Origin of the sequence: Litchfieldia salsa (assembly GCF_900104555.1) — a bacterium.
Taxonomy (GTDB): Bacteria; Bacillota; Bacilli; order Bacillales; family Bacillaceae_L; genus Litchfieldia; species Litchfieldia salsa.
Map to the genome: position 1 here is coordinate 149,988 of NZ_FNJU01000006.1, position 43,730 is coordinate 193,717.

Consider the following 43,730-nt stretch of genomic DNA (forward strand, 5'->3'; position numbering starts at 1 on the left):
TCTGACAATTGATATGGACCTTCAACAAGCAGTTGAGGAGATCATTGAGAAACATTTAGCTGCAGCTAAGAGATTACCTGATCATCCTTATTTGGATCGTGCGTTTGTCGTAATGATGGACCCAAACACTGGTGAAGTATTAACAATGGCAGGGAAAAAATATGTGGTGAAGAATGGCAAAGTTGAATTTCAAGATTTTGCATTAGGGGCAATGAATACTGCCTATGAAATGGGATCAGCAGTTAAAGGCGCGACTGTCTTAACTGGTTACCAAACAGGTGTGATTCAACCTTATACTCATTTATATGATGAGCCAATCAAAATTAAAGATACGCCTATTAAAAAGTCCTACACTAATATGGGATCTGTAAATGATCTTACTGCCCTTAGGAGATCATCAAATGTGTATATGTTTAGAGTTGCTATGGGGATAGCAGGAGCAACTTATCGATACAATCAGCCACTTCGGATCGGTGAAGATGCTTTTACAACGATTCGTAGACATTTTAATCAATTTGGCTTGGGAGTTAAAACAGGAATTGATTTACCTGGAGAAACAGCAGGTTTAACGGGGGGAGAAGTAAAGCCTGGACAATTATTGGACTTATCGATTGGGCAATATGATACCTATACTCCTTTACAAATGGCACAATATGTTTCCACTATTGCTAATGGGGGATATAGAATGCAGCCGAAGATTGTAAAAGAAGTCAGACAACCAACATTAGAACAAGATGAAATTGGTCCGATATTGAAACCTTTCGAACCAACTATTCTTAATAGAATTGACATGAATGATCGATATATCTCTCAAGTTCAGGAAGGCTTTAGACAAGTCATGCAAGAATCCGGAGGGACAGCTGTTGGGAAATTTGGTAATAAATCATATAACCCAGCAGGTAAAACAGGTACAGCACAATCAGTTTATTTTAATAGTGAAACAGGATTTTCAACTAAATCATGGAATTTGACTCTTGTTGGTTATGCTCCACATGATAATCCAGAGGTCGCATTCTCAGTTGTTGTACCATGGGTTTATCAAAATAAGAGTAACTATGATATTAACAATTTGATTGGAGCAGAAATCTTGGATAAATATTTCGAATTAAAAACAAAAAATAGATCCGTAACACCTGTATCTGAGACTCCAGAACAAAATCAAACAAATGAATAATATAGAAACTCAGTGAAGACAAAGTTCACTGAGTTTTTTTGCTAGTTCTCGACATGTTTTGTGAAAATATATACATATTTTTACAAAAGTTTACAAAACCTTTACGTTTAATTCAAACCTCGTTAACGTTCCGCCCTTATTCTATTACCTGTAGGACAAAACAAGAAACGAAAAAATAGGGGGAACTAAACAGTATGAAAAACGTAAGAAATCTATTATTATTCTTAGCAATGCTATCTATGGTTTTATTCGCAGCCGCTTGCTCAAATGGAGAAGAGACAACAACTACAGATAAAGAAGAAACTGGTACAGAGACAACTGAAAATACAGAAACTACAGAAGATGCGAAGGCTGAATTAGAAGGAAGTGTAGTAGTTGACGGATCAGGTACTGTATATCCTTTAATGGCGAAACTAGCTGAAAATTATATGACAAACGAACAAGAAAATGTGTCAGTAGAAGTAAGTCGTGCTGGAACAAGTGCAGGATTTAAGAAATTTCTAGTAGAAGAAAACGGAACTGATTTTAATGATGCTTCTAGACAAATTAAAGATGAAGAAAAAGCGTTAGCTGAAGAACTTGGATTAACTGTTAAAGAATTAAAGGTAGCTTTAGACGGTCTGACAATTGTTATCAATCCTGAAAATGATTGGGCTGCAGAGTTAACACAACAAGAAGTAATTGATATATTCTTAGCAAGTGCTGGTAAGAAGAAATGGTCAGATGTTCGCTCAGATTTCCCTGATGAAGAAATTAAAACTTATGGCCCTAACGAAAACCATGGAACATATGAATTCTTCTTTGAAAATATTCTTGATGAGCAAGATTTAGTAGAAAGTATTAATCTTCAACAGGACTATTCAACACTTGTTGATTTAGTATCAAAAGATAAGAATGGAATTGCATTCTTCGGATTTGGTTACTATGTTAATAATAAAGATAAATTACAAGCTGTAAAGGTTGACTTTGGTAAAGGTGCTATTGAGCCTTCACTTGATACAATCAAAGAAGATGGAGATTATGCACCATTTACTCGCCCAGTATTCACTTACTTAAATGAAGAAAATGCAAAAGCAAAACCAGAAGTTTTAGATTTCGCAATCTATGCAATGAAAAACGCAGCTGAAATAGCATCTGAAACTGGATTTGCACCACTAACTGATGCAGAGTTACAAGAATCTGTATCATACTTAGAAGGATTAAAGTAAATTAAAAAATAGGGTGCCTAGCACCAAAAATATTAATTAAAAGTCTAACACTTGTTAAGAATATATAGTGTTAGGCTTTTTATTATGTAAAAATAACCATATTTCAACAAACTAATACAAATTACTTCACAAATTTACAAAACCTTTACAAATGGTTAATTGTTAATTAATAAATTAAGTTTATATTTAGTTCTGTAGGACAAATTAAGAAAAACACCTTTAGGGGGAATCTCAGAAATGAAGAAAGCAAAAAACCTGTTATTACTAGTAGTGATGTCTGCAGTTGTTGTATTTACAGCAGCATGTGGATCAGATGGAGATGCAACAGGTTCTGAATTAGAAGGAAGTGTTGTTGTTGATGGATCAGGTACTGTATATCCATTGATGGCAAGATTAGCTGAAGACTATATGGTAAATGAACAAGAAAACGTATCTGTTGAAGTAAGCCGTGCAGGAACAAGTGCTGGATTCAAGAAATTCCTAGCAGAAGGTGGAACAGATTTTAATAACGCTTCTCGTCATATTAAAGAAGAAGAAATTGCTACAGCTGAAGAGCTAGGTTTATCAGTAAAGGAACTTAAAGTAGCTTTAGATGGTATTACTATGGTTATTAATAAAGAAAATGATTGGGCTACTGAATTAACACAACAAGAAGTAATTGATATTTTCCTTGCGAGTGCTGGCAAGAAGAACTGGTCAGATATTCGTCCGGATTTTCCAAATAAACCTATTACAACATATGGACCAAATGAAAACCATGGAACATACGAATTCTTTTTCGAGAGTATTCTTGATGAACAAGATCTAGTAGGTGGAATTAATTTACAACAAGATTATTCAACACTAGTTGACCTAGTATCAAAGGACAAGAATGCAATTGGGTTCTTCGGTTTTGGATATTATGTTAATAACCAAGATAAGTTAACAGCTGTTAATATTGATTTCGGGAATGGTCCAGTAGAACCATCATTAGAAACAATTAAAGAAGATGGAGCATATGCCCCATTTACTCGTCCTGTTTTTACTTATCTAAACGAAGACAATGCAAAAGCACAACCGCAAGTATTGGATTTTGCAATCTATGCCCTTAACAATGCTGCAACAGCTGCTGAGGAAACAGGATTTGCTCCATTAACAGAAGCTGAATTAGCAGAACAAGCAGAGTATTTAGAGAGCTTAAAATAAAGAATCAGTAGGGAGGTGAGAACTCTTAAGAATCTCATCTTCTTACTATTTATTTAGATTTTCCTCAGTCACTATACATAGAGGATGAAAGGGGTATTCCATTAATGGAAAAGACCGTTAATGTAAGAGAGATCATTAAAAAGAATAAGAATACAATGAACTTCACAAGAGTATCAGAAAAAATGATGCCGAAAATTCTTCTTGGAATAGCAATAATCTCAATACTGACAACAATTGGAATCATTATTACTCTTTTAGCAGAGACAATCGAATTTTTTAACGATGTTTCGTTTATTGAATTTTTTACAGGAACAGTATTAAAGCCATTAGGTGATAATGCTCAATTTGGTGTGTTACCACTTTTAACAGGTACTATTATATCTTCAACGATTGCGATGTTTGTTGCTATTCCTATTGGATTAATGACAGCAATTTTTTTAAGTGAATATGCTTCTGAAAAATTAAGACGTACATTAAAGCCTATTTTAGAAGTACTTGCTGGAATACCTACGATTGTTTATGGTTTCTTTGCTTTCACTTTTGTAACACCATTATTACAAAAAATAGTTCCAGGTTTAGAGTCTACAAATATTTTAAGCCCAGGAATTGTGATGGGAATCATGATTATTCCTATGATTGCATCACTATCTGAGGATGCAATGAGCTCTGTACCAAATGCAATGAGAGAAGGCGCATTAGGTCTTGGATCCACAAAGCTAGAGGTGACATGGAAGGTTGTTATCCCTGCTGCTATGTCTGGAATTGTTGCTTCGTTCGTACTTGGTATCTCACGTGCAATAGGTGAAACGATGATTGTTACAATCGCTAGTGGAAGTTCAAAGAATTTCACCTTTGATGTTACCCAGTCAATGCAAACGATGACTGCTTATATCGTAGAAGTTACTGGTGGGGAGGCTCCAGCAGGTTCAACACTTTACTACAGCTTATATGCTGTAGCGATGACACTATTTGTATTTACACTCATTATGAATTTAATTGCCCAGTATATCTCTCGAAAGTTCAGGGAGGAATATTAAAATGAAATATATCGATTCAACTCAAGTTCAAAAGAAAATGACTTCACGTTTATCAACAAATCAACTTGCAAAATTCTTATTTCTATTAGCAACGTTATTTGGATTAGTTGTCCTTATCGTATTAATTTATAGAATCATAAGCCAAAGTATGGGCTGGATTGATTTTGATTTTATCACTAATAAATTATCGACAGATGCAGAGCGGGCAGGGATTATGGGAGCCATTCTTGGAACCTTTTGGCTGATGATTGTTGTCGCGCCAGTAACTATGCTATTAGGTATCGGAACAGCGCTATATCTTGAAGAGTATGCAAAAAAGGGTCGGTTAAGAGACTTTATCCAAACAAACATTGCCAATTTAGCTGGCGTACCATCGATTGTTTTTGGAATTCTTGGCTTAACTGTGTTCGTAAGAGCAATGGACCTAGGGAATATCATTTTAGCTGGTGGATTAACGATGTCATTACTTGTTTTACCAGTTGTTGTCGTAGCTAGTCAGGAAGCGATACGTTCTGTCCCTAACTATTTAAGAGAAGCCTCATTCGGAATGGGTGCAACTAAGTGGCAAACAATTAAGAAAGTCGTACTTCCTGCATCCATACCAGGAATACTAACGGGTGTGATTTTAGCTCTTTCGCGAGCAATTGGTGAGACAGCTCCACTTGTCGTAATTGGAATACCAGCTTTATTAATTCCGTTACCAGACAATGTTTTTGATAAATTTACAGTATTACCAATGCAAATTTATTATTGGACAATAGATGCTGCGTTAGTTGCAGAGTATGCAAACTTAGCAGCGGCTACAATCGTGATTTTATTATTTGTTTTATTCGTGATGAATTCAATCGCAATTATTATCAGGAATAAATTCCAAAGAAGGTTCTAGAAAATAGGGGGTTATAGGAGTTGACAATCACAATGGAAAATACAAAAAAGAGTGTAAAGGTGTCAATTAATAATAAAAACTCGGCACCTACACCAGAAAATAAAAACATTGTTTATCATACAAAAGACTTAAATCTATGGTATGGAGAAGACATCGCGTTAAAAGGCATTAACCTTCCTATTTATGAAAATGAAGTAACGGCGATTATTGGTCCATCAGGTTGCGGTAAATCAACATATATTAAAACATTGAATCGTATGGTTGAATTAATTCCAATCGTAAAAATTTCTGGAGAAATCTTATACCGTGGTCGAAATATTTTTGATAAAACGTACCAAGTTGAAGACTTAAGAACCAGTGTTGGAATGGTCTTCCAAAAACCAAACCCATTTCCAAAATCGATCTATGATAATATAGCTTATGGACCAAGAATTCATGGAATTCGTGATAAAAAAATCTTGGATGAAATTGTAGAAAGAAGCTTGCGCGGAGCTGCTATTTGGGATGAAGTTAAAGATCGTTTGAAAGAAAATGCTTATGGACTATCTGGAGGTCAACAACAACGTTTATGTATTGCTCGTTGTTTAGCGATAGAGCCTGATGTTATACTAATGGATGAACCTACATCAGCACTTGATCCGATTTCTACTCTTAAGGTAGAGGAATTAATTCAAGAACTGAAGAAGGAATATAGTATTATTATTGTTACACATAATATGCAACAAGCAGCTAGAATTTCTGACCGTACTGCATTCTTTTTAAGTGGTGAGGTAATCGAATACGCGGATACAAATAAAATGTTCTCAAATCCAAAGGATAAGAGAACAGAGGATTACATTACAGGTAGATTCGGTTAAAATAATAATTAAAATCCACTAAGAGGTGACAAAAGGTATGTCCATTAGAGCAAGCTTTGATAATGAGCTGAAGCAATTAAAATCTAACTTAATGGAAATGGTATTGCTGTCTCAAAAAGCGATTGAAGACTCCATTCAAGCATTAATCGACCAAGATGAAAACAAGGCCAATGAAATCATTGCAAATGATCTTAAAATTAATGAATTTGATGAAAAAATCAATCACACAATTATTCAATTAATTGCACAACAACAGCCAGTAGCATCAGATCTAAGAAAAATTATCGCTGCATTAAAAATATCAAGTGATGTTGAACGAATCGGGGATTTGGCGGTTAATATTGCAAAATCGATTCTTCATATTGGAAATGGACCGTTAGTAAAGCCAATTGTTGAAATACCAAAGATGGCTAATATTTCACTTGGAATGCTAACCGATGTAATCGAAGCTTTTAATAAAGAAGACGTTAATCTTGCGAAAGAAACAGCAATGATTGACGATCAAGTTGATGAATTATACGGGAAATTGCTCAAAGAGCTTTTAGAATTAATGACCGTTCATCCAGAATCTCTGCAGCAAATTACGCAACTAGCGTTCATTTGTCGCAATATCGAACGTTTAGGTGACCACACCACAAATATTGCTGAGCATATTATTTTCATGGTTAAAGGGAAAAAATATGATTTAAATGCTTAAAGAAAAGAAAAAGGAGCTGTCTATTGACAGCTCCTTATTTGGTAATAATATCTGCTATTTGTTGAGGAGTCATATCACTCGTAAGTTGATAGGATCCTATTTGGATTTTCCCTGCTAGATTTTGCTCAAGGATATAATTATTTAACTGAGTTGCGTCAGTAATAATACCAACACTTTCTAATAAGCGGGCAATCTCCAAACTATTCATTCCAGATTGGATCTCTAAGGTGTATTTGGTGATGACTTTTTCTTCCACACTCTCCTGAACCTGTTCCTCTTCAACAGGTTTTTCATTTGCTTTTTCTTTGAATTGGACTAGTTCTTCGTACTCTTCTTTTTCAATTAGGACGATGTCATCACGAGTGCTTAAGTATTCTTTAACATCTTCATCTGTTACGACAGGTGGAATTTCCTCTTTGTCTTGAAAGAAATAGAGTCCAGCAAGTATTGATGTTGCTAGTAGGATTCCAGCTGCAAATGTTCTTAAACTATTTCTACTCATTTTGTTCCCCTCGTTTTCTGATTTGTTCCAGAAAATACGCTTCGTCACTCATCTTGAGAGGAGGGTTACTATCCATAAGGTCTGAGGATTCCTGACTCTGGAATAGAGAGGAGATTTTTTCCCGCTCTAATGATGAATGGGAAGAACCAGATGAAGACTGTTGAAAATTGTGTTTAAATGGGGAAGGTTCATCCATCAATAATTCTTCTTCAAGTACACTTATTTTCTTTTTTAACTGATATGTTTCTTGTATAAGTGACATTGACAATTCCTCTACCTGTTCTTCTAAATCTTTTATTGAATCTCTCTTGAAAAAAGAGAAAACTAACAATACGATAGCCAATCCTAATAACGTTATAATGGCTAGTTCCATGAAATCACCTCTTTTAGTGTAAACGACTCTACATATTTATAGCATAAACAAAAGACGCTTACTATACTCAAATAAATAATTAGTCGACAAAAATCACTCATTGTCGTAAATCAGACATGGTGATAAGATAGAGAAGACAAGGACTGAGGTGAAAAGCTTGATAGATGAATCAACACAAATCCCAATAAAAGAGAAATCCGATGATGCTGTCAAACTACAGAATTTTTCAGACAAGTTAGGTCAAATAGTTAAACAAATGAACAGCTACTCTAAATCGGTCCATAAGGAACGCTTCAGATTAATGCTTAAGAATCAATCTTGCATTTATGCATACTGGGATTTGCAAGAATCAACGAAACAACTTGTTGAACATCATTATGGACTTAAATGGCACCAGCTACCTAAGTCAATCAAACTGTATGATATCACTAATCAAACAAACATTCATATGCAAAGTTTTCTAAAGATTGAAATACCAAATGATAACGATTATATGTTTATTACAGACTTATCAACTAACTGTAAGTATGTTGCTGAATATGGTATTAGTTTAAATGATGAATCGTTCTTTTCTATGATTCGTTCAAATGTTGTCGCTACACCTCATGTCTATAGCAAGCATGTAAATCAAGATGCTACTCAGAAGGACTGGATGAATCAAGAACTAGAAGAACATCCATGGCATGACTCATTTAGTACTTATTCATGGTACACAAAAAAATAACTCTTTGCATGTTAGATTTGGAGGAATCATATATTGAATTATATGTACACATCAGTTGTTCTTCATGCGCATTTACCATATGTCAGGCACCATAGTGGAAATGAACTTGAAGAAAGATGGTTATATGAAGCGATTGCTGAATCATATATCCCACTTATTTGGAAATTAGAAAACGACACACATCAAAGAAAATGGACCTTATCCCTTTCTCCAACCCTAATGGAAATGCTTTCAGATCCTCTATTACAAAAACGCTTCTTAGACTATATCCATAATAATCAATTTCTCCTTCAGATCGAACAATTAAACACATCAGAGTCAGAAGAGCTTAATGTAATTACTTTCTATATGGAGCGGTATCAAGCAATCATGGATACCTTTGTTAGCTATAATCATCAACTACTCAATGCATTTATTAAATTTGAAGCACTAGGTAAAATAGAATGTATCACCACTTCGGCAACCCATGCAATATTACCTTATTTAATGACTCAACAAGGGATAAATGCCCAAATTAGAGAAGGAATGAACACGTTTGAGAAGTATTTTGGAAAACAACCAAAAGGTTTTTGGTTACCTGAATGTGCATATAGTCAAGAAGTCGATAAGGTACTAAGTGAGGCAGGAATAAGGTATACATTTGTTGATCATCATGCATTATTAGAAGCAGAGCCCTTGCCTCAGATGGGGAGTGGGGCACCTGTAATTTCTCCGAGTGGTGTTGTGTTATTCGGAAGAAACCAAGAACTATCAAATCAAGTATGGAGTGCAACAGAAGGTTATCCAGGAGATGAAAATTATCGAGAATTTTATCGGGATGTAGGCTTTGATCGAGATGAGTCATATATTAAACCATTTCTTCCTGAAGGAATTAGGGTAGATACAGGGTTGAAATATTTTAAAATTTCAGGCAAAGAAGAGAAGGAATATTATCGAAGAGATTGGGCAGAAGCAAAAGTCAGTGAACATGGTGATGACTTTTTAAAGAGACTAGAAAAAACAATGATTCTACATGGAAAACAATCGTATCCTCCTTATACAGTTGTATTACCGTTTGATGCTGAATTATTTGGGCACTGGTGGTTTGAAGGTCCTGAATGGCTTCATCAGGTTGCTAGTACACATCAAAGCAATATTGAATTTATTACAGGTTCTGATTTTCTCGATCGTCATTTGAAAGACTTGGAAACCTGTCATGTTTCGTTTTCTACCTGGGGTAGAGATGGATATGGGGATGTTTGGTTAAACGAAAAGAATCAATGGTTCTATCGTCATGCCCACCGAATGGAAATGGAGATTATTCATTGGGTAGAAAGCTTAGAAACCTGTACTAAGATAGAGAAGTTGGCACTCGAACAAATGTATCGGGAATGGCTTTTATATTCAAGTAGTGACTGGGCTTTTATGATTGATCAAGGAAATTGTAGAGAATACGCGATGAACAGAATAGAGATTCATCTAAATAGATTCACTTCCATTCTCCAACATCTGAATGAAAAAACGCTAACCTTAGAGATGCTTAATGAATATCGAGTTGAATATCCATTTTTATCATCTGCTAACCTAACATACCTCCAATCTTCTAATGGGGAAAAGTTTGGAGGTATAGCTTCACAGCAGTTAAAATCTAATGGGCTTAAGATTCTCATGCTATCATGGGAGTTTCCTCCCTTAATAGTCGGTGGCTTATCGAGACATGTGTTTGATTTATCCAGAGCACTGGTAAAGGCGGGACATCATGTTACTGTCGTTACCACCTTTGTAGAAGACCATCCAATATATGAAATAATTGAAGGTGTAGAGGTTTATCGTGTAGAGGGAATGAACGCTCATGCTACTGACTTTTTAGAGTGGATTGGCGGGTTAAATATCAGCTTTGCGAAATTAGCGATTGAATTAGAGGCCTTAGTTGATTTCGATATCATTCATGCTCATGACTGGTTAGTCGCCATGTCAGCAACTATGTTAAAGGATATGCTTAATAAACCATTAATTTCGACGATTCATGCTACTGAATATGGAAGAAATAATGGGATTTATACAGATCTTCAAAATAAAATTCATACAAAGGAGGAAGAGTTAACAAAAGCCTCAGATGCTGTGATTGTTTGCAGTGATTATATGGCTGAAGAGGTTACTGAATTATTTAAGCTAGAGGAACATCTCGTCCACGTGTTGCCAAATGGTGTTGACCCTGAGATGCTAGTTGTCAAGAATCAAGGTAAATCAATGGTGGATGAGTATAAGGTTCAATATAGTCACATCATCTTTTCAGTTGGTAGAATTGTTCAGGAAAAGGGATTTGAAACAATTATCGATGCTGCACCGATTATACTTGAGGAATATCCAGATGTGTTATTCCTAATTGCTGGAAAAGGTCCGATGTTACAAGAATATCGGGACAAAGTAGAAAGTCTAAAACTGAATCGAAGTATCGTTTTTGTTGGGTATATTAGTGACGAAGATCGAAATAGATATTTTAATGTGTGTGATATTACATTATTTCCAAGTCTATATGAGCCATTTGGTATCGTAGCCCTTGAAGGAATGGTAGCAGGTAAACCAACAATTGTATCTGATACCGGTGGTTTGAAGGAAATCATTATTCATGGTAGTACAGGTCTGAAAATGGAGCCTGGGGCAAAGGAGAGTATGGCTAAGGAAGTGTTACTGTTATTAAGAAATCCCTCACTGGCTGGTGAGATTGGACTAAGGGGTAAAAATGCAGCCATAGGAACCTACAGCTGGGATAAAATTGCAAATGATACATGTGAATTATTTAAGAAAAAGGTATATAATACAATTCATGTAAGGGGCTGATAACATGAAAGGTGTTATCATGGCTGGAGGAAAAGGTACTAGGCTGCGTCCATTAACTTATCATATGCCAAAGCCGATGGTGCCACTACTTCATACGCCTGTGATGGAATATAGTATTGAGCTTTTAAAAAAACACGGAATTACTGAAATTGCAGTTACAACGGGATACTTAGCTGAAGACATTAAACAATATTTTGGTGATGGAAGTAGTTGGGGAGTTAATTTAAGCTATTTTGATGAAATTTCGCCGCTTGGTACAGCAGGAAGTGTAAAAAATGCAGAAGCTTTTCTAGATGAAACGTTTGTAGTAATCAGTGGAGATATCCTAACTGATTTTAACTTAAGTGATGGGATTAACTTTCATGATATGAAAAAATCTACATTAACTATTCTGATGAAGGAAGTAGAAAACCCATCTGAGTATGGGATTCTTACAACAAATAGTGATGGTAGAGTCAATCGTTTTCTTGAAAAACCTAAATGTCATGAAATTTTTAGTGATTTAATTAATACGGGAATTTACATTGTAAATCCGTCCATTTTTTCACTTATTCCACAAGGTGAGTGTTTTGATTTTAGCAAGGATTTATTTCCACTATTAATTGAGCAAGAGGACAGAGTGTATGGATATTTAACAAATGGTTATTGGTCTGATATAGGCACATTACCTCAATATAAACAAACTAGATATGATTTGTTGAATGATCGGGTGAATTTCAATGTAAGTACAAAAATTGCAAAATAAACAAAATCCGGTGTCATTTAAAAAATTAATAGAAATTTGTTGATAAATAAAAAATATACTGGAATTCCTAAAAAGAAAATGATATGATTGTAAAGTCTGATTTATGCTTTTATGTTTGGAGGGAAATAAAGATGCGTGTTAATGTAACATTAGCTTGTACTGAAACTGGTGACCGTAATTATATTACAACTAAAAATAAACGTAACAACCCAGATCGTATTGAGTTAAAAAAATATAGCCCAAGATTAAAAAAAGTAACTGTACATCGCGAAACAAAGTAAGCAGTAGGGAGAAATTCCTGCTGTTTTTTTTTGTGTAAAAATATTTATAAACGATAGTTGCTGGCAGGAATGCTAGATTAAAATAGAGAATTAGTATGTATACGGATACAGATACAGGGGTGTAGAGTGATGGGTTGGACAATTATCATAGTCGGTTTTATGTTATATGTATGTTTCTGTCTATCAACGATTAAATATCAACTTAAACGAATCATTAATCATCTTAATATAGATGATGAACATAAAGAAACGAAGATTTTAACGAATGAAGAGATAGAGAAGGAGTTAAATGAAAAAGTCTGAAAAGTCACTACATAGATTAAGCTTACCATTTGATAGTGGTTGTTTAGGCTGCGGTTGTTTACCAGGTTCAGCATTGTTACTTCGCCTTTTAGTGGTAGTTTTTTATAAGGCTGGTTTCTAAAAGATAATTGCTTTTAAAGTAAGATAACCTTTAATTTGGTGAAGTTCGTTGATTGGAACGGAAGGTGTGTGACTCCTGCGGGATTTGCAGGAAGGATGAGACCCCGCAGGCACGAGGAGGCTCATCACCTGCCCCGCGGAAAGCACACACCTGGAGTGTAAATCAACACCCTTGGTAAATATCAACAAAGTTTACGAAAACAGCCTTTTATAATAAAGAGATTGTGGAAGGGGGACTTGAAATCGTTACAAAACAAGAGTTACGAAAAAAGATGAGAGAACAACTTAAAAGTATTAATCGCGAAACATATGAAAAATGGTCATCAGAGATTGCAAGAAATGTTACCCTTACAAATGATTGGAAAATAGCGAATACGATTGGCATTACCATTTCAGGGGATCTGGAGGTAGACACTCTAGGATTGATTGAAAAGGCTTGGTCAGAAGGAAAAACGGTTTGTACGCCAAAATGCGAGCATACTACAAAAGAGATGAATTTTAGAAAAATTACCGATTATAATCAACTAGAAATCGTATATTTTTCCTTGAGAGAACCTATTATTGAACGAACAACTCCCATACCACACGATGAGATAGACCTGTTATTTGTTCCAGGATTAGCTTTTACAAAGAGCGGGTATCGTTTAGGACAAGGTGGGGGATATTATGACCGTTATTTAATGAATTATAAAGGAAAGACAACCTCTCTTGCCTTTGAACTATCATTAATAGAGGAACTTCCTATTGAACACTTTGATATACCTGTTCAAAAGCTTATTACTAATAAACAGGTACTATCATGCAAAGGCTAGACTTATGGTTATTCAGATAATTGTTATCTTTATTGTCGCGTACGGAGGTTACCGTGTAAAATCCCTCACTTTTACTGGTGCAGTAGCAACGGTTGGAATAGGGAGTGCAGTTGCCCTTGGTTTCGGATATAAGGGTCTTGGGTTACTCGGTGTATTCTTTCTTACATCAAGTCTTTGGAGTAAATATAAACGTGAACAAAAAAGTTCTCTCCAACAAATGGTTCAAAAAGGCGATCAACGGGATTATGTTCAGGTGCTCGCTAATGGAAGCGTACCAGCAATTGCAAGTATCCTCTATGCTTGGTCCGGTGGAGATGTATATCTTATCGTATTTATCTCTGCTATATGTGCTGCCAATGCCGACACTTGGGCCTCAGAAATTGGTTCCCTTAGCAAGAAACAACCAATATTGGTATCTAGTTTACGAAGAGTTAAGGCAGGGACTTCTGGAGCTGTGTCCTTATTAGGTACGATTGCAGCATTATTGGGCTCGATGGTTATTTCTCTTGTTTCACTTATTCTATGGGAAGAGTTGTCACTGTCGCTTATCTTTATTTTAATCGGTATAGGTTTTTTAGGTAACCTATTTGATACCTTGTTAGGAGCGCTGTTTCAAGTTAACTACATATGTAGTATTTGTGGAATGCAAACAGAAAAAACGTATCATTGTCAGATTAAAACGGATTATCATAAAGGGATAAGATTCTGTAACAATGATTTCATCAATTTTCTCTCAATTTTATTAGCTTCGATAATTGGAGGAATCCTATTCTATATTGGATAATTTGAAAGGTGTGTGTTATTTGTGGCAAATGATGTAAATAGAGTAGTCTTAGTAGGAACTGGTTTCGTTGGGTCAAGTTATGCCTTTGCATTAATTAATCAAGGTGTAACAGAAGAATTAGTTTTAATTGATTTGAATAAGGAAAAATCTGAAGGAGATGCCATGGATCTAAATCATGGTTTACCCTTTGCACCACAGGCTACTAGAATCTGGTTTGGGGATTATAGTGATTGTAAGGATGCAGACATAGTTGTTCTGACAGCTGGAGCTAATCAAAAACCTGGTGAAACAAGACTAGATCTTGTTGAAAAGAATGCAAAGATCTTTAAAGGAATCGTTGATCAAGTAATGGCGAGTGGATTTGATGGGATTTTCATTGTTGCAACAAACCCAGTAGATATTTTAGCTTATGCAACTTGGAAGTTTTCTGGCTTGCCAAAAGAAAGAGTCATTGGATCTGGAACGATACTGGATACGGCAAGGTTCCGTTTTCTATTAGGTGACTATTTCAAGGTTGATGCAAGAAATGTGCATGCTTATATTATTGGTGAACATGGTGATACAGAATTGCCAGTATGGAGTCATGCAGATATAGGTGGAAGACCGATTTTGGATATTGTTAAGAATAGTGAACAATATCATATTGAGGACCTTGAATCAATTTTTGTTAATGTTCGTGATGCAGCATATCATATCATTGAACGTAAAGGTGCGACATACTATGGAATTGCAATGGGACTTGTCCGTTTGACTAAAGCTATTCTTCAAAATGAGAATTCAGTATTAACCGTTTCAGCTTATCTTGGAGGAGAATATGGAACCAAAGATGTTTATATCGGAGTTCCTGCCATTGTGAATAGATCGGGTATTAGAGAGGTTATTCAACAGGATTTAAATGAGTCAGAACGAGTCAAGTTTGCTCATTCAGTCAAAGTTTTAAAAGAGACATTAAATCCTATTTTTAAAAAGGAAGAATAAAGAGCGAAAGGGAGAAGTTTGCAGGTTACTATGCTGAAACTTCTTCTTATTAATTTAGGACTCTTTCTAATTGTGAACAAATACTTTCAATTGTGCTCTTGAAGGATAAAATGAGGCAATTTATCAAAGTATAATCACTAGGAGGGATGTTTAAATGATGAATGGATTGAGTAGACTTGTCTTGTTTGTAGCTGGCTTATATGGGATTTATCGTTATCGTTATCGCATCATGAATCGTGTACTTGGAAATCCTGCTGTGCGAAAAACATTTATAAGAATGTCAATGAGTATTCCCTTTGTTAGAAACAAAATGATGAGTCAAGCTTTTCGATAATGCTATTTAATAGAATGAGGCTGACCTTATAAACGACTCGTTTTTGAGAGAGTGTAGGGTTTAGTCTCATTTTTAGTCACGGGTATGTTTTTAAGGATGTTTTCGTATAGATTGTTGCTTTTAAAGCCGCAGGCTGAATACACTCCGCGTCCGGCGGGTGACCAGTGAGCCTCCTCGTCGCTATTGCTCCTGTGGGGTCTCACTTTGGCCACTGATCCCGCAGGAGTCTACGTGTATTCAGCCTGCTTGTAATTGTCTAAATTTTAGAAAACAGCCTAACTTAAAAAGGGTTGCTTTTTTACAACTAAAGTTTTCCATAGTAAAATGGGGAAAAGACGAGAATCGAATAGGAGAGAAGAGATGGTTTTTCAACAAGATTATCTTTATTGGAATACGATACATCAGCTAGTTGTAGAACATCAATACCGATTGATCCAGCTATCTCAAAGTCAGAATGAAGTTTGGTTAGAATCAAACAATAAAAATGCACCAACACTTGTCCGGATTGTGCGGTATGATCTTGATTGGGCAAACTGGATGCAAAGAGATATGGAACAGGCGGGTAGAAGAATAGAAGAAGTTCGAAAACGAATGAATAAGCGAAAAATGAATGCATTAAATCTTTATATCTCTACTTTTCCACCGGTTGATGAATGGAGAGAGAAAACAGATAAACCACTTCTCATAGGAGCAAAAGAACAGACCTCTCTAATGACAAAGGTCATTCATTCAGAAAATATTCAAGAAGGATTAAAGGACCTTTCAGATATCCTGGGAGAGAAAATCACTCTAGAAATAGAAGGGGTTTTATATGACTATATTCAGGTTGAGGAATTAAAGTCGAAGGTGCTTACAGTTTCAAATGAACGTACCAAACAAGAAAAAAAGATATTTTCATATGGAAAACCTTATTTTACATACCTTTTTATCTTTATACAAATTTTCATGTTTTTAGTATTAGAAGTTAAAGGTGGAAGCACGAATACAGAAACTTTAATTACCTTTGGAGCCAAAGATAATTATCTTCTATTACAAGGAGAATGGTGGCGTTTTTTTACGCCGATTATTTTACATATTGGATTTTTCCATTTAGTGATGAATACATTGGCTTTGTATTTTCTCGGAAGTGCAGTGGAAAAAATCTATGGAAGAACAAAATTTTTAGTTCTTTATTTGGTTGCAGGTTTTGCTGGAACATTAGCTAGCTTTGTGTTTAGTCCTGCAATTTCTGCTGGTGCTTCTGGAGCTATCTTTGGTTGCTTTGGTGCCCTCCTGTTTTTTGGTGTTATTCATCCTTCTCTTTTCTTTCGGACGATGGGTTCGAATGTCATTGTTGTCATTGGTATAAATTTATTAATTGGTTTTATATTCCCGGTTGTCGACAATGCAGGTCATATTGGCGGATTAATTGGTGGTTTTATAGCATCGAGCTTTTTACATTTACCAGGGCAAAAAAAGTATCTGCAAAGAACGATCTCTTTTCTGCTGGCTGCTGCTTTACTGATTGCAATGCTGTATGTTGGCTATCAAGTCCAACCTACCTCCAATGATCCCGCATACGCAGTTCGGTTAGCAAAGACATATATTGAAGAAGACAAAGTTAATGAGGCATATGAACTCTTAATCGAAGCAGAGAAAAAGAATGAGAATATCCCAGCTGAACTTTATTTCTATCTTTCCTTCACCGAAGTACAACTGGGGAAGCTAACAGATGCAAAGGAACATCTTGAAATTGTAACAAAGGAACTACCTACACTACATGAAGCACAGTATAATTTAGCACTTGTTTATTCTAGATTAGAAGAGTATGAAAAAGCAAAATCTTCGATTGAAAAAGCTTTGAATGAGGACCCAGAGAATAAAGACTATCAATCAGTATTGTCAGAAATCAATGACTACCTGGAACATACTGAATAAGCTGAATTGGGTCACCTTCACTTGTTTCAAATAGAATTAAGATATGGCTAGAATCTTTATGAAAAAACAATTGTGGTTCTGAACTTCCAATTGGGTCAATAACTGTTCCGTCCTTCAATTTTATCCCTAGAAAATAGTTTCTATAAATACCTTCCCACAGCTTACCAATGGTTTGCTGTGTTTTTTCATTATCCAATTCAAATAAAGGCTGTTCATTATATTCTACTAATTCGCTAAGTGGGAGCTGATTATAATCGGTTGTGTTGATATCGAAGTGATCGATTAAATTAGCTAAAGCATAAGCTCTGTTTTGTTCGGTTGCATGATCTAATATATCTTTCCACTCTTTTTGAGTGGTTTTTTTAGGTTCGCGAAATGATTCTAATGAACTAAATGACGAGTCAATGACATATAAGTGATCACCACTCATTTTTTGAGTGCTTTTTATATGGTTATCGTCATAATGGATTTCTCCATGATGATAAGAAATCGCTACATAATGACTGCTATCTTCACCGGTGATTTTCGAGTATTGAGCAATTTTTTTGCTTTGATCTTCCCATTCAGACGTTTTTGCTTTTAATCTCCCATCGGAAAATAGCAGGGATACATCCTGTCTTAAAAAAACTTCTCGATCTAATATTGATGTGCTATCCCACTCAAGTATATGCTCGTCTTCATCTTTCGCGTCTATTAAGGTTAGATTGGTTGTAGCAACAGTAAACATGACAGATCGATCTAAAGGGAAAAAAATGATGCTTTCTTGAGTTTCTTCTTTGGTTATGTAGAGAAAACCAGCAAACAAAACTGAACACAGAATTGTACTTATGTAAATGATACGCTTCATCATATTCATCCTCCGAAATGGGACATCCTTTTTTAACAACCTATGAGAACAGGAGAAGAAATATGTGAGAGGACTTATCAAAAATAAAGATAAAAAATAAAAGGTTTTGAATCAGGAGTATATTTCCATTATTTTAAGTGTATAAAGATGAGGTGGATGTATGAATTTGTCTTTTTACGTCCATGATGGATTACTAGGAATAAATGGAACAACGTAAAAGTGTAGATTATGCTGCCTTTTACAATAGATTGGAGTTGTGTTTATGGAAGACCAGCAAAAGGTCATTAAGCTCGTATCCACGAATATTGATGAAAATGTTGCATACCTGAAGGAAAGTCTTGGTGTTGATAAGAGTTTTGATATCATGCATATAGAATTAGAGGAGTATGCAGGTAGAAAAATGGCCATGTTCGTCGTGGATGGATTAATTAAGGATGACATTCTTCATCTTCTCCAAAAGTTTTTACTTACGCAGGATGCTGAAAGCTTAGAAGGCGACACCCTAAATAAGCTCATTAAAAAATATATTCCATATGTAGAAGTAGAAAAACAAAATGATTTAGATAAAGTAGTAGACGGAGTTTTAGCGGGCCCAACTGCACTTGTAGTGGATGGTATTGATCATGTAATCATGATTGATGCAAGAACCTACCCTGTAAGAGGTTTAGAAGAGCCAGATATTGAGCGTGTTGTTCGTGGAGCACGTGATGGTTATGTTGAAACGGTTGTATTCAATACTGCATTGACACGTAGAAGAGTAAGAGATCGGTCACTTAGAATGGAATATATGCAGGTTGGTCGGAGATCAAAAACAGATGTTGTTGTTGGGTACATCGAAGATATCGCAGATCCAGAGCATATTGAATCCGTAAAAAAGGCAATAGAAAAGATTGATACAGATGGTTTACCGATGGGTGAAAAAACGATTGAAGAATTTATCTCAGGTCGACATTTTAATCCATATCCTGTTGTTCGTTACACAGAAAGACCTGACACAGCAGCAGCTCATTTATTTGAGGGACATATTATTATTATTGTAGATGGGTCGCCAAGCGTTCTTATAACTCCAACAACTTTTTGGCATCATTTGCAGCATGCAGAAGAATATCGAAATAAACCAGTAGTTGGAGCTTATTTAAGGTTGGTTCGCTATTTAGCTGTTTGGGCTTCACTGTTTTTATTACCACTGTGGTATTTATTTGCAACAAACCAAGAACTATTACCAGAAGCATTAAAATTTGTTGGTCCTAATGATACAGGACAAGTTCCGATTTTCCTACAATTTATGTTAATAGAGGTTGGAATTGATATGCTAAGGATGGCAGCCATACATACCCCGACCTCGCTTGCTACAGCGCTCGGGTTGGTTGCCGCTATTATGATTGGACAAGTAGCAGTAGAAGTTGGTTTATTTTCAAACGAAGTGGTTCTTTATTTAGCGATTGCTGCAATTGGAACCTTTGCAACACCAAGTTATGAGCTTAGCTTAGCAAACCGGTTAGTAAGAATTGCTTTACTAGTGTTAACAGCAGTTCTAGGTGTAATTGGTTATGTTGGAGGAGTATTCTTATTTATCATCATGCTTGCGAGAATGAAATCATTTAATGTCCCTTATTTATGGCCATTTTTACCGTTCTCGTTCCGCGATTTTATTACTGTTCTATTACGAAAGCCAATTCCTCTTAAGAGAAATAGGCCTCGTATTATACATCCTCAGGACCCGGATAAGTAAAATAATACTAAACAGGTGATTTCCTTAATTGGAGAGCACCTGTTTTTTTGTATAATAAGGTAAAATTAAATATCGTTATGGAAAGGATTCCATTTTCTCAAAGAAAAGACAAACTTTTCACCGAAGAAGTCTTGCTAAAGCGCTTTATTTCAACTAATCTAGTAATGTACGAATTTTAATGGACAGCTATAAGAAGGTGATCACATGAAATCAATGTTAGATATAAGAGCATTACTGAAAAAATACGGATTGTTCATTTATACTGGTGACAAAAAGGCTGATTTAGAGATGATGGAATCAGAAATACGTGAATTATATGAAGCAAAGTTACTTGAAGTAAAGGACTATCAAATGGCGATGTTACTTCTAAAACAAGAAGCTAGAAAACTAATGTAAGTGAGAGACAATACATAGTAAAGGATGTTGATTTGAAATGAATGAAAAATGGTTAGTAGGAATTGATCTAGGTGGAACCACTATAAAAATGGCCTTTATTACTCAATATGGTGAATTTATTACAAAGTGGGAAATTGATACACACAAAGAAACGATCGTGACTGATATAGCAAAGGCAATTGATACAAAACTTTCTGAGTTAGATATGCCAAAGAGCAAGTTAGTAGGAATTGGTATGGGAGCACCTGGACCTGTTAATATGGCAACAGGTTTAATATATGAGGCAGTTAACCTAGGATGGAAGGACTATCCACTGAAATCGCATTTAGAATTAGAAACAGGTTTACCGGCTGTGATTGATAATGATGCAAATATCGCGGCTCTTGGTGAGATGTGGAAGGGTGCTGGTGATGGTTCAAAGGATTTGATCTGTGTCACATTAGGTACAGGAGTTGGTGGAGGAATTATCTCAAACGGTGAAGTTATTCATGGGATAAATGGAGCTGGTGGAGAAATAGGCCATATCACTTCTGTTCCTGAAGATGGAGCAGCATGTAATTGTGGTAAAACAGGTTGTCTAGAAACGGTTGCCTCTGCAACTGGAATCTCAAGATTAGCAGTTGAGGCACTTCAACATTCATCAAAAGCATCAATCTTGCGTGATCAATACGAACAAACAGGAATAATGACATCAAAAATGGTCTTTGATGCATTAGCAGAAAATGATCCTCTTGCAGAAGAGGTTGTGGAAAAAGTAGCTTTTTACCTTGGTTTTGCTCTTGCAAATTTAGCTAACGGCTTAAACCCAGAAAAAATTGTCATTGGTGGAGGTGTTTCGAAAGCAGGAAACATACTCCTTAACCCAGTGCGAGAACAGTTCCAACGTTTTGTGTTCCCAAGAGTGGGTGAAGGTGTATCATTTACAATTGCTCAATTAGGTAATGATGCTGGTGTAATTGGTGGAGCGTGGATTGCAAAAACAAAATTATAAGTAACAGTGAAAGAGAATTCGGTTGAATTCTCTTTTTTTTTTAGAATAAAAGCCACAAACCTGAAAGCGGTACCAACGCTACCAAATATGAGGCAGATGTTTTTGTTGAATATTCAAACTATTACAACATTAATTTTACATGAAACTTTCTTAGAACTTGTACGTCTAATATATGTAATAAATGTGAAAGAATAGTAACTTAAGTGTAAATTAAAACAATTTAGTTAAGATTGATTTTATGTAAAGAAAGTATTAAGATAATGTATAGTCTTCTCCAAAACCCTAAATATGGAAATATATATTTACTTTGGAAAAGTCAAGGAGGTAAAAAGGTAAATGAACAAATCAACTTTTCCTAAAGTACAGTTCTTATTGTTAGCTACTGTATTTATGTGGATAAAAACGTATATTGTATATAAAACTAGCTTTGATATAAAAATAGAATCTTGGATGCAAGAATTTATTTTGTTTATCAATCCATTGAGCTTTTTATTGTTTGTCTTCGGATTATCCCTATTTATGAAAGAAAAACGACGCAATGTATATATCATTATTGTCACTTTATTAGCGTCTGGGATATTATTTGCAAATGTAGTGTTTTACCGTTTCTTTAATGATTTCATCACGATTCCTGTATTACTACAAACTAAAAATATGGCAGACTTGGGTAGTAGCTTCTCAGAGTTATTCAAGTTCAGTGATTTATTGTTATTTCTCGACGTTATAATCTTGATTGCATTGTACTATTTAAAGCCTAACTTTACGAAAATACAATTAATTTCAAAAAAAGAGAGAAGATTCTACTATCTTATTACAGCAGCAGTATTCTTTTTTAATTTGGGCCTATCTGAAGCAGAGCGTCCTGAATTATTAACACGTACATTTGATCGTGAAATTCTTATTAAAAATATTGGGACATATAACTATCATGTATATGACATTGTTTTACAATCAAAATCTTCAGCACAGCGAGCGTTAGCAGATGGAAGTTCTTTTGTTGATATTGAAAACTATTTAAACGCAAATTATAAGAAACCGAGTGAAGAGACATTTAATATGGCTAACGGTAAAAATATAATCCTAGTTTCAATGGAATCAACTCAGAGTTTCGTGATTAATGAGACCGTTGAAGGAGAAGAAATTACACCTTTTTTAAATGATCTAATTGAAGATAGTTACTACTTCGAAAATTTTTATCACCAAACAGCACAGGGGAAAACATCAGATTCAGAGTTTATTCTAGATAACTCGTTATATCCATTAGGAAGAGGTGCAGTATTCTTTACACATGGCAGTAACGAATATACAGCAACACCTAAAATAATTAAAGAGCATGGATACTATTCTTCTGTATTGCATGCAAATAACAAAAGCTTCTGGAACCGCGACATCATGTATGATTCACTAGGATATGATCATTTCTTTGATATTGAAAGCTATGAAGTGAATGATGAAAACTCTGTAGGGTGGGGGTTAAAAGATAAGGAGTTTTTAGAGCAATCTGTTGACCTAATGAAAACTCAACCACAGCCGTTTTATTCTAAGTTAATTACATTAACAAATCATTTCCCATTTGAACTTGATGAAGAAGATAAGATGATTGATGAGTTAACAACTAGAAGTCGTACATTAAACCGATATATTCCTACAGTAAGATATCAAGATGAAGCTTTAAAACACTTTGTTCAAAAATTGAAGGATGAAGGGTTATATGAGAATTCAATTTTAGTATTTTATGGTGATCATTATGGAATTTCGGAAAATCATAATGTAGCAATGGGAGAATTCTTAGGTAGAGAAGTAACTTCATTTGAGTCAGTTCAATTACAGAGAGTCCCATTAATCATTCATATTCCTGGTGTAACAGATGGAGACAAATCAAAAGTGATTTCGGATGTTTCAGGTCAAATTGATTTGAAGCCAACCATTCTCCATTTACTTGGAATTGAAACAAAAAATGATGTTCATTTTGGTGCGGATTTATTTTCTGATAAAAAAGTGGAGTTCACTGTTCTACGAGATGGTAGTTTCATAACAGATAAATATGTATATACAAAGTCTACTTGCTATGATAAGGAAACTGGACTCGAAATAGAAGCAACAAATTGTGAACCATATATGGAAAAAGCTACCCAAGAATTGGATTATTCTGATCAAATTGTGTATGGAGATTTGCTTCGTTTCTATAATGGAACTGATTATAAAGAAGAATTAGAAGAAGCAGAAGTAACTGAATAATAAAGCGAAAAGAGGTATCCTGTTTTGAGGATATCTCTTTTTCGTCTACGGCCTGCGTCTTTTAAAAGCAATAATCTATACGAAAACAGCCAAAATAATTAAGAAATACAAAGACCTTGTATCTGCTTGTTATAATTACGCGATGTTTCTCATATTGTAGGAAGAAGGAGTTTATGAGGAGGATGGTTATGAAGGTAATTGTAAGATTAGGAGATTCATTATGGTATTATAGTCAAATTTTCGGTGTACCATTACAATTAATGATTGATTCTAATCGTAAGGTAAATGCACAGGAACTTGAGATTGGCTCTAAAATAAACATCCCTGGCTTTATAATAAAAAACTACAATATTAAACAAGGCGATACACTTTGGAAGTTAGCAAGAAAACGAAATCTATTACCTGATGCATTATTTATCCTTAATCAAGGAATAGATCCAGAGAATTTACAGGTTGGACAAGAAATTTATCTACCGTCAAGGGTTACAATGCCTATTATAAATGCAAAGCAAAATTATGATTATCAAACATTAATATCAGATTTAAAACAATTACAAGAGATTTACCCATTTTTAAGAGAAACTAGTATCGGAAATAGTGTTTTAGGAGCTAAAATCCCAGAGATTCGTATAGGACGTGGAAAGAAAAAAGTTCATTTGAATGGATCCTTTCATGCAAATGAATGGATCACAACTGCAGTGATTATGAAGTTCATGAATGAGTATTTATTATCACTAACAAATATGGGGTCAATCCGAGGGTTTTATATGGATCCTTTTTATTATGAGTGTACTTTATCTATCGTCCCAATGCTAAATCCTGATGGAGTAGACCTTGTATTGAATGGACCACCTAATGAGGAACCTTATAGATCATCTGTCGTTGAAATAAATAAAGGTAGCCTAGATTTTAAGGATTGGAAAGCAAATATAAGAGGTATTGATTTAAATAACCAATTCCCTGCAAACTGGGAAATTGAGAAAGAACGTAAAGAACCAAAGTCACCTGCACCAAGGGATTATCCTGGTGACGCACCATTAACTGAACCAGAAGCGATTGCAATAACCCAATTAACCAAAAAGCGAGACTTCAATCGAGTGCTGGCATTTCATACTCAAGGAAAAGAAATTTACTGGGGCTATGAAGGTGCCGAACCAAGAGAAGCAGAACCCATTGTTCGAGAATTTGCAAGGGTAAGTGGTTATAGAGCTGTGAGATATATAGATAGCCATGCAGGCTATAAGGATTGGTTTATACAAGAATATAAACGACCAGGTTATACAATTGAACTAGGAGAAGGGGTCAATCCTTTGCCTCTTAGTCAATTTGATGAGATTTATCAGCAAAGCCTTGGAATATTCCTTGCATCCATGTACATGTAAAAAAATAAGATTAAAAACTGCCAGGCACCACAAGTGGGACAAATTTCGTCCTACCTGTGGTGCCTGGCACCGTTAGTGGGACGAAATTTGTCCCAGGGGTAAAGAAAAAATATTTATTTTAAAATCGGTTTTTTGCACTTGAAATGAAACATTCTAGCCTTCATAATCGTATTATCTAATAAAGAGGTGAATAAAAGTTGATGAGATTTAAAATGATGTTCGTCTTTGTAATGACACTTCTCATTGTAGGATGTAATCCATCTCATCAGCTGTATGAAAATAGTGATGTTCCATATGGGAAAAAACTAGGGTTAGAGAAGCAACCAATACCTGAAGAATTTTTTGGAGAGTCAAAGGAAATTAAGTCTCTTGACATGAATGGGGAAGCTTTCAATACAGTTGGTGGATGGCTTGACAATGAAAGCATATTATATATTACTGATAATGCTGAGAAATCTAATATTTATCGGTATCATATTTTTAATGGGAAAAAGGAGCTATTCTTTTCTTCCGATTCACGGATTTTGTCATTGAAGCCAAATGAGGATCACTCATTATTCTTATTACATACGTCAAATTCAAGAGATAAAGCAGAATTGATTGTCATTGATGAGACTGGTAAGCAAGTCTTTGCATGGGAAACAGAAGCTTATGATCTTGAATATGTTTGGAGTCCTTACAAGAAGGAACAATTATTTATAACAACCTTTTTGCAGGACTGGAGCTTTAAGACATTTGTGATGGACTCGAAAAAAGAGCAGGTAGAACAAACAAATGTAAAAGAGCCATTTGTTCAGTGGTTGGATGCGACAACAGTCGCTTATATGAGTTGGGGAGTTGACGAACCTTCAATTGAAGCGCCTTTATTTAGCTTCGACTTAACAACAGGAAAAGAAACATTATTATTTGATAGTGTGATTTCTTTTTCTACTTTCCGTGATTTACTTTTAACCGTTCAAATGCAAGATGATTCTGAATCATACAGCTTCTACAAATTCACCAAGCCTGATACAAAAGAGAAGCTTGCCCAGCATCCGTATCCATTATTAACGAACTATTCCAGTTGGTATATTCCATATCAATATTACAATGAAGATACTAAAAGCTTCATCACGTTTAAACCTTATAATACTGGTGATTTTGATACGTATACTGAATTATTTGAATTAACCTCTTACTCGTTAGAAGATGGTAAGGAAACAACCCTACTAGAAAATGTGAACAGTTATCCAATCCTATTTTCTGAAAACGGTGAATTCGGGTTATATGGGTACCAATATGAAATGATCATCGATACGCGTAATAACAAAGTGGAACATTTAATTAATGATTAAAGGAGAAGATGAAAATGGCAATTGTAGATGTTACAGTAATTCCAATAGGAACGGAGACACCGAGTGTCAGTGATTATGTAGCGAATATCCAAGGGATCTTAGCTGGATATAAAGAAGAAGGGAAAATAAACTATAAGTTAACTCCAATGAATACAATTATAGAAGGTGAATTATCTACACTGTTTGAAGTTATCCAAGCGATCCATGAAGCTCCCTTCTCTCAAGGGATTCAGAGAGTAGCTACCAACATAAGAATTGATGACCGCCGTGATAAGAAAGTAAAAATGGATGACAAGCTTGCAAGTGTGGAGGCAAAATTATAAATAATAGAATTAAGTCATTTTATATGATGTCTTCAAATAAAAAATGAGGGTTACCTAAAAGTTCCAGCTACTTTTAGGTAACTCTCATTTTTACTTTTGGTGGATTGGGATTTAGAGATGGTCAAATCGTATGGCAAGAGAAGGAGAGTTTAGTCGGATAACATAAGGAAAGCCGTCTAAAGGGTTAAACACCCTCTTGACGGCTCGTCTTATGTAGGGCCTGAAAAAGAATTGGCCCTCTAGTGTTCATTTTTAGTGTGCAACCGGAAGTCCGTGATGTATAAACGTCATGACTGAGAACCAGCCAAATACAACCACTGAACCAAAAGAAAATCCAATTGCTAAAAGGTTCATTTCGCGTACAGAGCGGATTAAACCAAATACGGAAAGAATTGCCACTAATGCAAAGATAATAACAGTACCCATTATGAAGCCCCCTTTGTTACAAAAGTAAAATCCTATTTATATTTTTCCCATAAATGAGAAAATACAACATATGTAGAGTGTAAAGAGTATTATTTCAATTTTTATTTTAATCGTTTTCAGTCCATTTGTCGAGGTCAAAAAAAGAAACTTCTATTTCATAGGCTTTTGCAAATCGTTCGATTAACTCTTTTTGTTGGATATCAATGAAGAAAAAACGTTGTTTATCTTCTTGATGTATTGCAAGTAAACACTCTTCCATTTGTAATAAGGCCATGTCAATCTGTTCCTTTTGACCTTGGATAATGTTAAAGCTACAAATCAATTCTGTTATAAGGTAAGAGGAATCACCTATTATAAAGCCAAAATCATAAAATAAATCGGTTCTTTCTGCTTGTTTTAATTCTATGAGCTGATAAGATTCTTCATACTTTCCAATATCCATTATATAGTTCTTTATTCTTTCTAGCTTTTGTTTTGTAGGTATAAGCAAGATAGAACTTTCAACAAAGATCTGAACATCCACCTGCTCTAATAATTCAATTTCATCTTCTAGAAGCTCTTCGTTTAGTTCAATTGCATAAACTGTCTTCATCACCTTACCCCCATTTAGTGGTTTCTCCTTTTTAAGCATCTATTATTAGTGTAAAATATAAGGATACTATCTGCAATGGAGGAAACAAAATGAAATGGCAAAGAATCCCTTTGGGGCCTTTACAAACAAATGCATATCTATTATCAAATGATCAAAAAGAATGTGTGATCTTTGATCCTGGTGGTGATGGTGAAAGATTAATATCGATCATCCAAAAGCAACAGCTAAAGCCTCTTGCTGTTTTATTAACTCATGCCCACTTCGATCATATTGGTGCTGTAGACGATGTAAGAAAGACATGGAATATTCCAGTTTATGTTCATGAAAAAGAGAAGAATTGGTTACAAGATGCAAGTTTAAATGGTTCGCAGTTTTTTATTCCTGATGGGGGATTGGCTGTTCAAGCTCCAGATGAATTAATTAAAAGTGAAGGACAGTTCAGCATAGGTTCATTTTCATTTACTCTCTTACATACACCAGGACATTCACCAGGGAGTATTTCATTTTATGTGGAAGAGTTAGAGGTAGTATTTTCAGGAGATGCCCTTTTTGAAGGAAGTATTGGTAGAACTGATTTGCCAGGTGGAAATCACAACCAGCTAATCAAAAGTATTCATGATAAACTATTAACTTTGCCTGAAGAAACAATCGTTTTATCTGGTCATGGAGGCGAAACGACTATTGGTGCTGAAATGGACAACAATCCTTTTTTAAATGGTTTCTAATCATGAATGAAGAATTGAGGTCCAAACTTCAACAACAGATCCATCAGGCTAAGAATAACATGATTACTTATGAAGAATATATGAATACCGTTCTTTATGATTCTACATGTGGGTATTATATGAAACATACTCAAAAGATTGGGAGAGAAGGGGATTTTATTACAAGTAGTAACATTTCGAATGTTTTCGGAATGTTATTTGCTCATGTGCTTATGAACACTTGTAAAAAGAATGAGCTTCCTTTCATCATTTGTGAAATAGGTGGGGGAAATGGGCGTTTTGCTAAAGCTATTCTTGATGAATGGGAAAAATTAGACCAACAGTCGTTTTCAGCTCTAACCTATATCATTATTGAAACAAGTCCATATCATAGACAACTACAACAAGAAATTTTACCTATAGGAAAACAAGTTGTACAGTATGAAAGTATTGAAGAGGTTATTGAAAGATTTCCAAACTTTGAAGGAATAATGATTTCAAACGAACTTTTTGATGCCTTTCCAGTCAGAGTAGTTGAAAAAAGAGATGGGCAATTATATGAGGTTATGGTTTCGATGGACGAAGATCATAACCTTTGTGAAAGATTATGTGTTACAGAGGATCAAGAGCTGAGTATATATCTCCAAGAACAGAAATTAGTTCTAGCAGATAATCAAAGATTTGAAGTTCCGCTTAGTATGATTAACTATTTGAATGATATGTCTACTTTAATCCGTAGAGGTGTTGTGTTTACTGTCGATTATGGTTATACGAATGATGAGTGGATGTTACCTCAGTATAGAAGGGGAAGTCTACGTGGCTATTCAAACCATAAGCTGATTGATAATCCATTGTTACACCCAGGGGAAATGGATTTAACAACACATATCAGTTTTGACGCGGTACAATTTTATGGAGATAAGTATGGCCTTAAATTCGATAAAAAGTTGCGTCAGGATGAATTTCTTCTAGCTGCGGGTATATTGGACTTCTTACAGGAGCATCATGATACAAATCCATTTTCTGAAAAGAGTAAACAAAACCGAGCCATTCGATCATTGATTATGGGTGGAGGGATTAGCGAAGCATTTCATGTGTTAATTCAGAAAAAAGGTAACACGAATATGATTGATTTTTCGGCCAAATAAAAAAAGCGATGAAAACATCGCTTTTTTTAGTGAGTACCACCTGGAGTCATCATAAATGTTGTCCAATATGTAAAGGCAACAAAGAAAATTGTTAAATATGCGCCAAAGATATAAATATACATACGCTCAGACAATTTTAGATAACTTAACAATATGAAGAATCCTGTTTGACCAAAGAATAATAATGCAGTTTGCTCCATATGGCCAAGGTAAAACATTACAGCGAAGATTCCTGTCCAGAATCCTAATACTCGGAACATACGATCCATATGTACCCCTCCTTTGACCTTCGAATCCATCCTACACTATTATAATGTACAATTTAGTCAATTGTAAATATTACTTTGTAATAAATGCTTGATAACTACAAGAATCGCATCCAACCATCATGTTTTCAGCTTGTTGCAACTCAACATTATCAAATAAAATTTCAAACATACCTTGAATAAACGCATAATGCATCCCACAAACAGATTCTGTGTGCTCTTTAGCCATTTCTTTAAATGGACAATTATTAACATGGAAAAAGATTTTTGTTTTCTCAAAGTTATGACTTACCTCTGGATAGAAGCCAGCTAATGTGGCGGCTTGCTTCAATAAATTTAACTTTTCGTCGAATGAAGACTCTTGCATAAACTGCTGATTTGAAGGAATCTCATTTTTCATCAATTCTCTTCCGAATTTCATGCCTGTTTGGTAGAGTGCGTCTTTACCGATAGGGCCTAAACTAACCATAGTCTCAATCGCTATTTTTGCAAGTAGTTGATAATCGCGATAAGGGAAATGAAGTTGGATCGTATCATCAGAAAGACGGTATAATCGACTTGGTCTTCCTCCTTTTCCGGTTTTCTTCGTTTCTGAAACGAGCATATTAACATCTTCTAGTTTTGAAAGATGTAGCCGTGCAACGTTTGGGTGTATATTAAAGGAATCTGCAATCTCTTGAACAGTTACTTCGCAATGTCGTTTTGTTACATATTGATAGATATAATATCGTGTTGGATCAGACAATACATTTGTAATTTTTAATGTTTGTTCCATCCAAGCTCACCCCTGCCTTTATGAATTAATTCCATTATAATACAGCAAAAATTGCATTGGAATTGTATTTAAGCTGTAAAAGGTAACTGTTGTTTTTTGTTCACAAGTACTATAGTGGTAAACTAACGTTGTCATAGAACAATTGGGTTTGAGAAGTTGTGAAGAATATTGATATAACAGGGGTTTTACAAGCTTTTTATTATAGAATATATGAATATGATGAGAAACTAATTATGTCAATTTTTTGACCATCAATAAAGAGTAGAGGTTAAAAGCTAGTTCCAATACGAGGGATTGTTGGTCGATTTTGTAGAATAATCGATCTATCATCATTTTCGAAGATAAATTTAAAAATTCGAAGATATAATTGAGATTTCGAAGATAAAAAATTTTTTTCGTAGATAAAATAGAAAAATCGTAGACAAAAAATAAATTAACTATGAAAGGCCTAATGGGACAAGGATGATCCTCAAAATTAGTCAATTAAGTAAAAGAAATTCAGAGAAAAATGGTTTTTTTGTATAATTTCTTTAAATCGGTCTATAATAGTATTACAGTCGCCTGAACAACTGTTATTTACTTCGTTAAGAAGTGGGATTTCATTTGTATCAGTAATGTCGACGATATTTCAAGTAGCTTTCAAATTAAGATTGAAAAAGTTACCTAAGTAATGTCGAAATAATTCCGTGTAATTTCCTTCTGAAATTACCCACAATTATTTCTGCGATGTGAGCTCATGTAGCATATTCAAGGAAGTGTTTCATGAAGCTGCTTCAATGGGCTATAGCCAAGCGGTAAGGCAACGGACTTTGACTCCGTCATGCGTTGGTTCAAATCCAGCTAGCCCAGCTAATTAGAAAAGAGGTTGTCTTGCAAGTGTTTAATTACTTGAGACAACCTCTTTTTCATTTATTTTAAGAATAGAATTGACGTGATGATAAAGACTAACCATATATTATGAAAAAAGGAGTAATAGATGATGGACTTTGATTTATTGTGGAAAGCAGCGGTTGTTGTATTTGGTGGGACATTGCTACTAAGGGTTGCAGGTAGAAAATCAATTTCTCAAATGACCTTGGCTCAAGTTGTAATTATGATTGGACTTGGTTCGTTACTAGTACAACCCATAGTTGGTAGAAATGTTTGGACTACCTTGATTGTAGGCCTTACCTTAGTAGCAGCATTATTAGTAATCGAATTTGGTCAATTAAAGTTTGATTTCTTTGAGAAGTTCATCACAGGGAAATCGAAGGTATTGATTGAAAATGGAAAGCTAAATGAAAAGAACTTTCGAAAGCTTCGTTTTACAGTAGATCAATTAGAAATGCACCTAAGACAAAATAGCATTACCAATATCAGTGATGTACAAGTGGGAACACTTGAACCTAATGGGCAATTAGGGTTTATTTTAAAAGAAAAAAAACAACCAGCAACGAAAGAAGATATCCAAAATATTATGGATGAAATTCAGCAATTACGTAGTTTATTACCAAGGAGAATGGTTGGAAGTAAACAACAGGTGAAAACAATCACGAGTCAAGCATCCAAAAATCCACAGCAAAATGATACTGTTTTTGATGAAGTAATAAATAAAGGACATCAAACTCCACCACCAAAATACTTACAATAAAATAGTTTTGTGGAATAGAATGGACTGGAGGTTCATACATATATATAGATTCCTCCTTGATTTAACATATATGATCTGAAAAATACAACCAGAGAGATTTCTCTGGTTGTATTTTTATGAACAAATTTCAGGGTATTTAAATGTAATTGGAGTATCTTTTAAGGGGGGTGATTCAATGGGGATTATCTATATCGGAAGCTTGCTTTTATTTGCTATTGGCTGCGGAATTATGGTAACTGGTGTTATTTTCTTACTAACTAGACAAGAGCGCAAGAAGGCAACTTTAAGCGTGATCATTGGAATTCTCCTTGTTATATCAACAATGATCATCCCGAAGCTTTTACCATCTGTTGAAGATGAAAGAATCGTTCAAGTAGATAAAAAAAGTTTAATTGAAATTGAAATAGGGTATCGTTGTTCTATTATTGATAAATATGCGCAAATGACTTTTATTTATGAAGGGAATAAGAGGATTGAAGTAGAAGAAGTATGTAATCAATATAGCCTTGGTAATGAATATAAAATAGCTTACCGTTATGAAAAAGGGAAATTTATGATTAGAAATGAGGACTAGGAAGCTTATATGAAAAATGAAATAGTCAAATTGAATCTAATACTGGCGCCCCTCCATATCATCTTAGGGGTATCTATTACGTTAGGTTTAATCCTAACCACCTCAAATGTAATAGAGTGGGCACTCTCATCAATGGTGGTTATTATCCAATGCTTATTAATTTTAGCAGTACCCAACTTTATTTATTTTCTTGTGAAAAGGAAAAAAGGATGGACAGTGAGAAATATGCTTAAAAGTATCTTTTACCCAAGTCTTTTTTATATAGGTATGGCTATAATAGGCCTACTATTTGTTAGCATATAACAAGATTCACAAAATGTGAATCTTACTACCTTAAGAGCGAATCGATTTAACTCTTCCGACTTGTCCATCTGTTAGTCTTACTTTAATACCATGGGGGTGGAAACTTGATTTTGTAAGAATATCCTTCACAATACCGTCTGTTAATTTTCCACTTCGTTGATCTGCTTTTAGGACAATGCTTACTGCACTACCTGGTTTGATATCTGATCGATTTTGTCCATTCATAGTAACTAATCCTTTCTCTTGGTTGTTTTTACTATCTTATATGATAAAAGGGAAATACACAATTTAGGAAAAAACTTATTTATAGATAAGTGAAACTTTTATAATAATAGAACGTATATAATAGTGTAATCTGAGATTTTTAATGATGGAGGCTAGTTTTATGAAAAAAAGTTGGGCTGTTCTTTTAATAACAGCATTAATGCTACTGAGCGGTTGTTCATTAATGGAGGATGTTAATAACACACTCACATATGGAAAAGAAGCTACTGAATATGTATCAAAAGCGGGTACATTTGCGGAGGAAGTCCCGGCACTTGCTAAACAAGCTGTCAATGATCAACAAGCTGCAGAGGACCTTGAAGTAAAGTTACTAGATATGAAACAAGAGATGGAGGCATTTAATGCTCTAGAGGCACCAGAGGTAGCGCTTGAGATTCATGAGCAAATTGTCAATCAAAATGCAAAGGTAGAAGAAGGAATTGATCTCTACTTAAACAATATGGAAAATGGGAAGCTCGATCCAACGGTTCTTGAAAATACAGAAATCTATCAATCGATTCAGAAGATAACAAATACAATTGACCAAATCAAACAATTGGGTCAATAAATGGAGGGGAGTTTGAGTCTATATTGACTCACTCTTTTTTTCGTTCACCTAAATGTAACAATTTATAAAAAGGATTTTCAGCCAAGACCTCGAATTCTCTTCTAGTATCAAAAAAATGAGAAAGGGGTGTAATCATATTGAATACAATTGAACGGTTAGGTGATCGTTTGATTGAAGAAGCGTTGCTAATGAATGCTTCTGATATTCATTTTGTACCAAGGCCTGACGACGCAATGGTTCATTTTCGGCTAGACAGTGATCTATATGAAAAACATAGGATCTCTAAGGATACGTGTGAACGATTAATTTCACATTTTAAGTTTCTAGCAGGTATGGATATTGGAGAACGGAGAAGGCCACAAAATGGAGCACTAACGGTCATAAACCGAAATATCACCATCAATCTACGACTATCCACCTTACCCACCGCATTTCAGGAAAGCCTAGTGATTCGTATTCTTCTGGATCATGCTCATCATCCATTATCACAAATCTCTCTATTTCCACAAACATCAAAAAAGCTTCTCTCATTATTAAAACACTCTCATGGCTTAATTATTTTCACGGGTCCGACCGGATCAGGTAAAACGACCACCCTTTATTCACTTCTTCATGAATCAAAAAAACTATTTAACCGAAATATCATTACGTTGGAAGACCCGATTGAAAAGCGGACAGACGATGCTCTTCAGGTTCAAGTAAACGAAAAAGCAGGAATTACTTATGCAACAGGTTTAAAAGCGATTCTAAGGCATGATCCTGACATAATAATGGTTGGTGAGATACGTGATAGTGAAACAGCCCAAATCGCAATTAGAGCATCCTTAACTGGCCATCTCGTACTATCAACAATGCATACGCGTGATTCAAAGGGAGCTATTTATCGTTTATTAGAGTTTGGAGTCAGTCTTCAAGAAATCGAACAAACTTTAATTGCAATTGCCGCACAACGATTAATTGACCTGGTTTGTCCATATTGTGAAGGTAAATGTACTCCTTTATGTAAAAGGTTAAGACATACGAGAAGAGCAGGTGTATATGAAATTCTATATGGTTCCGCGCTAACAAGTGTGCTTAAGGAAGCGAAAGGAGAAAGTAGTGAATATCATCATTATGAAAAACTTAGAGATGTCATTAAAAAGGGAATTGCACTAGGATACCTTTATCCAGATTCACTAGAAAGGTGGTCTTATGAGGAACCTAAGAAGTGATTGGCCTTTAAAAGAACAAACGATATTTATGAAGAGGTTAAGTGAGTTGTTAGACCAAGGGTATGCTTTATCTCAAGCAATTGAATTTTTACAGATCCAACTAAGTAATCGATGTCGAGAACACTTAGAGAATTCAATCCGACTGTTAAAAGAGGGGGATTCAGTGTATGAGCTTTTTCGTGATATGAATTTCCACCATGATGTGTTGGGATATCTTTATTTTGCTGAAAAGCATGGGGAGATTTCGTTTGCTCTTAGAGAAGGGAGTTCAATCTTACAACGGAAAATAGAGTATCAAGAGAAACTACAGAAGTTAATACGTTATCCAGTATTCTTATTTTTGTTTGTCATCATCATGTTTGTTGTCATTGAACAGATGTTACTACCACAGTTTGAAGGTATGTATTCCTCAATGAATTCTGGTAAATCCTCGTTATATCTAACGGTTATTTTTAATTTTTTTACCTATAGTAAAGTCTTTGGATTGTTTCTACTCTTCTTGGCAATCCTACTGTTTCTTTATTACAAATTCTACTATCAACACCTTACAGCCAGTTCCCAAGCAGTGATCAAACTTAAAATACCATTCTTTAATACCTTTTGGATGTTATGGAATTCACATTTCTTCTCAGTCCAACTCAGTAACTTATTAAAAGGAGGGTTATCGATCCTTGAGGCACTAGCGTTATTTGAACAACAGAATCATTCGCGTTTTTTTCAAGAAGAAGCGGTCGTTATTAAGGAAAGGTTAGTATCAGGTGACCGGCTACATGACGTGATTAATGAACGACCATTTTATGAAAAAGAGCTTTCTTTCATCATTTTACATGGTCAAAATCATGGGGCATTAGAAGTAGAGTTATTCCATTATAGTCAGTATGTTGTTCAAAGGATTGAAGAGAAAACAACAAAAGGATTAACCGTGATGCAGCCATTGTTATTGACTGTTGTTGGAGTGATGATTGTATTTATGTATATGGCCATGCTGTTACCAATGTTTAATCTAATAGAATCAATCTAGGAGGGACCAAAGTGAATCAAAAAGGATTTACGCTTATTGAAATGTTAATCGTGTTACTCGTTATTTCGGTGTTACTATTAATCGCAATTCCTAATGTAACGAAACATAATTCATTTATTAATGAAAAAGGGTGCAAAGCATTTTTAAAAACGGTTGAAGCGCAGGTTCAAGCTTTTGAAATGGAAACAGGAGGTAAACCAACTTCTGTAGATGACTTAATAACTGGTGGTTACTTAAAAGAGAAAAAATGTCCAAATGGATATGATATCGTCATCACTAATGGAGTCGTTTCGACGAGTGAATAATAAGGATCAGAAAGGTTTTACATTAATAGAAATTTTAATTGTCATTAGTATCTTAGTGATGATTACTACAATACCTACACTTAGGCTGTCCCCCTCATACCAACAGAAGGTAATCGACCAATTCTTCGATCAATTAACAGATGATCTTTTACTTTCTCAACAATATGCGCTAAGTCATAGTGATACTGTGAAAGTATACTTCTACAGTTCTTCATCTTCATACCGAGCCATTCTAGTAGAAAGTAACACCGAGATTATCTCAAGGAATTATGATGAAAATATAACCATTAATCCTAATACTTTAGGATCTATATTAGTTATCAGAAGTAATGGGAACGTAAATAAAGCTGGAACGATGCAGGTTATATATGGTCAGGAAAAATACAATGTAGTATTCCAGCTTGGAAGAGGTAGATTTTATGTTATTAAAGTGTAAGAAAGGATACATTTTAGTCGATATGTTAGTTTCGTTAAATATCTTATTACTCATATGCTTATTTTTAATTCCCAATTACCTTTTAGTAAAAAACGAACGAACTAATTTAATGATGATAAATGAAGCAAATACTCTGTTACACGAGGAATTAAAGTTAGTAGTTCTTGAAGGAAAAGAAAGACAGATAAAAACGGTAACTCGAAATAGAGTGAACTATAGAATGAACTGGGAAGATGATCAGAACAAGCTATGTATTACTTGGGTCAATCGGTTAAATCGGAATAGTACAAGGTGTTCGTATGCGTCATTTGAATAATGAAATGGCCTTTACCCTGTTAGAAATGCTGATTGCTCTAGCCTGTTCATTAGTGGTATTCGTATTAATAGTCCCAGTCTTACATGTAATGGATAGTAAAAGAGAGGTTAAATTGAACCCGTTAGAATGGGAAGTATTTTATCAGCAAACAAAATTAGAAGTAAAGGAAGCAAAAGAAATACAAGTAACCGATTCCGTATTAACGATGAAAACGTTAAATGACCAATTAGTTAGCTTTGAGATTTATCAAGATAAATTGAGAAGACGTGTAAATGGGACCGGTCATGAAATTCTATTGCAAAACATTAAGTCATTAATCTTTACACCTAAAGAAAATGGATTTCAACTATCTGTTGTAGATTTAAGTGGGAAATCATATTCAAAGACGTTTTTCACTTACAGCGAGATACCGGTAAATGGATTATGAGAAACCAAAAAGGTCATATCCTCCCAATGACGATTAGCATTTCCCTTCTTTTCACCTTTATTTTCATACATCAACTAAATCTTTACCTGTTAGAAACGAAGTTTTATAAGGAGACTGAAAACCTCTATAAGCTTGATCAGATTATGATGTTAACTGTGAAAGAAGTAACTACCCACACTAAAGCAAAGGTAAGTAAAACAGTACTGAGAACATATGATGATGGAGCAGCTTCCTACACCATTACTCCACAAACGGAAACAACTTCTCTTGTGATTATCACTGCTTCTTCAGTAGGGGGTGGAATTTATTCAGCGCAATTTATTTATGATTTCACGACAAACACGATTTCAAAATGGATTGAATCGCGTTAGTTCTATTTTTAGATTTATCAGTATTCTTTTGTTCTAATATATAGTATGATTTACAAAACAAAGGGATATCGGGGGAAAAAGAAATGAAAGCCATTTATTTAACAGGATTTATGGGAGCGGGTAAAACAACAATAGGGAAAGCACTTTCTGAGACACTTCAATTACCTGTCATCGACACAGATGAATATATTATCCAACAAGTCGGGAAAACGATACCAGCCATTTTTGAAGAAGAAGGAGAAGCTACCTTTAGACAATACGAGAGAACCTTCTTAAGAGAATTCCCGGTTAACGATGTAATCATTACAACTGGTGGTGGGATTGTGATCCAAGAGGAAAATAGAAAATGGATGAAAGAACATGGAATTGTATTTAATTTGTATTGTGAAATCGATGAGGTGTTCTCTCGGGTTTCAATTGATGGATCAAGACCATTACTAAAAACAGACGACAAAAGTAAAGTAAGGAATTTATTTGAATCACGATCTGCTTTTTATCAAGAAGCTCATTTCACAATTGATACTACGTATAAAAATATTGAAGAAATTGTGAAAGAAATACAGAATAAGCTTAAAAACTTAGAAAGTGGAGATAATGTATAGAAAAGGCCAAAGGTGGTTATTTCTATGTCCACAAATGATTATGTGAAATACATGACACAGCAGTTTGTTAGTTACTTAGATCAACCAAGACAATTGCGAAAAGAAACAAAACTCAAGAAGAAAACAGAGCGTGCACCCTTTACTTCACATTGGTTTGGAGTGCTGCCTATTGCGTTTTCACTTATGTTTAAAAGGAAAAAAAGATAAAAAAAGAGCTGTCTCTAGTGGTGTTAGATTAACACCCTTGAGATAGCTCTTCTTTTATTTCATTTTAGGAAAGCTTAAGAATAAAATTATTCTTACCAGTAGAACCCTCCACCATAAACCGGTGGATAGAACGGTGTTGCATAAGGGTAACCAGTGTAAAAATAAGGATTTAATATGGTGCTACCAACAAGTCCTCCTAATAGTCCACCTACAAAAGGTGATCCATAAAAGGGTCTTCTTCCATATATCCCAAAAGGTCTTGGGCGGAAGCCAATTGGTCTAGGACCAAAGGCAAAACCAAATCGTTGATCAGGGTGCATGAAATTACCTCCTCAAAGTTTTTATTTACATTACTATGAATATGATAAACGCGGAAAAAGTCGTGGGCAGTTGTCTAGAGCACGAAGAAAAAGATCTCACAGATCAGTTCTTGATATATTTGCATAGTGGTATTGCTAAATAAATACAATGAAATAGATACATGAATTGAAGGGTGGGTAATCAGATGTCTGTTGATTGGAGTAATAAGCCACACCATGCCCATTATTTTTATGCACTTTCAAGTGAAGATGTTGATCACCGACATGTAGTTGAGGGTTTTACTTTTAACGTGAATGGAAGCAGTGATGACGAGCATGTTCATCATTATACAGGACTTACAAGGTTTACAAATAGACATTATCACAGATTCTATGGAATCACTGGACCTGCTATCCCTAAAGATGATGGTGGTCATTATCATGAAATTTCAGGAAGGGTTTATAAGAATTATAATGACCCATTGAATATAAAATATGGGGGAGTCGTATATAGTACTAGTAAAAAAGAGGTTCATGATCACAAGTATGAAGGGAAAACAGGGGAAGGAATAGGTTATTTTCCTGAAGGTTGGTAGGGATATGGAGGATGGTGTTAAAAAGACGATAGGTTTGGTTGCTCGTCTAAAGGTAGCTGTAGGGTATTTAATTGATAAGATGACATACTATAAGACAAAGTCATTCTTGGGGTCTCCTATTGGACAAAATAAGTGCTAGGACGATGAGTTATGTCTAATAGAAGGCTCCTATTGAACAAAATTACTGCTGGGACGAAGAGAGATATGTTCAATAGAAGGCTCCTATTGAACAAAATCTATGCTAAGACCATGAGTTATGTCTAATAGAGGTTTCAAATTAATCAGATAGCCCCTCAAGACGCTCACACTTAAGGTCATCCAACTCTTTAATGGCTGATCATTACGTTTTCGCTTTCCTTAAGAAGGTGTCTCCACAAATAAAATATCCTTCAGTTCTTCTGTCTTAGTATCGAATGTGAAGGTAACGTATAATCCGAATTCTTTGTTGTCTTGTTTGAGCCAAAGCTTAAATCGCTCGATTGTTGTCCCATTCTTTTTGTCTTCACGCCATATATGCTGGTAATCTTTTATGTCAGCCATTGGGTATCTTTTTTGTGTTTCCTTCATTGCGAGGACACCCCATTTTGCATAATTAGGTACAGGCTTTTTTTCAGCAAAAGCGGTTTGAATAGGATTTGTTAAAGACAAGCTAGAGAAAACAGCCAAAATAATTAAGATGTAAATTTTTTTCTTCAAATGTATCACCTCTTAATTATCATTTACCACAAATTCCCTTTATATACAGAAACCGAATAAGTAAAAAGAGAAGGTGAAGGAAACACTTATTTCTTCTGAAATAGAATGAAATATTTACTCAACGTACATATTAAAAACAGCTACAATTAATAGGAGGATACTATGAATAAGAACAGAATAATTATTGCTATTTTATGTATGACATTAATGGTTTTAAGTGCTTGTGGTGGTAAAGATAAGGCAAAGGATGAAGAGAAAAAGGAAGAGCCAACCCCGAAGGTGCAACAAACAGAAGAGAAAGTGGTGAAACTAGGCTCCTTAGGATTTACAACAGACGAGCTTCAATCAAATTGGAACGAGGCACAAGCTGAAATGGAGGAGTCTGGAGAATATCGTCTTGATGGTCTACCTGTTGAAAATGGTGAGTTCAAAGCAAATGTGAGTGAGGGGCTCATTCTTGAGGGAATCGTAAATGAAGGTACAAATGAAGTCGCAAGAGTTTCATTAGTTAAAAAGTACGAAGAAGTGAATGAAATAGAGGATTCACTGAATCAGTTTGAAGATACAATTGCAGCTTTCTTTTTATTAGTTGCATCCACAAATAAGAATGAAAAAGTTCAGGAAACGGAAATAAGTAAGTTAATGAGTGAGCTTGGCCTTGTTAATGACAAGGATGAGATCATCGATGGGAAAGCGAACTTAAATAATGTCGCCTATACTGCAAAAGAAACTGAGCGAGGGCTCGTTATTACAGCTACTGAAAAGGCGAGTAAATAAAGAAAAGAGATTTGTCCTAAGTAAACAATGGGACAATCTCTTTTTTGTATTTGTGTAATGGATTGAGTCGTTGTTTAAAAGATGCGAAATGATATGTAAATAGAAGGATTCATTAGGAAATTAATGCAAGATGTTCTTTTTAAAGAATAAACAGCCCAATTTGGCGTTTTTTAAACATTAGGAGAATGCAGTATACTTGAAAATGAATATGTTCTTTAAAAAGAACGACAGGTATATTTGTTATGAAATGTGTATAGAATTTCTGAGGAGGGAAGTGTACATGCTTTCTATCAACCTGCGGGCAGTGCGGTGATTAACTTATATGAAAATAATTTTACATTATTTAGCGTTATTAAATTTACTCGACGGCTTCTTTACTTTTTATGGGTTGCAAAATGGGCATATAACTGAAGCGAATCCGCTAATGAATATGCTCTATGAAAGTAACCCTCTTTATTTCCTTCTCTTTAAGATTATATTATCTAGTTTACTTTATGTCATTTTATTTCACCTAACAATGATTACTTCCATATGGATCAAGCGATTGTCATTGTTTGCTTCAGTTAGCTATACATTCATTTTTTTGTTACACAGCTATTGGATTCTTCAGATTATATAAAGTAAAGGAGAAGTGCATGATGTACAAGAAATTATGTAATCAATGTTACCGAGCTTCATTTGGAAGCTCGGAAACAGGTGAATGGTTCTGCCCTACATGCAATCAAGATCTTAGTCAAGCGAAGCTATATGAACCACAAGAGAAGGTCGTTCGGCCATTTAATCTAGTAGAAGCATATTCGAAAGTAGAGTTGTATAAACCTAGTGCAATAGATCTAACAGTATAGTAGCTTCCTATATAGTTGAATTTTATATAGGATTTTTAAAACATTTCTTATCTAGTAACATATTTCTTTTAAAATATAGACTAATCTTATATACTTATATTGCGTCGTTCTTTATAAAGAATTATTTATTTTAATATAGAAAGATAAATAATCTTAACTGGAGGAGATGATTCATGCTGTCTGAAAGGAGAAACTCTGAATGAATGGAACTGTTATAAGAGAAATAAGGGAAGATAAAGGAATCTCTCTCAATAAGCTTTCGAGATTATCAGGTGTATCCAAATCATACATAAGCTTTATTGAGCGAGGGAAACAAACAAATCCCAGTATCTCTGTATTAGAAAGAATTGCTGAGGCTTTGGAAATTAAAGTAGATGTATTGTTAGTTCATGCTAAAGAGAAAAACAAAGATAATGACAACCAACTAGATCAAGAGATCCTATCCTTGGCAAAGGAAATATCTTCTTCAGAGTTAAGTAATAATAATATAAAAATAGTTAGAGAGTTTTTAGAGTTATTAAAAAAGCATTAAATAAAAAGATAAGTGCATTTTACTGAAAAGGTAAAATGCCTTTTTTATTTTTTTAGGATATTTGGAGAAATTTAATCCCGAAAAGAGTGAGGGGATTTCCACGATAAGCAGCATAATTCCACGAAGACATTAAAAAGCTTGAATTAGTATTTTATAAAGAACAAAAAACGTAATCATATGAAATAACTAGTAAATTAGAGAATAATTAAGCATTAGTGTTCTTTATTAAGAATAAATGGCGTTTTTGGTATTTTTCAAATAAATAATGTCAGATTATACTAAAACAAATTGTTCTTTAATAAGAACAACCTGTTCTTTTTATAAGGCGATTAATAATAAAGAAGGGGGAAACGGGGTTGGGTAGAAAACTCATTTATATTTTAAAATCTTTATTGTTACTTATCGGAGTCATTCTTATGCATACAAATTTACCAGTATATGCAGAAAAAGGTTCTGGTAAATCTGATGCTTGGGGGAAAAGTTCTCTTGTATCGATAGGTCAAGGTGGAACCTGTGTAGAATTATTTGCCTACATAAAGAACGGTGGAAGCGGAGATATGCGGGGGACTGTAAACTATGAAGTCTACTTTAGTACTTCTGGTAATCCGAAAAATGGGAGCATTATCGGAAGTGGCCAAGTTGGTCCGTTAGTGTCAGGTGTAACAGCTACAATTAATCATGTTCCTAAAATTGGTGGGATATTTATGTTCAAAGTCTACCAAGAGGAGGGACACCCAGGAATAGGAGAACTTTGGAGTGAACAAATTGTTATTGAAGAGTGTTCAGATCCAGTAGACCCAGTAGATCCAACAGATCCAACAGATCCGGTAGACCCAGTGGATCCAACAGATCCGGTAGA

54 protein-coding genes, 1 tRNA gene and 1 pseudogene (1 of these 56 only partly in view) are annotated in these 43,730 nt (G+C 34.8%); 46 read left to right on the forward strand and 10 right to left on the reverse strand.

Annotated elements, in window-relative coordinates; all coding sequences use genetic code 11:
- The 7 genes from BLQ56_RS13515 to phoU form a co-directional block, all read left to right on the forward strand.
- On the forward strand, nt 1-1,174 hold the 3' portion of the coding sequence (locus tag BLQ56_RS13515) for a peptidoglycan D,D-transpeptidase FtsI family protein (RefSeq protein ID WP_090855169.1). Its footprint begins 971 nt before the window's first position; the window shows 1,174 of its 2,145 coding nt (coding positions 972-2,145); its start codon lies off the left edge, out of view; the stop codon is at nt 1,172-1,174.
- A gap of 194 nt (nt 1,175-1,368) precedes the next feature.
- Entirely contained in the window at nt 1,369-2,382 is a 1,014-nt protein-coding gene (locus BLQ56_RS13520) for a PstS family phosphate ABC transporter substrate-binding protein (protein ID WP_090855172.1), read from the forward strand.
- Nucleotides 2,383-2,619: 237 nt separating this feature from the next.
- Nucleotides 2,620-3,567, forward strand: a complete 948-nt coding sequence (locus BLQ56_RS13525; protein WP_090855175.1) for a PstS family phosphate ABC transporter substrate-binding protein — start codon at nt 2,620-2,622, stop codon at nt 3,565-3,567.
- A gap of 104 nt (nt 3,568-3,671) precedes the next feature.
- Entirely contained in the window at nt 3,672-4,604 is a 933-nt protein-coding gene (gene pstC, locus BLQ56_RS13530; protein ID WP_090855178.1) for a phosphate ABC transporter permease subunit PstC, read from the forward strand.
- Nucleotide 4,605: 1 nt separating this feature from the next.
- Nucleotides 4,606-5,490, forward strand: coding sequence for a phosphate ABC transporter permease PstA (gene pstA / locus BLQ56_RS13535; RefSeq protein ID WP_090855181.1), 885 nt, complete (start codon nt 4,606-4,608; stop codon nt 5,488-5,490).
- 32 nt (nt 5,491-5,522) lie between these two features.
- Entirely contained in the window at nt 5,523-6,347 is an 825-nt protein-coding gene (gene pstB, locus BLQ56_RS13540) for a phosphate ABC transporter ATP-binding protein PstB (protein WP_090855461.1), read from the forward strand.
- Between the two features lie 37 nt (nt 6,348-6,384).
- The gene (phoU, locus tag BLQ56_RS13545) at nt 6,385-7,044 is read left to right on the forward strand and encodes a phosphate signaling complex protein PhoU (protein ID WP_090855185.1); all 660 of its coding nucleotides are present in this window, start codon (nt 6,385-6,387) and stop codon (nt 7,042-7,044) included.
- A 34-nt stretch (nt 7,045-7,078) separates the two neighbouring features.
- On the opposite strand, the gene BLQ56_RS13550 is transcribed toward phoU, so the two are convergent.
- A complete protein-coding gene (locus tag BLQ56_RS13550) occupies nt 7,079-7,546 on the reverse strand; it encodes an MltG/YceG/YrrL family protein (protein WP_090855188.1) in 468 nt (155 codons plus the stop codon).
- A complete protein-coding gene (locus BLQ56_RS23550) occupies nt 7,539-7,919 on the reverse strand; it encodes a hypothetical protein (RefSeq protein ID WP_175490299.1) in 381 nt (126 codons plus the stop codon). Before BLQ56_RS23550 ends, BLQ56_RS13550 begins: the two co-directional genes overlap by 8 nt.
- 157 nt (nt 7,920-8,076) lie before the next feature.
- Here BLQ56_RS23550 and BLQ56_RS13560 point away from each other — a divergent pair, with 157 nt between their 5' ends.
- The 11 genes and pseudogenes from BLQ56_RS13560 (at nt 8,077) to BLQ56_RS13600 (ending at nt 17,737) form a co-directional block, all read left to right on the forward strand.
- Nucleotides 8,077-8,643: a DUF4912 domain-containing protein gene (locus BLQ56_RS13560; protein WP_090855191.1), complete on the forward strand. Its 567-nt coding sequence runs from the start codon at nt 8,077-8,079 to the stop codon at nt 8,641-8,643.
- A 42-nt stretch (nt 8,644-8,685) separates the two neighbouring features.
- Complete coding sequence (locus BLQ56_RS13565; RefSeq protein WP_238457267.1) at nt 8,686-11,463, forward strand: 1,4-alpha-glucan branching protein domain-containing protein; 2,778 nt, start codon at nt 8,686-8,688, stop codon at nt 11,461-11,463.
- Between the two features lie 4 nt (nt 11,464-11,467).
- A pseudogene (locus tag BLQ56_RS13570) lies at nt 11,468-12,163 on the forward strand (nucleotidyltransferase family protein); the annotation flags it as partial.
- A gap of 176 nt (nt 12,164-12,339) precedes the next feature.
- Complete coding sequence (gene rpmG, locus BLQ56_RS13575) at nt 12,340-12,489, forward strand: 50S ribosomal protein L33 (protein WP_090855200.1); 150 nt, start codon at nt 12,340-12,342, stop codon at nt 12,487-12,489.
- Nucleotides 12,490-12,618: 129 nt separating this feature from the next.
- Entirely contained in the window at nt 12,619-12,792 is a 174-nt protein-coding gene (locus BLQ56_RS23555; protein WP_175490300.1) for a hypothetical protein, read from the forward strand.
- Nucleotides 12,779-12,913, forward strand: coding sequence for a hypothetical protein (locus BLQ56_RS24080; RefSeq protein ID WP_274380233.1), 135 nt, complete (start codon nt 12,779-12,781; stop codon nt 12,911-12,913). Before BLQ56_RS23555 ends, BLQ56_RS24080 begins: the two co-directional genes overlap by 14 nt.
- Before the next feature lie 223 nt (nt 12,914-13,136).
- A complete protein-coding gene (locus BLQ56_RS13580; RefSeq protein WP_386756448.1) occupies nt 13,137-13,724 on the forward strand; it encodes a 5-formyltetrahydrofolate cyclo-ligase in 588 nt (195 codons plus the stop codon).
- Nucleotides 13,725-13,728: 4 nt separating this feature from the next.
- The gene (locus tag BLQ56_RS13585; RefSeq protein ID WP_090855203.1) at nt 13,729-14,508 is read left to right on the forward strand and encodes a DUF92 domain-containing protein; all 780 of its coding nucleotides are present in this window, start codon (nt 13,729-13,731) and stop codon (nt 14,506-14,508) included.
- A 21-nt stretch (nt 14,509-14,529) separates the two neighbouring features.
- Nucleotides 14,530-15,486 carry an L-lactate dehydrogenase gene (locus tag BLQ56_RS13590; RefSeq protein WP_090855206.1) on the forward strand — a complete coding sequence of 319 codons (957 nt, stop codon included), beginning with the start codon at nt 14,530-14,532 and terminating at the stop codon, nt 15,484-15,486.
- A 154-nt stretch (nt 15,487-15,640) separates the two neighbouring features.
- On the forward strand, nt 15,641-15,820 hold the full coding sequence (locus BLQ56_RS13595) for a hypothetical protein (RefSeq protein WP_090855209.1): 180 nt from the start codon (nt 15,641-15,643) through the stop codon (nt 15,818-15,820).
- Between the two features lie 360 nt (nt 15,821-16,180).
- Nucleotides 16,181-17,737, forward strand: a complete 1,557-nt coding sequence (locus BLQ56_RS13600; protein ID WP_175490301.1) for a rhomboid family intramembrane serine protease — start codon at nt 16,181-16,183, stop codon at nt 17,735-17,737.
- Here BLQ56_RS13600 and BLQ56_RS13605 read toward each other — a convergent pair.
- Nucleotides 17,709-18,584: a hypothetical protein gene (locus BLQ56_RS13605; protein ID WP_139163096.1), complete on the reverse strand. Its 876-nt coding sequence runs from the start codon at nt 18,582-18,584 to the stop codon at nt 17,709-17,711. The genes BLQ56_RS13600 and BLQ56_RS13605 overlap by 29 nt on opposite strands.
- Before the next feature lie 262 nt (nt 18,585-18,846).
- On the opposite strand from BLQ56_RS13605, the gene BLQ56_RS13610 reads away from it, so the two are divergent.
- The 7 genes from BLQ56_RS13610 (at nt 18,847) to BLQ56_RS13640 (ending at nt 26,980) form a co-directional block, all read left to right on the forward strand.
- Complete coding sequence (locus BLQ56_RS13610) at nt 18,847-20,316, forward strand: spore germination protein (protein ID WP_090855218.1); 1,470 nt, start codon at nt 18,847-18,849, stop codon at nt 20,314-20,316.
- 204 nt (nt 20,317-20,520) lie between these two features.
- A complete protein-coding gene (locus tag BLQ56_RS13615) occupies nt 20,521-20,712 on the forward strand; it encodes a YqgQ family protein (RefSeq protein WP_090855221.1) in 192 nt (63 codons plus the stop codon).
- Between the two features lie 37 nt (nt 20,713-20,749).
- Nucleotides 20,750-21,703 (forward strand): ROK family glucokinase, encoded by a 954-nt coding sequence (locus BLQ56_RS13620; RefSeq protein ID WP_090855224.1) that lies wholly within the window; start codon nt 20,750-20,752, stop codon nt 21,701-21,703.
- 336 nt (nt 21,704-22,039) lie between these two features.
- Nucleotides 22,040-23,941, forward strand: coding sequence for an LTA synthase family protein (locus BLQ56_RS13625; RefSeq protein WP_090855228.1), 1,902 nt, complete (start codon nt 22,040-22,042; stop codon nt 23,939-23,941).
- Between the two features lie 188 nt (nt 23,942-24,129).
- Nucleotides 24,130-25,323, forward strand: coding sequence for a M14 family metallopeptidase (locus tag BLQ56_RS13630; RefSeq protein ID WP_090855231.1), 1,194 nt, complete (start codon nt 24,130-24,132; stop codon nt 25,321-25,323).
- A 200-nt stretch (nt 25,324-25,523) separates the two neighbouring features.
- Nucleotides 25,524-26,657 (forward strand): YqgU-like beta propeller domain-containing protein, encoded by a 1,134-nt coding sequence (locus BLQ56_RS13635; RefSeq protein ID WP_090855234.1) that lies wholly within the window; start codon nt 25,524-25,526, stop codon nt 26,655-26,657.
- A 14-nt stretch (nt 26,658-26,671) separates the two neighbouring features.
- Nucleotides 26,672-26,980 carry an MTH1187 family thiamine-binding protein gene (locus BLQ56_RS13640; protein WP_090855238.1) on the forward strand — a complete coding sequence of 103 codons (309 nt, stop codon included), beginning with the start codon at nt 26,672-26,674 and terminating at the stop codon, nt 26,978-26,980.
- Nucleotides 26,981-27,232: 252 nt separating this feature from the next.
- Here the strand turns inward: BLQ56_RS13640 and BLQ56_RS13645 are convergent, their stop codons facing one another.
- On the reverse strand, nt 27,233-27,406 hold the full coding sequence (locus BLQ56_RS13645; RefSeq protein ID WP_090855241.1) for a DUF2759 domain-containing protein: 174 nt from the start codon (nt 27,404-27,406) through the stop codon (nt 27,233-27,235).
- A gap of 106 nt (nt 27,407-27,512) precedes the next feature.
- A complete protein-coding gene (locus BLQ56_RS13650) occupies nt 27,513-27,998 on the reverse strand; it encodes a hypothetical protein (protein WP_090855244.1) in 486 nt (161 codons plus the stop codon).
- Between the two features lie 89 nt (nt 27,999-28,087).
- Between BLQ56_RS13650 and BLQ56_RS13655 the strand changes: the two genes are divergently transcribed.
- Both BLQ56_RS13655 and BLQ56_RS13660 read left to right on the forward strand, forming a co-directional pair.
- Complete coding sequence (locus BLQ56_RS13655) at nt 28,088-28,723, forward strand: MBL fold metallo-hydrolase (RefSeq protein WP_090855247.1); 636 nt, start codon at nt 28,088-28,090, stop codon at nt 28,721-28,723.
- A 2-nt stretch (nt 28,724-28,725) separates the two neighbouring features.
- Nucleotides 28,726-29,850 (forward strand): class I SAM-dependent methyltransferase, encoded by a 1,125-nt coding sequence (locus BLQ56_RS13660; protein ID WP_090855250.1) that lies wholly within the window; start codon nt 28,726-28,728, stop codon nt 29,848-29,850.
- Between the two features lie 26 nt (nt 29,851-29,876).
- Here BLQ56_RS13660 and BLQ56_RS13665 read toward each other — a convergent pair whose 3' ends face one another.
- Complete coding sequence (locus tag BLQ56_RS13665; protein ID WP_090855253.1) at nt 29,877-30,119, reverse strand: DUF2626 domain-containing protein; 243 nt, start codon at nt 30,117-30,119, stop codon at nt 29,877-29,879.
- A 70-nt stretch (nt 30,120-30,189) separates the two neighbouring features.
- Complete coding sequence (locus BLQ56_RS13670; RefSeq protein ID WP_090855255.1) at nt 30,190-30,891, reverse strand: helix-turn-helix transcriptional regulator; 702 nt, start codon at nt 30,889-30,891, stop codon at nt 30,190-30,192.
- A 777-nt stretch (nt 30,892-31,668) separates the two neighbouring features.
- Here BLQ56_RS13670 and BLQ56_RS13675 point away from each other — a divergent pair.
- From BLQ56_RS13675 to BLQ56_RS13685, 3 genes are all read left to right on the forward strand, one after another.
- Nucleotides 31,669-31,740 (forward strand) — tRNA-Gln (locus BLQ56_RS13675).
- Nucleotides 31,741-31,870: 130 nt separating this feature from the next.
- Nucleotides 31,871-32,521 (forward strand): DUF421 domain-containing protein, encoded by a 651-nt coding sequence (locus BLQ56_RS13680; RefSeq protein WP_090855258.1) that lies wholly within the window; start codon nt 31,871-31,873, stop codon nt 32,519-32,521.
- Nucleotides 32,522-32,696: 175 nt separating this feature from the next.
- Nucleotides 32,697-33,095: a hypothetical protein gene (locus BLQ56_RS13685; RefSeq protein WP_090855262.1), complete on the forward strand. Its 399-nt coding sequence runs from the start codon at nt 32,697-32,699 to the stop codon at nt 33,093-33,095.
- 333 nt (nt 33,096-33,428) lie between these two features.
- Here the strand turns inward: BLQ56_RS13685 and BLQ56_RS13695 are convergent, their stop codons facing one another.
- Nucleotides 33,429-33,623, reverse strand: a complete 195-nt coding sequence (locus BLQ56_RS13695; RefSeq protein ID WP_090855267.1) for a YwbE family protein — start codon at nt 33,621-33,623, stop codon at nt 33,429-33,431.
- Between the two features lie 160 nt (nt 33,624-33,783).
- Here BLQ56_RS13695 and BLQ56_RS13700 point away from each other — a divergent pair, with 160 nt between their 5' ends.
- The 10 genes from BLQ56_RS13700 (at nt 33,784) to BLQ56_RS13745 (ending at nt 39,126) form a co-directional block, all read left to right on the forward strand.
- Nucleotides 33,784-34,230 (forward strand): DUF6376 family protein, encoded by a 447-nt coding sequence (locus tag BLQ56_RS13700; RefSeq protein ID WP_090855270.1) that lies wholly within the window; start codon nt 33,784-33,786, stop codon nt 34,228-34,230.
- Between the two features lie 137 nt (nt 34,231-34,367).
- Nucleotides 34,368-35,441 (forward strand): competence type IV pilus ATPase ComGA, encoded by a 1,074-nt coding sequence (gene comGA, locus BLQ56_RS13705; RefSeq protein WP_090855273.1) that lies wholly within the window; start codon nt 34,368-34,370, stop codon nt 35,439-35,441.
- A complete protein-coding gene (comGB, locus tag BLQ56_RS13710; protein WP_090855276.1) occupies nt 35,422-36,462 on the forward strand; it encodes a competence type IV pilus assembly protein ComGB in 1,041 nt (346 codons plus the stop codon). The genes comGA and comGB overlap by 20 nt, the downstream gene beginning before the upstream one ends.
- 11 nt (nt 36,463-36,473) lie before the next feature.
- On the forward strand, nt 36,474-36,767 hold the full coding sequence (gene comGC / locus BLQ56_RS13715; RefSeq protein WP_090855279.1) for a competence type IV pilus major pilin ComGC: 294 nt from the start codon (nt 36,474-36,476) through the stop codon (nt 36,765-36,767).
- Nucleotides 36,760-37,203, forward strand: a complete 444-nt coding sequence (gene comGD, locus BLQ56_RS13720; protein WP_175490302.1) for a competence type IV pilus minor pilin ComGD — start codon at nt 36,760-36,762, stop codon at nt 37,201-37,203. Before comGC ends, comGD begins: the two co-directional genes overlap by 8 nt.
- Nucleotides 37,187-37,519, forward strand: coding sequence for a hypothetical protein (locus BLQ56_RS13725; RefSeq protein ID WP_090855284.1), 333 nt, complete (start codon nt 37,187-37,189; stop codon nt 37,517-37,519). The genes comGD and BLQ56_RS13725 overlap by 17 nt, the downstream gene beginning before the upstream one ends.
- On the forward strand, nt 37,503-37,946 hold the full coding sequence (comGF, locus tag BLQ56_RS13730) for a competence type IV pilus minor pilin ComGF (RefSeq protein WP_090855287.1): 444 nt from the start codon (nt 37,503-37,505) through the stop codon (nt 37,944-37,946). Before BLQ56_RS13725 ends, comGF begins: the two co-directional genes overlap by 17 nt.
- Nucleotides 37,943-38,317, forward strand: coding sequence for a competence type IV pilus minor pilin ComGG (gene comGG, locus BLQ56_RS13735; RefSeq protein WP_090855290.1), 375 nt, complete (start codon nt 37,943-37,945; stop codon nt 38,315-38,317). The genes comGF and comGG overlap by 4 nt, the downstream gene beginning before the upstream one ends.
- Nucleotides 38,318-38,400: 83 nt before the next feature.
- Complete coding sequence (locus BLQ56_RS13740; RefSeq protein ID WP_090855293.1) at nt 38,401-38,919, forward strand: shikimate kinase; 519 nt, start codon at nt 38,401-38,403, stop codon at nt 38,917-38,919.
- A 24-nt stretch (nt 38,920-38,943) separates the two neighbouring features.
- Nucleotides 38,944-39,126 carry a YqzE family protein gene (locus BLQ56_RS13745; protein ID WP_090855296.1) on the forward strand — a complete coding sequence of 61 codons (183 nt, stop codon included), beginning with the start codon at nt 38,944-38,946 and terminating at the stop codon, nt 39,124-39,126.
- Nucleotides 39,127-39,218: 92 nt separating this feature from the next.
- Here BLQ56_RS13745 and BLQ56_RS13750 read toward each other — a convergent pair whose 3' ends face one another.
- Nucleotides 39,219-39,446, reverse strand: a complete 228-nt coding sequence (locus BLQ56_RS13750) for a hypothetical protein (protein ID WP_090855298.1) — start codon at nt 39,444-39,446, stop codon at nt 39,219-39,221.
- A 185-nt stretch (nt 39,447-39,631) separates the two neighbouring features.
- Here BLQ56_RS13750 and BLQ56_RS13755 point away from each other — a divergent pair, with 185 nt between their 5' ends.
- Nucleotides 39,632-40,021, forward strand: coding sequence for a YmaF family protein (locus BLQ56_RS13755; RefSeq protein ID WP_090855301.1), 390 nt, complete (start codon nt 39,632-39,634; stop codon nt 40,019-40,021).
- A 357-nt stretch (nt 40,022-40,378) separates the two neighbouring features.
- Here the strand turns inward: BLQ56_RS13755 and BLQ56_RS13760 are convergent, their stop codons facing one another.
- Entirely contained in the window at nt 40,379-40,726 is a 348-nt protein-coding gene (locus tag BLQ56_RS13760) for a DUF3889 domain-containing protein (protein ID WP_386756447.1), read from the reverse strand.
- A 153-nt stretch (nt 40,727-40,879) separates the two neighbouring features.
- Here BLQ56_RS13760 and BLQ56_RS13765 point away from each other — a divergent pair, with 153 nt between their 5' ends.
- From BLQ56_RS13765 to BLQ56_RS24085, 5 genes are all read left to right on the forward strand, one after another.
- Nucleotides 40,880-41,494, forward strand: coding sequence for a hypothetical protein (locus tag BLQ56_RS13765; RefSeq protein ID WP_090855308.1), 615 nt, complete (start codon nt 40,880-40,882; stop codon nt 41,492-41,494).
- A gap of 322 nt (nt 41,495-41,816) precedes the next feature.
- Complete coding sequence (locus tag BLQ56_RS23755; RefSeq protein ID WP_204381078.1) at nt 41,817-42,113, forward strand: DUF5658 family protein; 297 nt, start codon at nt 41,817-41,819, stop codon at nt 42,111-42,113.
- Nucleotides 42,114-42,132: 19 nt separating this feature from the next.
- Nucleotides 42,133-42,339, forward strand: coding sequence for a hypothetical protein (locus tag BLQ56_RS13770; RefSeq protein WP_090855311.1), 207 nt, complete (start codon nt 42,133-42,135; stop codon nt 42,337-42,339).
- A 199-nt stretch (nt 42,340-42,538) separates the two neighbouring features.
- Nucleotides 42,539-42,871, forward strand: coding sequence for a helix-turn-helix domain-containing protein (locus tag BLQ56_RS13775; RefSeq protein WP_090855314.1), 333 nt, complete (start codon nt 42,539-42,541; stop codon nt 42,869-42,871).
- Between the two features lie 356 nt (nt 42,872-43,227).
- The coding region (locus tag BLQ56_RS24085) for a hypothetical protein (protein WP_204381079.1) at nt 43,228-43,730 on the forward strand (503 nt) is incomplete at its 3' end.

What these genes read in the sequence shown, in the direction of transcription:
- BLQ56_RS13520 (WP_090855172.1), top strand. Translation starts at nt 1,369, where the DNA reads ATGAAAAACGTAAGAAATCTATTATTATTCTTAGCAATGCTATCTATG.
- BLQ56_RS13525 (WP_090855175.1), top strand. Translation starts at nt 2,620, where the DNA reads ATGAAGAAAGCAAAAAACCTGTTATTACTAGTAGTGATGTCTGCAGTT.
- pstC (WP_090855178.1), top strand. Translation starts at nt 3,672, where the DNA reads ATGGAAAAGACCGTTAATGTAAGAGAGATCATTAAAAAGAATAAGAAT.
- pstA (WP_090855181.1), top strand. Translation starts at nt 4,606, where the DNA reads ATGAAATATATCGATTCAACTCAAGTTCAAAAGAAAATGACTTCACGT.
- pstB (WP_090855461.1), top strand. Translation starts at nt 5,523, where the DNA reads ATGGAAAATACAAAAAAGAGTGTAAAGGTGTCAATTAATAATAAAAAC.
- phoU (WP_090855185.1), top strand. Translation starts at nt 6,385, where the DNA reads ATGTCCATTAGAGCAAGCTTTGATAATGAGCTGAAGCAATTAAAATCT.
- BLQ56_RS13550 (WP_090855188.1), bottom strand. Translation starts at nt 7,546, where the DNA reads ATGAGTAGAAATAGTTTAAGAACATTTGCAGCTGGAATCCTACTAGCA.
- BLQ56_RS23550 (WP_175490299.1), bottom strand. Translation starts at nt 7,919, where the DNA reads ATGGAACTAGCCATTATAACGTTATTAGGATTGGCTATCGTATTGTTA.
- BLQ56_RS13565 (WP_238457267.1), top strand. Translation starts at nt 8,686, where the DNA reads ATGTACACATCAGTTGTTCTTCATGCGCATTTACCATATGTCAGGCAC.
- rpmG (WP_090855200.1), top strand. Translation starts at nt 12,340, where the DNA reads ATGCGTGTTAATGTAACATTAGCTTGTACTGAAACTGGTGACCGTAAT.
- BLQ56_RS23555 (WP_175490300.1), top strand. Translation starts at nt 12,619, where the DNA reads ATGGGTTGGACAATTATCATAGTCGGTTTTATGTTATATGTATGTTTC.
- BLQ56_RS24080 (WP_274380233.1), top strand. Translation starts at nt 12,779, where the DNA reads ATGAAAAAGTCTGAAAAGTCACTACATAGATTAAGCTTACCATTTGAT.
- BLQ56_RS13585 (WP_090855203.1), top strand. Translation starts at nt 13,729, where the DNA reads ATGGTTATTCAGATAATTGTTATCTTTATTGTCGCGTACGGAGGTTAC.
- BLQ56_RS13595 (WP_090855209.1), top strand. Translation starts at nt 15,641, where the DNA reads ATGATGAATGGATTGAGTAGACTTGTCTTGTTTGTAGCTGGCTTATAT.
- BLQ56_RS13600 (WP_175490301.1), top strand. Translation starts at nt 16,181, where the DNA reads ATGGTTTTTCAACAAGATTATCTTTATTGGAATACGATACATCAGCTA.
- BLQ56_RS13605 (WP_139163096.1), bottom strand. Translation starts at nt 18,584, where the DNA reads ATGAAGCGTATCATTTACATAAGTACAATTCTGTGTTCAGTTTTGTTT.
- BLQ56_RS13610 (WP_090855218.1), top strand. Translation starts at nt 18,847, where the DNA reads ATGGAAGACCAGCAAAAGGTCATTAAGCTCGTATCCACGAATATTGAT.
- BLQ56_RS13615 (WP_090855221.1), top strand. Translation starts at nt 20,521, where the DNA reads ATGAAATCAATGTTAGATATAAGAGCATTACTGAAAAAATACGGATTG.
- BLQ56_RS13620 (WP_090855224.1), top strand. Translation starts at nt 20,750, where the DNA reads ATGAATGAAAAATGGTTAGTAGGAATTGATCTAGGTGGAACCACTATA.
- BLQ56_RS13625 (WP_090855228.1), top strand. Translation starts at nt 22,040, where the DNA reads ATGAACAAATCAACTTTTCCTAAAGTACAGTTCTTATTGTTAGCTACT.
- BLQ56_RS13630 (WP_090855231.1), top strand. Translation starts at nt 24,130, where the DNA reads ATGAAGGTAATTGTAAGATTAGGAGATTCATTATGGTATTATAGTCAA.
- BLQ56_RS13635 (WP_090855234.1), top strand. Translation starts at nt 25,524, where the DNA reads ATGAGATTTAAAATGATGTTCGTCTTTGTAATGACACTTCTCATTGTA.
- BLQ56_RS13640 (WP_090855238.1), top strand. Translation starts at nt 26,672, where the DNA reads ATGGCAATTGTAGATGTTACAGTAATTCCAATAGGAACGGAGACACCG.
- BLQ56_RS13645 (WP_090855241.1), bottom strand. Translation starts at nt 27,406, where the DNA reads ATGGGTACTGTTATTATCTTTGCATTAGTGGCAATTCTTTCCGTATTT.
- BLQ56_RS13650 (WP_090855244.1), bottom strand. Translation starts at nt 27,998, where the DNA reads ATGAAGACAGTTTATGCAATTGAACTAAACGAAGAGCTTCTAGAAGAT.
- BLQ56_RS13655 (WP_090855247.1), top strand. Translation starts at nt 28,088, where the DNA reads ATGAAATGGCAAAGAATCCCTTTGGGGCCTTTACAAACAAATGCATAT.
- BLQ56_RS13660 (WP_090855250.1), top strand. Translation starts at nt 28,726, where the DNA reads ATGAATGAAGAATTGAGGTCCAAACTTCAACAACAGATCCATCAGGCT.
- BLQ56_RS13665 (WP_090855253.1), bottom strand. Translation starts at nt 30,119, where the DNA reads ATGGATCGTATGTTCCGAGTATTAGGATTCTGGACAGGAATCTTCGCT.
- BLQ56_RS13670 (WP_090855255.1), bottom strand. Translation starts at nt 30,891, where the DNA reads ATGGAACAAACATTAAAAATTACAAATGTATTGTCTGATCCAACACGA.
- BLQ56_RS13680 (WP_090855258.1), top strand. Translation starts at nt 31,871, where the DNA reads ATGGACTTTGATTTATTGTGGAAAGCAGCGGTTGTTGTATTTGGTGGG.
- BLQ56_RS13685 (WP_090855262.1), top strand. Translation starts at nt 32,697, where the DNA reads ATGGGGATTATCTATATCGGAAGCTTGCTTTTATTTGCTATTGGCTGC.
- BLQ56_RS13695 (WP_090855267.1), bottom strand. Translation starts at nt 33,623, where the DNA reads ATGAATGGACAAAATCGATCAGATATCAAACCAGGTAGTGCAGTAAGC.
- BLQ56_RS13700 (WP_090855270.1), top strand. Translation starts at nt 33,784, where the DNA reads ATGAAAAAAAGTTGGGCTGTTCTTTTAATAACAGCATTAATGCTACTG.
- comGB (WP_090855276.1), top strand. Translation starts at nt 35,422, where the DNA reads ATGAGGAACCTAAGAAGTGATTGGCCTTTAAAAGAACAAACGATATTT.
- BLQ56_RS13725 (WP_090855284.1), top strand. Translation starts at nt 37,187, where the DNA reads ATGTTATTAAAGTGTAAGAAAGGATACATTTTAGTCGATATGTTAGTT.
- comGF (WP_090855287.1), top strand. Translation starts at nt 37,503, where the DNA reads ATGCGTCATTTGAATAATGAAATGGCCTTTACCCTGTTAGAAATGCTG.
- comGG (WP_090855290.1), top strand. Translation starts at nt 37,943, where the DNA reads ATGAGAAACCAAAAAGGTCATATCCTCCCAATGACGATTAGCATTTCC.
- BLQ56_RS13740 (WP_090855293.1), top strand. Translation starts at nt 38,401, where the DNA reads ATGAAAGCCATTTATTTAACAGGATTTATGGGAGCGGGTAAAACAACA.
- BLQ56_RS13745 (WP_090855296.1), top strand. Translation starts at nt 38,944, where the DNA reads ATGTCCACAAATGATTATGTGAAATACATGACACAGCAGTTTGTTAGT.
- BLQ56_RS13750 (WP_090855298.1), bottom strand. Translation starts at nt 39,446, where the DNA reads ATGCACCCTGATCAACGATTTGGTTTTGCCTTTGGTCCTAGACCAATT.
- BLQ56_RS13755 (WP_090855301.1), top strand. Translation starts at nt 39,632, where the DNA reads ATGTCTGTTGATTGGAGTAATAAGCCACACCATGCCCATTATTTTTAT.
- BLQ56_RS13765 (WP_090855308.1), top strand. Translation starts at nt 40,880, where the DNA reads ATGAATAAGAACAGAATAATTATTGCTATTTTATGTATGACATTAATG.
- BLQ56_RS23755 (WP_204381078.1), top strand. Translation starts at nt 41,817, where the DNA reads ATGAAAATAATTTTACATTATTTAGCGTTATTAAATTTACTCGACGGC.
- BLQ56_RS13770 (WP_090855311.1), top strand. Translation starts at nt 42,133, where the DNA reads ATGTACAAGAAATTATGTAATCAATGTTACCGAGCTTCATTTGGAAGC.
- BLQ56_RS13775 (WP_090855314.1), top strand. Translation starts at nt 42,539, where the DNA reads ATGAATGGAACTGTTATAAGAGAAATAAGGGAAGATAAAGGAATCTCT.